Genomic DNA, 48,205 nt, shown 5'->3' on the forward strand with positions numbered 1-48,205 from the left:
GGTCCTCAAGCCGGACGTAGCTGAACAGGTTGGCCGATCCCTCTTCACGCCCGCGCATCGCTCAAACCCCGCCGATCTCCCCGACAGAGTGAATCATCTCACCAGACAAGCCGCCAGCGACTTTTGCAGCAGCCTGCTAAACGGCCGACTGGGGGACGTGACCCGATCCGCGCTGCGGGGACATCCCCGAGGATCGTGGCTCGGCGGTGTTGCAACGCCCTCGGGTTACGTTCAAGAATCCCCGAACCAGCGTGCGGGGCAGCGATGGCGGACGCGGACGAGAGCAGACTGACCCTCGACTCATCGATGCCCACCCCGGGGCGGCTGGAGACGGTCGCAAAGCTGATCCGGCGTCGGATCGCGCCGAACGGCGGTCCATTCACGGCAAGCGGCACCTGCACATACGTGATCGGCGTGGGCGAGGTTGCGGTCCTCGATCCCGGCCCTGACGATCCATGGCACATCGACGCGCTGCTCGCGGACCTGACCGGCGAACGGATCACCGCGATCGTCGTCACCCACACCCATAGGGATCACTCGCCGGGCGCGCGGCTCCTCGCTGCGCGAACCGGTGCGCCAGTCATCGGATGTGGCCCGCACCGCGCGGCACGGGCCCTGTCGGAGAACGAGGCGCCGCTGCTCGACGCCAGCGCCGACCGCGCCCACGCCTCGGACCGCGTCATGGTGGAGGGGGACCGCGTCTCGGGCCCCGGCTGGACCCTGGCGGCGGTCGAAACCCCGGGCCACACCATGAACCACCTCGCCTTCGCGTTGCCGGAGGCGCAGGCCCTGTTCTCGGGCGACCACGTCATGGCATGGTCGACCACCATCGTGGCGCCGCCGGACGGCGCGATGCGGGCCTATATGGCGTCGCTGGAGAAGCTGCGCGGACGCGACGAGACGGTCTACTGGCCAGGCCATGGCGGCCCGGTCCGCGAGCCGGCGCGCTTCCTCCGCGGGCTGGCCAGTCATCGTCGCCAGCGCGAGGCCGCGATTCGGGCGCGGCTCTCTGGCGGCGATACCGGTATCGCGCAGATCGTCGCGGCGATTTACCGGAACCTCGATCCCCGCCTGCGCGGCGCCGCAGCGCTTTCGGTCTTCGCCCATCTCGAGGATCTCGTCGGGCGCGGGCTGGTGGTGACCGACGGGGCGCCGCGGCTGGACGGCACCTTCACGCCGGCTTGAGCCGCGCCGAACCGAATTATTTCATCGCGAGGGCGAGGTTGGCGACGTCGTCGAGATAGGTGCGGATCCGGTCGGCATTCCCGCCGAAGTCGCGCCCGCCGAGCCGGGATGCCGAGCGTACGTCGATCCGCGCCCCGTCGGCGCGGGGGCGGATGCGGACGGTCACATCGTCGGGCAGGTTGAGCACGAGGCCGCGCGCCACGGCCTCGATCCGGCCGTTGCCGGTGCGACCGCCCGGCCGGATCGCCTCGACGATCTGCCAGTGGCGCTTCAGCGCGGCTTGACGGGCCAGTTCGAATGCTGCGTCGGCCCCGATATCGAGGGTCAGCGGGGCGATCTGCGGATAGGCGTCCCGCTGCCGCTCGCGCAGGGAACTGCTCGGATCCGGCGGATACCGGCCGTTGCGGGCCGCGAACGCAGCGCGCGAACGCGAGAAGGCGGGCGGATTGTCGATATCGGTGGTGACGTCCGACAGGGCCGGCAGCCGCAGGCCACGAAGTCCGCGATAAGCGGGGTAGCCCAGCACCACGAGCGCCAGGATCAGCCCGGCCAGGGCGGCACCAAAGCCGCGCGCACCCTCGCGCCAGACCCGCACGAACGCGAACACCGCCGCGACGATCGCGGCCAGCGCGACAGCGAGCCCGGCCAACAGAGCGACAAGCGCAGCGTCCGTGTCGGCGCGCGGATCCCGAACGACGATCAGGGCGATCCCAGTGGCCACGATGGAGAACACGGCGAGGCGCTGAGCCAGCGGCCCGGCGCGGGTGACGGGTTCCTCGATGAGCAGGCGACGCATGGCACTCATGGTTGGGGTCAAGGCTCGATCCTAGAGCTTGACCGTCCGCGACGCCATCGCGACGCGACCGAAAGCGCGCTTCACCGACGTGATCGCGGAACACGATGGAGAACCGGGAAACGCCGGAACGGCCGTCGGACCCCTCATCTTAGAATGCGCGCGTTGCTTCGGGCCACGCGATGCCCCTGTCACGGTGCGCCGCCGTGCACTCTGGAGGAAACTCAAGGTGCGTAAGCGCGCGCATTCACCGGCAGGTCCTGCGCACCCGCGGCCAGACCCTGCAGGTCAGGCGGTCCGAAGGCTGCTGGCGACGCCCCCTCCCCCGCCAGGGTGACCGCATCCGGCCCCTCGACATGGGCGGCAGTTCGGACGCCCAGAGCAGTCCATGGCCCCGAAACCGCGAATAACAGGCCGCGGGACGGATCGGCCGGACTGCGCAGGGCCAGATCGCCCCGGAGATCGAGCCGCCGCCCCGGCAGCGAAACGTGCCCACGCACATTCGCGCCCACGTTCGGCCCGAGCAATCCCGCCTCGACGATCTCGCCGACCCCGTCCGTGAACCGGACCGTGACGGCGGCGCGCTCGATGGCCGTCCGGCCGTTGCGTCGCGCCAGCGCTCCGGCGGCCACAACGCCGTTGCGGTGGACGACATCGGCGAGATCGAGACCCGTGATCGCCCCGCTCGCGACGGTGACCGCGGCTCGGCCTCCGAGATGCCCGAGCAACGCGACCGTGTCGCGCCCGCTGGCCTCGAGGTTGAATTGCCCCTGGGCCGGGCCAACCAGCCAACGCGCGCCGCCGATCCCGCCCAGCAGACCGCCGAGATCGACCCGGTCGAGGCTACCCTGCAGACGCATCTCGGTCTCGGCCGAATCGGCGCCACGCGCGAGTGTCACGCGGCCCTTGACCAAGCCATCCTGGATCCGTGCCCGGTTCACCGCAATTTCGAGCGCGCCATCCCGCACGAGAACGCTCGCCGCAAGATCCTGAACCGCGACAGATCCGGCTTGGCCTGCGGTGGCCGAAAGGCGCAGATCGAGGTCGCCCCCGGTCATCGGCGCCAAGGCCATCGGCACGGGGTCGGATCCAAGGAGCAGCCCGGCGTCATCCGCCAGGGGGCCCAAGTCGAGCGTCTCGGCGGCAAGCGTCGCCTGCACCGAGAGACGCGGAGCGGGGCCGGGACCCAGCACGACGGCGCCCGCGCCCTCCAGCATGTTCCGACCGAGCCCGAGTTGCAGGCGGGTCCAGGATACGGATCGGTCCGTCGTCTCGAACGAGCCGGCGAGCGAGAACACCCCGGCGAGACGCGACAGGGGTACCTTCAGGCCGACCCAGGCGAGGCTCTCCGGCAGGGATCGGGTTTCGCCGCGCATTTGCCCGGCCAGACTGGGCCATCCGGACCCCGCCACGGCCGCCTCCACCGTACCGTCGATCGCGAGGCTGCCATTCGGCCACGTCACCGCGCCGGTGATCGGGCTGCGCCGGCCGAGAACGACGTCGTTCAGGCGGAGATGCGCGACCGTGAACTGTGTCGGCACGTCCCGCCACGTCAGGCGCGCGCTACCCTCGGTGGACGCGCTCCAAGACGGCCACGACAGGTCGAGGTCGATGTCCCGGGCCATGCCATCCCCGGTACGCCCGCCGCTGACGGTGAGCCGGGTGGGATGGGCCGTCGCGCCGGATCGAGCCCGCTCGGCGAGGCGAGCCAGGACGCCGCTCCACTCCGCGGCTCCCCCGGACAGGACTCCCTCTGCGAGATGCAGGCCACCGGCCGCCGCGCGACCGGTCAGGAGACCGATGGGATCGAGGTCGATGCCGAGGCGCCCCTCCTCCACCAGGGGCGGACCACCCCCGTCAGTGGCGATGCGCACACGTTCGAAGCTGAGCTTGGGCAGGGGCAGCGGCGTCAGATGGGCAGGACCCTCGACGCTCAGGGTCAGACCATAATCCGCGAACGCGCGCTTCGCGAAGGCCTGCGCCCGGCCGCTATCGATCGGCCAGTCGTGCAGGCCGAGCCCGACGGCGACGAGAGTCACGGGAACGAAGAGGACGATCGGGCGGCGCAGCGACATCTGACTCTGAACGGGACCGCGGATGCGGCCGAAGCCGGGTGCCGCGCCAGCTCGCCGAGCCGCCACGGCCCGGCAGGGACTGCATGTCGAGACGCCTGTTTAGCGTCCGTGGCGGGATTTGTCTGCTGGCCTTGCGTGGGGGCCTCTCGGGGCACCGTCCCGTGCCCGCACGCAACCGGCGTTACGGATACCCGGGAGCGTACGAGCTCACGCAGTGCAGCACTGGATTTCGCTCCCGGAATCGGGAACAGCAGGCGCTGAGGAAACGCGCGCTTCGCGGATGTAGCCCAGGTGCGGCCGGTCGCGGCCGGCGTGGAAAGGACGGTTCGATGAAGAAGGTCTACACGGATGCCGCCGCAGCGCTCGCCGGCCTCCTGCACGACGACATGATGGTGATGTGCGGCGGTTTCGGCCTGTGCGGCATCCCGGACGAGCTGATCGAGGCGGTCCGCCTCTCGGGCGTCAAGGGTCTTACCGTCGTTTCGAACAATGCCGGCATCGACGGCGTCGGCCTCGGCAAGCTCCTCGACACGCGACAGGTGCGTAAGATGATCTCGTCCTATGTCGGCGAGAACAAGGAATTCGCCCGCCAGTACCTCGGCGGGGAGTTGGAGATTGAGTTCAACCCGCAGGGAACGCTGGCCGAGCGCATCCGCGCAGGCGGCGCCGGCATCCCGGCCTTCTTCACCAAGACCGGCGTCGGCACCAAGGTTGCCGAGGGCAAGGAGGTGCGGGAGTTCGACGGCGAGCAGTACGTGATGGAGCGTGGCCTGTTCGCCGACCTCGCCCTGGTCCATGCCCATACGGGCGACACCGAGGGCAACCTTCGCTACCGGATGACCGCCCGCAACTTCAACCCGATGATGGCCACCGCCGCCAAGATGACGGTGGCGCAGGTGGAGCACCTCGTGAAGCCGGGTGAGATCGACCCCGACACGATCCACACCCCGGGCATCTTCGTGAAGCGCATCGTCGACGTGGGCGTGCGCGACAAGCGCATCGAGCAGCGCACGACGCGCAAGCGCGGCGACAGCACCCCGGCCGCGGCGGCCGGCGGCGGCACGCACTAGCGGCATGCTTCTCTCCTCCCCCTTGTGGGTAGGAGCCGGAGGTGGGGGTGGTGCAGGATTGAGCGTTTCGGTGCCGCCTGAACCACCCCCACCCCTAACCCCTCCCCGCAAGGGGGAGGGGAAAGCCAGATCCGGCCGCGCGTGAGCGCACCACGCTATCAGGAGACCATCATGGCCTGGACCCGCGAGCAGATGGCGGCGCGCGCCGCCAAGGAACTGCAGGACGGCTTCTACGTGAACCTCGGCATCGGCATCCCGACACTGGTGTCGAACTACATCCCCGACGGCATGTCGGTGCAGCTCCAGTCAGAGAACGGCATGCTCGGCATGGGCCCCTTCCCCTACGAGGGCGAGGAGGACCCTGACCTGATCAACGCCGGCAAGCAGACCATCACCGCCCTCCCGACCACCAGCTACTTCTCCTCGGCCGATTCCTTCGGGATGATCCGCGGCGGGCACATCAACCTGTCGATCCTCGGCGCCATGCAGGTGGCCGGCAATGGCGACCTCGCCAACTGGATGATCCCCGGCAAGATGGTGAAGGGGATGGGCGGCGCCATGGACCTCGTGGCGGGCGTGAAGCGCGTCGTCGTAGTGATGGAGCACGTCGCCAAGAACAAGGACGGCACGGAGAGCGCCAAGCTGCTCAAGGCCTGCGACCTGCCGCTGACCGGGACCCAGGTCGTCGATCTCGTGATCACCGATCTCGGCGTGTTCGAGATCGACAAGAAGGGCGACGGCGGCATGACGCTCATCGAGCTGGCCGACGGCGTCATCGAAGACGAGATCCGGTCGAAAACTGAGGCGGATTTTTCGGTAGCTCTAAAAGGCTGACACGGGAATGCTCGGCGCGCGATGCCGCCGAGCAGTTTTCAGCTCGTCAGCGGCCCGCTCGACGCATCCCGTCGGGCGGGCCGTTTCGTTTTACATCGGCGGGGTCAGGCCATCCTTGCCGACCGCCACCAGCTTGCCCTCGGCCTTAGCACCGTCCTTGGCGACAACGGCGAAGACCTTGGAGCCAGGCGTCAGGATCGCCTTGTCGGCCGGCTGGAAGGCCACGATCGGCGCCGAGGCCGGCACCACGATCTCCTTGGAGCCGTCCTTGCCGTAGCTCACCGTCAGGGTTCGCTCGCCGCCGGTGGCCGCCTTGTCGGCCTTCACGGTGCCGTTGGTCATCGCGCTCTTGACCTTCGGGGCGTTCGACGTCTCGGCCTTGACTGTGCCGTTGGTCATCGCGCTCTTCACCTTGGCGCCGGCGCCCGCGGTCTGGTCGGTGATCGAATCCCAGCCGTAATGGCCCTCGCCGGTGCCGCGCATCGCCTCGGGGAAGAGGACCACCTCAAGGGCGGTCATCGGGTTCTCGCCCTTGGTCGCAGTGCCGATGAAGACGCCGTCCTTGATCTGGTCGAGGCTCGACGGGACCACCCAGGCGAACTTGGCGCCGGAGACATCGACGGTCTCGGACTTGCCGTCGTCGGTCTTGATCGTGACCGTGTTGCCATCGGCCTTGTCGACGGTGCCGCGGACGCGCTCGACCTGCGCGGCAAAGGCAGCGCTCGACAGCAGGGCTGTGAGGCCGGCGGCAACGAGGGTCTTGCTGAGGTGCTTCATCGAAGTCCCATTCTGAATACAGGACCCGGATTATGGTGCCTTGCGCGCGCCAAACAAGGTTGCGCGCAAGTGAAATACCTCAGCTGGAGTAACAAAAAAGGCGGCGCCGATACTGCGCCGCCTCGTATCGTGTGAAGGGGGCGGCTCTGGGGCCGCCCGGTGGATCAGGCCGCCAGGGTGCGCAGCACGTAGGGCAGGATGCCGCCGTTGCGGAAGTATTCCAGTTCGTCGAGCGTATCGATCCGGCAGGTGAGCGGCACCTCCTTGACCGAACCGTCGGCGGACTTGACCTGCGCGATCAGCGTCTGGCGCGGCTTCAGCTCTCCCGACAGGCCCTTGATGGTGACGGTCTCGTCACCCTTGAGGCCGAGCGAGTCCCAGGAGGTCTCGCCCTGGAACACCAGCGGCACCACGCCCATGCCGACGAGGTTCGAGCGGTGGATGCGCTCGAAGCTCTCCGCCACCACGGCGCGGACGCCGAGCAGCTTCGTGCCCTTCGCCGCCCAATCGCGCGACGAGCCGGTGCCGTATTCCTTGCCGGCGAAGATGACGAGCGGCGTGCCCTGCTCGGCGTATTTCTGCGCCGCATCGTAGATGAACATCTTCTCGCCCGAGGGCTGGAACAGCGTCCACCCGCCTTCGACCACGTTGCCCGTCTCGTCCCGCACCATCTGGTTCTTGATGCGGATATTGGCGAAGGTGCCCCGCATCATCACCTCGTGGTTGCCGCGCCGCGTGCCGTACTGGTTGAAGTCCTGCACGCGCACCTGATGCGACTGCAGATACGCGCCAGCCGGCGAGGCCGCGCGGATGTTGCCCGCGGGCGAGATGTGGTCGGTCGTGATCGAGTCGAGGAACAGGCCGAGGATCCGAGCGTCCGCGATGTCCTCCACCGGCTTCGGGGTCTTCTCCATGCCGACGAAGTAGGGCGGGTTCTGCACGTAGGTGGAGCCGGGGTTCCACGCGAAGGTCTCGGCCTCGGTGACCTCGACATCCTTCCAGTTCTGATCGCCGCTGAACACGTCGGCGTAACGCGACTTGAACAGCGCCGAGGTGATGTTCTCCTCGATGAACTGCTGCACCTCGGCCGAAGAAGGCCAGATGTCCTTCAGGTAGACCGGCTTGCCCTCGGGATCGTGACCCAGCGGCTCGGTGGTGATGTCGATCTGCATCGACCCGGCCAGCGCGTAGGCCACCACCAGCGGGGGCGAGGCGAGATAGTTCGCCCGCACGTCGGGGTTCACCCGGCCCTCGAAGTTGCGGTTGCCCGAGAGCACCGCCGCAGCGACCACGTCGTTGTCGTTGATCGCCTTCGAGATCGCCTCCGGCAGCGGGCCGGAATTGCCGATGCAGGTGGTGCAGCCGAAGCCGACAAGGTTGAAGCCCAGCGCGTCCAGAGGCTCCTGCAAGCCGGACTTTTCGAGATATTCGCCGACCACCTGCGAGCCGGGCGCCAGGGAGGTCTTTACCCAAGGCTTGGAGCGCAGACCCTTGGCGACGGCGTTGCGGGCCAGCAGCCCGGCGCCGATCATGACCGAGGGGTTCGACGTGTTGGTGCAGCTCGTGATCGCGGCGATCACCACGTCACCGTGCCCGATGTCGAAGTTGGTGCCCTCGACGGCATAACGGCGCGCGAGATCGGCGGCCTTCTTGAACTCGGTCTCCATGGAGGCCGCGAAGCCCGGCTTGGCGCCGTCCAGCAGCACCCGATCCTGGGGACGCTTCGGGCCAGCGAGCGAGGGCCGGACCTCGCCCATGTCGAGCTCCAGCGTGTCGGTGAAGACCGGATCGGGGGTCTGGGCGTCGCGCCACATGCTCTGCGCCTTGGCGTAGGCCTCGACCAGGGCGATCCGATCGTCGGCACGGCCGGTGACCTTCAGGAAGTCGATGGTCTTCTGATCGACCGGGAAGAAGCCGCAGGTCGCGCCGTATTCCGGGGCCATGTTGGAGATCGTGGCCCGGTCGGCGACTGCCATGTCGTCGAGGCCGGGGCCGTAGAACTCCACAAACTTGCCGACCACGCCCTTCTTGCGCAACATCTGGGTGACGGTGAGCACGAGGTCGGTGGCGGTGGTGCCCTCGGGCAGCTTGCCCGACAGCTTGAAGCCCACGACCTCGGGAATCAGCATCGAGAGCGGCTGGCCGAGCATGGCCGCCTCGGCCTCGATGCCGCCGACGCCCCAGCCCAGAACCGCCATGCCGTTGACCATGGTGGTGTGCGAATCGGTGCCGACCAGCGAATCCGGGTAGGCCACGTCGGACCCGTCCTCGGACTTCGTCCAGACGGTCTGCGACAGGTATTCCAGATTCACCTGGTGGCAGATGCCGGTGCCGGGCGGCACCACGGAGAAGTTGTCGAAGGCCGATTGGCCCCACTTCAGGAAGGTGTAGCGCTCGCCGTTGCGCTCGTATTCCAGCGCGACGTTGTCGGCCAGCGCCTTCGGGGTACCGAACTCGTCGACGATCACCGAATGGTCGATCACGAGATCGACCGGGACCAGCGGGTTGATCTTCTGCGGATCACCGCCGAGCGCCACCATGGCGTCGCGCATGGCGGCCAGATCGACCACCGCCGGGACGCCCGTGAAGTCCTGCATCAGCACGCGGGCAGGGCGGAAGGCTATCTCGACCTCGGCCTTGCCCTTCTGCTCAAGCCAGCCGACGGCGGCCGCGATATCGGCCTTCTTGACCGAGCGGTCGTCCTCGTAGCGCAGCAGGTTCTCCAGGATCACCTTCATGGAGAAGGGGAGCGCCGCGGCGGAGGCAAGGCCGTTCTTCTCGGCCTCGGGGATGGAATAGTAGGTGTAGGTCTTGCCGCCGGCTTGGAGCGTCTGGCGGGCCTTGAAGCTGTCGAGTGATGGCACGGCTGGTTCTATCCTCGCTGCGGTTGTCGAACACGCACAGGCAAGACCTGCGCTACGAATTTGTGTTCGGCCTGTGTAGCGCCCAACGGGCGCGCGCCGCCCCGGGAGTGCCCGGGTAGGAGACGATGCGCGGGGGCGATTTGGACGCCCGTGATGCCGCGCGGCGCAGCCAAGCAGAGATATAGAACTTTTCGAATCTGGCCGCTACCGGGTTGCGATGACAGGTGCGTTTTCCTGTCGGCGGGTGCAGGGTCGCAGGCAGGCGTGCTTCCTGTTCCCTCTGGACTGGGGTGAAGCGCGTTGAGCAGCTGGCCGGAGGTTACCCCTCGCTCGGCACGCCGCCCTTCGACAGCGCCTTCAACCGATTCGGCTCGGCGGCGGCCTTGCGCAAGGAGGCGACGTTCGCGGCGGCCTCCGCGGGGCTCATGTCCCGGCGCAGGATCGCCTCGGCATCAGCGGTGCGGCCCTTCAACCCTAGCACCAGGGCGAGATTCGCCCGCACCCGGGCATCGGCGCCCGGCTGGTCGGCCGCGAGCCGTAGGGTCTGCTCGGCCTGGTCGAGGTTCCGCGAGAGCGCGTAGGACAGGCCCAGGTTCGACAGCAGAGACGGCTCGTTCGGCCGGATCTTGAGCGCGGCCTCGTAGAAGCCCTGCGCGCGTACCTGATCACCGAGCTGGGCCGAAGCCGAGCCTTGGGCCGACAGGATGCGCCAATCTGGCGCGGCCGGGGAATGGGCATTGGCCAGCACGTCGATCGCTTCGCGGTAGCGGCCGAGCTCGACCAGCGACTTGCCGTAGGCGCCAAGCAGGAACGTATCGCGCGGGTTGCGCAGGGCCGCCTGCTGCAGCACCGCCGAGGCTTGGCTGATCTGGTCGTTGGCGCGCAGAGCCCGCGCATACGCGACCGCCGCGCGGCCATCGTCGGGATTGGCATTGAAGCGCTCGGCCAGGGCTTCGACGTTCTGTCGGGCCGCCGCCGGGCGGTCCCCGATCGAGCCGGTGGTCTCGGGTCCGGAGGTATTGCAGCCTGCCAGCCCCAGCGCCAGCAGAGCCATCGCCAGGGTGGCGCGGCGTCCGGCCGGAATCTCGGGGCGGACGATCCGGATCAGGGCGGTCATCATGGTACGCGGCGCCTCCGGGCAGACCGAGGGCGCGGGCCTGTGCTTCACCCCTCCGGCCGGCCGGTGGTAGAGCGTTAACCCTAATCACCGGTTAAGCCCTCCAACCTGCAAGAGGCCCATGACCCAGGCCGCGTCCCCATCGACGATCCCCACCTTCCTGCCCGGCGATTCGCCCTTCGTGCCGGTGACGCTCGTCACCACCCGATCGTGGAGCGCGGCGCAGGCAGACCTGGACCCGACCCAACGTCGCTTCGCGGACGCCCTCGGCTTCAAGCCGAAGGCGGGGAGCCTCGCCCTGCTGCCCGGCCCGGATGGCGGGATCGCCCGGGTCCTGTTCGGCCTCGGCGATCCCGAGGCGGCGGCCTATGACCGGCTGATCGTCGGCAAGCTGCCGGGGCTGCTGCCGGAGGGCAGCTTCCGCCTGGAGAATGCCCCCGACCCCGCCGAGGCCGCCCTGGCGTGGCTGATGGGCAGCTACCGCTTCGGCCGCTACCGGTCCGGGAGCGGTCCGAAGGCGCGGCTGGTGGCGCCGGCGGGCATCGACGCCGCCGAGGTGGAGCGGATCGCCGCCGCGGTGGCGTTCGGCCGCGACCTGATCAACACGCCCGCCAACGACATGGGACCCGCAGAGATCGAGGCCGCCGCTCGGTCGCTCGCCCGGTGCCACGGTGCCACGGTCTCGGTCACGGACGGCGACGCGCTCGCCCGAGACTATCCCCTGATCCACGCGGTCGGCGCCGCCTCGCCGCGGGCGCCGCGGCTGATCGACCTGACCTGGGGGCCGGAGGACGCGCCGCGCGTGACCCTCGTGGGCAAGGGCGTCGCCTTCGATACGGGCGGGCTCGACCTCAAGCCGTCCGCCGCGATGCTGCTGATGAAGAAGGATATGGGCGGCGCCGCCGCGGCGTTGGCCGCCGCCGACATGGTGATGGGCTCGCGTCTCAAGCTCCGCCTGCGGGTGCTGATCCCCGCGGTGGAGAACGCCGTCGCGGGTAACGCCTTCCGGCCGGGCGATGTGCTGCCGAGCCGGGCCGGGCTCAGCGTCGAGATCGGCAATACCGACGCCGAGGGCCGGCTGATTCTCGCCGACGCGCTGGCGCTGGCCGAGGCAGAGTCACCCGACCTGCTCCTCGATTACTCGACGCTGACCGGCGCAGCGCGGGTGGCGCTCGGGCCGGACCTGCCGGCCTTCTTCACAGAGGATGAGGCCCTGGCGGCGTCCGTCGCGGAAGCCGGCCGGAGCGCCGCCGACCCGATCTGGCGCATGCCGCTGCATGCGCCTTATGCAAGCCTGCTCGATTCCAAGGTGGCCGACCTCAATAACGTCTCGGGCGGGCCCTTCGCGGGGGCGATCACCGCCGCCCTGTTCCTGCGCCGCTTCGCCCCCAAGACGAAGGCGCACGGCCATTTCGACCTCTACGGCTGGAACCCCTCGACCAAGCCCGGCCGGCCGGAAGGCGGCGAGGTCCAGACCGCGCGGCTCACCTACGCGCTGCTGAAGGCGCGTTACGGCGTCTGAGCACAAGGTCAGGCGAGACCCGCCTGTCGCAGCACCACCCCCGCCCCGGCGCAGAGCGCCAGGGTGGGCAGCGTTCCGAGCCCAAAGCGAAACACGGCGGCGATCGCCGCCAGCGTCAGCAGCAGCGCCGCCGGATCGAGGCTCGCCGGCACCGGCACGTCCAGGCGCAGCGGTCCGAGCGGCACTGTTACGACCTGCCGGAACAGCGTCCGCAGCCCGAACCAGACCGCGAGGTTGAGGATTACGCCCGCCACCGCGGCGGTGATCGCCGAGAGCGCCCCCGCGAGGCGCCGGCTGCCGCGCAGGCGTCCGATCAGCGGCGCGCCGGCGAAGATCCACAGGAAGCAGGGCACGAAGGTGACCCAGGTGGTGAGCAGCCCGGCGAGCGTCCCGGCGAGCAGCGGCGGCAGCGCCCCCGGCGCGCGAAACCCCGCCAGGAAGCCCACGAATTGCAGCACCATGATCAGCGGGCCCGGCGTCGTCTCAGCGAGGCCGAGCCCGTCGAGCATCTCGCCGGGCTTCAGCCAGCCGTAGTGGTCCACCGCCTGCTGCGCCACGTAGGCGAGCGCCGCATAGGCGCCCCCGAAAGTCACCAGCGCCATCTTGGAGAAGAACAGCGCCATCTGCCCGAAGACCGGCGGAACGCCGGGGGCGATCAGCAGCGCCGCCACCGGCAGGAGCCAGATCGCGAGCCACAGCGCACCCATGCGCAGGGAAACCGCCGCACCGTCCCGCTCCCGCGGCAGCATCGCGGCGCCGATGAGGAAGCCGGCCTCGTCCGCCCCCGCGTCGGCGGCGGCGGGATCGGGGCCGCGGCGGCGGGCGAGACCGAGCAGTCCGGCGGCGATCACCACCAGCGGGAACGGCACGGCCAGCACGAACAGAGCCGCGAAGGCGGCGAGCGCGACGAGCCGATCGGTCCGATCGCGGAGCGCCCGGCCGCCAAGCCGCCAGAGGGCATGGAGCACGATCGCGAGCACCGCCGCCTTCAGGCCGAAGAACAGGCCGGCGACCGCGTCGACATGGCCGTACAGCACGTAGAGCCAGCTCAGAGCCATCAGGGCGATAAGCCCCGGCAGCACGAACAGGCCGCCCGCGACGAGCCCACCCGCCGGCCCGTGCATCAGCCAGCCGATATACGTCGCGAGCTGCTGCGCTTCCGGGCCGGGCAGCAGCGTGCAGAAGCCGAGCCCGTGCAGGAAGCGCCGCTCCGAGACCCAGCGCCGCTCCTCCACGAGGATCCGGTGCATCACGGCGATCTGGCCGGCGGGCCCCCCGAAGGACAAAGCCGCCACCCTGGCCCAGACCGGGACGGTCTCGGCCAGCGACGGCGCGATCACGCCGTGAGCGGCAACCCCGTCTCGATCAGGCGCGCCCACAGGGACGCTCCGTAAGGCGCAGCCGCGTCGTTGAAGTCGTAATGCGGGTGGTGGAGCGAGGCACTGTCGCCGTTGCCGATGAACATGTAGGCGCCGGGGCGGCGGCCGAGCATGTAGGAGAAATCCTCCGCGGTCATCATCGGCGCAACCGCCCGGTCGACGTTCTCCCCGCCCACGAGCGCCTCCGCGACATCGGCCATGAAGTCGGCCTCGGCGGGGTGGTTCTCGGTGACCGGGTAGCTCGATCCGAACTCGGTCACCCCCGTGGCGCCGAATCCGGCCGCGATCTCCGCCACCAGGGTCTCGATCCGTGCCTTGATCTGGGACCGCACCGCCTGGGACAACGTGCGCATCGTGCCCCGCATGGTCACGGTCTGCGGCAACACGTTGAACGCCTCGCCGGCATCGAGCGCGCAGACCGACACCACGGCCGATTGCAGCGGATCGAGGTTGCGCGCCACGATGCTTTGCAGGGCGATAATCACGTGGCTTGCCACCAGCACGCTGTCGACGGCGTTGTGCGGCAGGGCCGCGTGGCCGCCCCTTCCCTCGATAGTAAGGGTGAACCGGTCGGTGGAGGCCATGATCGGCCCCGGCCGGATCGCGAAGGTGCCGACCTTCATGCCAGGGATGTTGTGCATCCCGTAGACCGATTCGACGCCGAACCGCTCCATCATCCCGTCCTCGACCATCGCCTCGCCGCCGCCGCCGCCCTCCTCGGCGGGCTGAAAGATCAGCACGGCGGCGCCATCGAAATCGCGGGTCTCGGCGAGGTATTTGGCGGCCCCGAGCAGCATGGCGGTGTGCCCGTCATGGCCGCAGGCATGCATCGTGCCCGCCACGGTAGAGCGGTAGGGCAGATCGCGCACCTCCTGGATCGGCAACGCGTCCATATCGGCGCGCAGGCCGATGGCGCGGTTGGAGGACCGGCCCTTGCCGCGGATCACCCCGACGATTCCGGTCCGGCCGATGCCGGTCACGACCTCGTCGCAGCCGAATGCCCGCAGTTGGTCGGCTACGAACCCGGCCGTGCGCTCGACGTCGTAGAGCAGTTCGGGATGGGCGTGCAGGTCGTGCCGCCACGCCTGCATTTCGTCGGCGAAATCGCGGATCCGTTCGAGGACGGGCATCGGTTCGGAACTCTCGGAGCCTGCGGGTCTCAGGACGACCAGCAAAGCCGGGGCCAGAGCCGGCGTCAACGGCTCCGCTTGGGGGTGCGGGTCTGCCGCGGCGTCCGGGTCTCAATCACTGCGTTACGCACTCCGCCAAGCTTCGCCTTATAATCAAGGTGCGATAGGGTCGCGATCCTCAACTTGAGGATGCATCCATGCGCTGGGCCGTACTGCTGTTCCTGGTGGCTCTCGCGGCACCGCTGCTGTTGTCGGCCTCGCCGGCTTCGGCGACGCCCGGGATGCTCAATGCACGTGGGTGCCACGGCCATCCGCGGCACTGCCACGCGCGCTCGGAATGGCGGACCAACCGGCGGGGTCGGCATTACGCCGCCGGCCGCTTCGTCCGGGATTGAGGCGCCGTGATGCGCTTCAGTCCCGGGAAGACCCTCGCCCTGGCGGCCCTGTCCGCGCTGGGATGGCTCTCGCTCGGTGCCCCGGATGCCGCGCGGGCCCGGGCCTGCGTCCAGCCGGAGGAGTCGAAGCTGGAAAGCCATCAGCACTATCGCAGCCGTCGGGACGAGTGCGACGTCCATGGTCCGGCAAAGTCGCTCGACGGCGGCAAGCCGGAGGGCGCCTCGGCGAAATGCCGCGACGGCACGTGGAGCTTCAGCCACTCCCGCAGCGGGACCTGCTCGGGTCATAAGGGCGTCGAGCGGTGGGAGAGCGGTGGCCTCATGGAGCCGCTGCCCGGCGGCGGAGCGAATCCGCACGCTGGAATCGAGACATCTCGGTGGGTCACCCTCCCTTTTACGGACTTGCGGATTCACATATCGGGTCCGGCAACACCAATTCGGGTGAAAACCCAATCCGCTTGATCGTGTGGAGGACCGCTGAGGGTGGATTTCCGCCGGTCTGCTTCCACGCAGTAATCTGTGGAAGCGGACATCGCTTCCGCGCCCGCTCACGACCCTTTGCGGACGCCGAGGACTTCCGCTTCAAGGTCGGCGCTGCTCGGTCGCTTCGGCCGCTTCCCGCTCTGGCGCCTGATCGATGACGATGAGCACAGAGGCGGTCAGTATGTTCCGGCCAGCCCCGTCGCGAACCTCAGCCCGATACTGGGCAGCGGGCCGTCCCTTGTGTTCAGCTCCAAGCATATCGGCCAACGTCTTACGGACCACCTCCCGCACAGCAGCCTCGTCCGGCAACTCATGGCCGACGTCATCTATGGAGACGATGCTGTTGAAAGTGTCGATGAAGAAGCGGGGCATCAGGTCCTCCCGGTCGCAGGCGGGAGCGCTCGCCTCACCCAGTCGCTAGCGCCTGAAGTTGATCGGCCGCCGATGCATTCCTGTGCCTTATACATCTTCAGAAAAATATAACTTACTTTGAAATACAGGAAAAATTATTTTTAAATTTCTACAATTTTGGGTAGAATTCCACATTCATATTATTGGAATATGACAATCATTACATATATTATAATTTAAAAACTGATTTAGATTAGAGTTTGCTTTCATATACAATTGTGTACTACCAGATTAACGTTCGGATGTTGGCGGAAAGAGGTCTTACAGTCCGCTTTCCTTAGCTTGGCCGAGCTGAAAGGAGGCGAATGTCCAATCCGCTGACCATGAAGCTCGAATACGGAGCCCGTCTGACAGACAATGACCGCGACGTCCTGCAGAACCTCACCAGAAGGACCCGCCGCATCGCGCGCCATTCGGACATCAGCCCTGAAGGCGAGCGGCCCGAGAACGTGCACCTCGTCGTGGAAGGCTTCGCCTGCCGCTACAAGACCCTTACCGATGGGCGGCGCCAGATCATGGCTTTCCTGGTGCCGGGAGACTTCTGTGACCTCCACGTCGCCATCCTTGGCCAGATGGACCACAGCATTGGCACCGGCTGGGGCTGTACCATCGTGGATATCCCGCGCTCGGCCATTGAGCATCTAACGGCTCACCACCCCCGCATCACACGAGCCCTCTGGTGGGCGACCCTAGTCGATGAGGGTACGCTACGGGCGTGGCTCGTGAACATGGGCCAACGCGACGCCGATCGGCAAATGGCGCATCTCGTCTGCGAGTTGCTCGTGCGCCTCAAGGTGGTCGGCCTCGCGACCCAGAACAGCTTCGAGTTTCCAATCACCCAGGAGGACCTCGCCGACACACTGGGGATCACCCCCGTACACGTGAACCGGGTCCTTCAGGACCTAAGAGGTCAGGGCCTGCTCGAATGGAGGAGCAAGCGCCTGCGCATCCCCGACGTGGCGCGGCTGATGGCGTTCGCTGAGTTTGATCCGAAATACCTGCATCTGAACCGGCGCGACGACGACGAACGTCCGCTCTCCGGCACGTTGTAGACTGGCTGCTGCGGAAGGTCTGCTCCCGGGAGAAGGCTTGATATCCGCTTCCCACCCCGAACTGTCGTTGCCGCACAGCTGACGAACGTTCGCTTCGGAGGAGCGCCAACAGCGATTCCGGGGGCCGGTCGGGTCGAAAGCAGCCGTCACAGGGGCAAGCTGATTGCGTTTCGACCCACGCGAGGTCGCCCGGCCCGATCTCGACAACGGAAGCCGACCCCCGGTTCACACCCCGGTAAGCCCGGGATGCGACCATGCCGCCGAGCGCGGGATCCCTGAATGACGAGTCTTGCCGGAACGCCGCTGCGCCGCGCGCAAGCCGGCCGCTCGCCCTTCGACAGCCCGACGCTGCTGATCGTGCTGGTTCTGGTCGCGCTGTTCGGCCTCTACGATCCGCGCAACCTCGCGCCGATCTTCGATCACCTGCGCCTGCCCGATACCGACGACATGATGCGCCTCGTCGGCGTACGTGATCTGCTGGCCGGCCAGGGCTGGTTCGATCCCGTGCAGCACCGGATGCTGCCGCCGGCGGGCATCCCCTCGCACTGGTCCCGCCTGATCGATCTGCCGATCGCGACTTTGATTCTGGCCTTCACGCCGATCCTCGGGCGGGCCGCGGCGGAGGGAGCCACCTGCGCCCTGTGGCCGGTCCTGCTGTTCGCCCTCTACGGCGTGTTGGCGGGCTTCGGGATGCGCCGCCTGTTCGGATGGCGCACGGCCCTGCTGGTCCTGTTCGTCGCGCCGCAGACCGCCGTGTTCCTGAACGTTTTCCAGTTTGGGCGGATCGACCATCACAACGCGCAACTCTGCGCCGTACTGGCGATCGCACTAGCGCTGGCGGATCCGGCCCGGCGGCTGCAGCGCGGGCTGCTGGCGGGAGCCGTCGCCGGCTTGTCGCTGGCGATCGGGTTGGAGGCCTTGCCGGTGATCGCAGCGGCCGGACTCCTCGTCCTCATCGATTGGGTGCGCGACGGCGAACGCGCCGCCGGCCTGCTCGCGGGCTACGGTTTCGGTATGTTCGGGTCGAGCACGCTGCTGTTCGGCCTGCAAACGGCACCGGACCTCTGGGGCGTGACGGCCTGCGATGCCCTGTCCCCGCCCTGGCTCCTGCTGGCCGCCGGCGCCGCCACGGTCGGCGGCGCGGCCCTAGTGGCCGGGCAATGCGAGGTTGGACGAACCGGGCGCTGCCTCGTTGCGGGCCTCGTCGGCGCCGGGATGGCGGTCGGCTTCCTTCGGATCGCGCCGTCCTGCCTGTCCGGCCCGTTCACCGGCATGGACGACCTCGTGCGCACGTCCTGGCTCGACCAAGTGGACGAGATGCGCAGCTTCCCGCACTTCCTGCGCAGCGAGCCGGATGTCGCGCTGTCCAACGTCATGCCGATCCTGGTCGCGGCGCTCTATGCCGTCGCTATGGCCCTGCGCGAGCGGGCGCCCGACCGCCGCCGCTTCTTCATCGTTGTGGCGGCCCTCATCGTCCCGGGCGCGCTGATCGCGCTGGGGCAGGCGCGGGGTATGTACGTCGCCGGGGCCTTCGTGCCGCTGCTCGGCGCGATCGCGCTCGACCGCGCCATCATGGCGCTGCGGATGCCCGGATCGGGACTGCACCGACTGGCGCTGGTCGTGCTGGCCTTGGCGATGCTGAGCAAGGCCTGGGTTCTCGTCACCGCTCCGCCGGCGCGTCTGCTGGCTCCGGCCACCATCGGGTCGCAGAGCGTGCCCGTTTCAAACTGGCGGGCCTGCACGGCGCCCGCCGCCTACGCGGCCCTCGACCGGCTGCCGCCGGGGATCGTGCTGGGCAGCATCGATCTCGGGCCGCCCCTCCTGCTGATGACCCATCATGCGGTCGTGGCAGCGCCGTACCATCGCAACCTCGTGGGGATGCGAGCCGCGATCGAGGCCGCGGAGGGGTCAGAGGCGACGCTGCGGCGGGTCACCCTGGCGCGCGGTGCCGATTACCTGCTGCTCTGCAAGACCGCCCTCGACCGGGCCGACGCCGGCAGGCCCGAACCCTTCGCGACGGATCTCGCCCGCGGCACCGTGCCCGCCCCGGACTGGCTCACGCCCCTCGCCGCCCTGCCGGACGGCTCGGCGCTCAGGATCTGGCGCATCCGCCGCGACTGATGCGACGCGCTCAGGCCACGCTCGAACGGGTCACAGAACCGCCGGCCCGGCGCAGGCGCAGCGCATTGCCGAGGACGAAGACGCTGGAGAACGCCATCGCGCCCGCGGCCAGGACCGGCGAGAGGGCCGGTCCGCCGAAGGGCACCAGCACGCCCGCCGCGATCGGGATCAGCGCGGCGTTGTAGGCGAAGGCCCAGAACAGGTTCTGGCGGATGTTGGCCATGACCGCCCGGGACAGCGCCAGCGCCTCCACCAGAGCATCGAGGGATCCCGACATCAGCACCACGTCGGCGCTCTCGACCGCGATGTCGGTTCCGGTGCCGATCGCGAGCCCGACGTCGGCCTCGGCCAAAGCCGGCGCGTCGTTGATGCCGTCGCCCACGTATGCCACGGGCCCGTGCTCCGCACGGAACCGCTGGACCGCGTCGACCTTCCCACCCGGCAGCACCCCGGCCGCCACGATGTCGATGCCCAGGCTCCGCGCGACGCCGGCCGCGGCGCCAGGATCGTCGCCCGTGACCATCGCGACCGCGAGGCCGCGCGCCTTCAGGTGCGCCACCGCCTCCCGGGCCCCGGCCTTCACGGGGTCGGCCACCGCCAGTACGGCGGCGTGGTGGCCGTCGAGGACGAGATGGATGGGGCTCCGGCCTTCAACCGACAGTTGCCCGGCGCGGGCCGTGAGGTCCGGGTCCGGGACAATGCCGAGCCGGTCGAGGAAGCGGGGCGCACCGAGCGCGACGTTTCGGCCCCCGACCCGGCCGAACACGCCGAATCCGTCGACTGCTTCGAAAGCGTCGGGCGCAATCACTTCGAGATCACGCGCCCGCGCCGCCGCCACGACGGCGCCGGCCAGCGGATGCTCGGAGCGCGTTTCGAGACCAGCGGCAAGCGCGAGGGCTTCGGTCTCCGAGAGGCCGGTCCGGGCGACGAGATCGGTCAGCCGCGGGCGGCCCTCGGTCAGTGTGCCGGTCTTGTCGAAGGCCACGAGGCGCACGTCGCGCAGGCGCTGCAAGGCCGCCCCGTCGCGGAACAGCACGCCCCGGGCGGCAGCCCGCCCAGTGCCGACCATGATGGCGGTCGGCGTGGCGAGGCCCATCGCGCAGGGGCAGGCGATGATCAGAACCGCCACGGCGTTGACCAGCGCCGTTCCCAAAGCGGGTGCGGGCCCCAGCAGAAGCCATCCGAGGAAGGTCGCGACCGCGATCGCAATCACCACCGGCACGAAGCGCCCCGTCACGCGATCGACCAGCGCCTGGATCGGTAGCTTGCCGCCCTGGGCCCGTTCCACCAGGGCGGTGATCTGCGCGAGCACCGTGGCGCCGCCCACCGCGTCGACCGTCAGGTCGAGGCTGCCGCGGCCGTTAAGGGTGCCGCCGACCGTCCGGTCGCCCGGCGCCTTGCGCACCGGGGCCGGTTCCCCGGTCACCATGCTCTCGTCGACATCGCTCGTGCCGGCGACCACCACGCCGTCGGCGGCGACGCGCTCGCCGGGGCGCACCCGGACCACGTCGCCAAGGCGGAGCGCGGCGAGCGGCACCTCGATCTCGGCATCGTCCCGGATCACCCGGGCGGTCTTCGGCGCAAGGTCCATCAACCGCGCGATGGCCTGCCCGGTCCGGCCCTTGGCCCGCGCCTCCAGGGTGCGGCCGAGCAGGATGAGCGTGACGATCAGCACGCTCGCCTCGAAATAGAGATGCGCCGCCCCCGCGGGCAGGAGGCCCGGCGTCAGGGTCGAGACCAAGGAGAAGAGGTAGGCGGCTCCCGCCCCCAGGGCGACCAGGGCGTTCATGTCTGGATGCCCGCGCAGCAGTCCCGGCACGCCGCGCAGAAAGAAGCGGCGGCCCGGCCCGGCAAGGACTAGGGTCGCCAGCACCGCCTGGATCAGGGCGGTCATGGATCCGCCGTGCAGGCCGGGCAGGACATGGCCGCCCATATCGAGGACCACCACGGGCGCGGAGAGGAGCGCCGCCGCGATCAGATCGCGATGCAGCAGCCGGGCCTCCTCGGCGCGGCGGGCTGCCGGATCGACGGATGTCTCGGCGTCGTTGGGGTGAGCGTCGTAGCCCGCCTCCGCCACCGCGGCCACGAGGTCGGGGATCGCCACCAGCCCCTCGGGATGCCGGACTGCGGCCCGCCCGGCGGCGAGGTTGACGCTGGCATCGGTCACGCCCGGCACCGCGGCCAGGGCCCGCTCGACCCGGCCGCCGCAGGACGCGCACGACATCCCGTCGATGACCAGCAGGCTCTGCACCTCGGGGACCGGTTAACCCGCATTCGCCAGCGCCGCCGCGGCCTCGGCCGGGCCGGCGTCTCCGCCGAGGACGAAACTGGCCCGATTGGTCGCGAGGTTGACCGCCACGTCCCGGGCCCCCGGAAGCGCGGCGAGTGCCTGCTCGACCCGCTTGACGCAGGACGCGCAGGACATCCCCTCGACGGGGATGTTCAGAGCGATGGGGGCCGGGAGGCCACCGGGTCGAATCGCAGTGTTCATGGCATCCAAGATGGGGATCGTCCGGGTGGGTCGACCAGGGGCTCGCCGGAAGTTGAACCGCATGGGCGGCATGTCCCTGCGCCGGATCGCCGATCGGGTTCCGTGCCGCCAACCGCCTAGCGGAAGGCGCGAGATTCGTTGCGAAGCGGCTCCGTTCCTCCAGCCTTGTGAGATCGGATGCCGTCGGCCAAGCTCAGGCCACCAGCGGAGGGAGATAGGCATGGCCGAGCCACTGACGATCTACGGCGATCCGGGCTCGGGAAACTGCCTGAAGGTCAAATGGGTCGCCGACCATCTCGGCAGCCCGGCGACGTGGCGCGACGTGGACGTGCCCGGCGGCGGGACCCGCCGGCCCGAGTTCCTGGCGCTCAACCCCGCCGGCCGGGTGCCTATCGTGGTCTTCCCCGACGGCGCCGTCCTGTCGGAATCGAACGCCATCATCATCCATCTCGCGGAGGGCTCGCCCCTGATCCCGCAGGCCCCGTTCGCCCGGGCGCGGATGCTGCAATGGATGTTCTGGGAGCAGTACAGCCACGAGCCCTACATCGCGGTCCGCCGCTACCAGCTCCACTACCTCAAGCGCGTGCCGGACGAGCTCGACCCGAAGCTCGCGGAACGGGGCGCCGACGCCCTGCGACTGATGGAAGAGACGCTCGAACGCTCCGCCTTCCTCGTGGGCGACGCCCTAACGCTCGCCGATGTGGCACTCGTGGCCTACACCCGCATGGCTCACGAGGGCGGCTTCGACCTCGCGGATTATTCGACGCTCCGGAGCTGGCTCGGGCGCGTCGAGGCCGGGCTCGGGATCGGCGCCTATGGCGGGCCGGCCTGATCGGCGGCGGCCGGTCGCACGGGGGCAGCGCCGTATTCCGGCAGGCTGACCCGCGCGACGGTCCCATGCCCGAGCGTACTCTCGATGGTGAGCCGCCCCCGGTGACGGTTGAGGCTGTGCTTGACGATGGCGAGCCCCAGGCCCGTGCCGCCGCGCGCCCGACTCGACGCCACGTCGATCCGGTAGAAGCGCTCGGTCAGCCGCGGAATGTGCTCCGGCGCGATACCCGGCCCGTCATCGGCCACCGACAGGACGATCCGGCGGCCGAGCCGAAGATCCTCCTCGCGGCTCAGCCCGACGCCAATCCGGCCGCCGCCGTACTTCACGGCGTTCTCGATCAGGTTCTCGATCACCCGGACGAGTTCGTCGGCATCGCCGGCAACGCGATAGGGGCCGTCGCCGTCCGTGAACCCGATCGTGGCACCGCGCGCCTCGGCGGGGGGCCCCTGGGCATCGACCATCTGGCGAGCCAGCGCTCCGAGATCGACCACGCCGGTGGGGGCCACGTGCTCGCGCAGCTCGATCCGCGAGAGCGAGAGCAGGTCGTCGATCAGCCGCGTCATCCGCAGCGCCTGGACCCGCATGATCTCGAGGAAGCGCTCGCGGGCCGGCACGTCCTCGCGGGCGGGACCCTGCAGGGTCTCGATGAAGCCGATCAGGGTGGCGAGCGGCGTGCGCAGCTCGTGGCTCGCATTGGCCACGAAATCGACCCGCATCGCCTCAAGGCGCCGGGCAGAGGTGAGGTCGCGCAGGAACAGCAGCGCGCTCAAGCCGGATCCGTCGGGCATCGGCAGGGCGCCGATCTGCACCTCGAAGGTCCGTTCCAGCGGCACACGGGTCGAGAGGGCGACACGACGGGGCAGGCCCGAACTCAGCACCGCCTCGACGCCGTCGAGCACCTCGGGGTCGCGAAGCGCGAAGGACAGGGGCCGGGCTTGATGCAGGGCCGGCAGCAGCGCCCGGGCGGCCGGGTTGGCCTCCACCACCAGGGTGCGCCGATCCACCAGGATGACCGGATCGGGCACGTGCGCGAGCAAAGCCTCGGCCAGACCGTGGCGCTGCGTGGTCGCGGCCGGCTGCGGCGGCGCCTGGACCGGGCCACGCCCGCCGAGACAGCCGCCGAGACAGATCGCGGCGAGACCGGCGAGGATCAGCGGGAGGTCGAGGCGTCCGGCGAGCGCGACTGCGAGACAGAGCAGGCCCGCGGCGATCGCGGCACCGGTCCAGGCCGGGGAACTGCGCAGGCGCTCGGACATGGCGGGCCGTCCGGTTCCGTCAGCGCGGTCCGGGCTCGTCGCGCCACGCTCGGCCGGAGGGGCCCGCGGTGCCTTCCGGAGGGCCGGGATCGCGTGCGCCGCCCGCGCGCTTCACGATCTCGTAGAGGCCGAGCATCGCGAGTGCGGTCACGAACGGCACCACGTAGTAGCATCCCCGGAACAGGAGCAGCGAGGTCAGCACCTCGTTGCGCGGCAGGCTCGACAGGGCGAGCAGCACCGTGGCCTCGAACACCCCGATTCCGCCCGGCGCGTTCGACGCGATGCCCAGCATGGCGGCCAGCACGTAGACCGCCAGGAAGGTGGTGAAGCCGATCGTCGTCTCCTGCGGCAGCAGGACGTAGAGCACCGCCGCCGCCGCGCAGACATCGCCGATGCCGACGAGCATCTGACCGATCGACACCGAGGCGCCCGGCAGTTCCAGGCGCCATTGCTTGACGGTGATGCTGCGCTTCTTGGCCGAGACCCAGGCGAGGTAGCCCAGCACCAGGGCGAGCGCCGCTAGACCCACGGACTGGTTGATCCGGATCGACGTGAAGGCCAGCCCGGCGAGCTGCCCCGCCTCGATGATCAGGCTGAGCCCCAGGACCACGCCCATGCCGAGCCAGAAGGTGAAGCCGGCGATCACCGTGAGCGCCGCGATCTTGGCGGTGCTCAGGCCCTGCCGGGCATAGATCCAGTAGCGGATGGTGCCGGCGGTCAGCAGCGGGAAGCCGAGGGTGAAGCTCACCGCGTAGCTGGTGAACGAGGCAAGCGCGGTGATCCGGTACGGCACCTTGATCTTAAGCTGGCGCAAGGCCAGCGCGTCGTAGCCGGTGAGGAACAGGTAGCTGATACCGACGAACAGGAAGGCAAGGCCGAGCTGCCGGCCGGTCGCCGCCGCGATCGCGGCGCGCACCTCGGCCCAGCTCACGCTCTGAACGAGCTTCCACAGCACGCCGAGGGAGACCGCGAACAGCACGATGCTGGCAGCCGTGCCGATCCAGGCATAGCGGCTGGCCAGGCTCTTGCGCTTTGCAGCCGCGGCCTCCTGCTGAACCGGCTCGGCCGGATCAGCCTGCTTCCGGTGCTGACCTTGAAAATTCATGCCGTTCGGCGTCCGCCCTTCCGGCTGCGCGGCCCGGCGCAAGGCCGTGGGCCCGTACCGGATGGTCCCGGACCGCGGCCCGTTGCCCCGCATGTAGGCCGAACCCACGCGCAAGGCCAGGGAAGGGACCACCGGAACGCGCGTTCTATCCTCAGCCGGTGGCCCGATCGAGGAGCGCGGCGGCGTCCGACAAGCCGCGCCGGATCCGGGCGGGCACCTCCGGCGCGGTGCAGACATAGGTCGGGCTCGGATGCGGGATCCGGATGATCGGCAGGCGGGGGCGCAGCAGGGTGATCGCCGGCGCCGCGTCCCCGGCATAGCGGCCGGCCAGGACCGCCACGGCAAGGTTGGGCAGCAGATCGAGCAGCGGCGCAAGATAGGGCGCCGCCGCCACGACCTCGGCCCGACGGGGTGCCCGATTGAGCGCGCCCTTGGCGTGGATCAGCCAGGGGACCGCGTTCCAGATCAGCGTGTCGGCACGGCTGAGCCCGGCCTCGGCGAGGAAGCGAAACAGGTTGGCGGCGGTGCCGTTCGCGCTGTCGCGGGTGACGAAGCCGGTGCGCAGCACGGCCGGGCCGGGTGTCTCCAGCAGGAGCAGCATCCGGGCCCCGACTCCGCCGTCCAGGGGGTCGGGCATGGGGACCGGGGCACCGCGCTCGGCGGAGATCCGTGCGGCGAGCGCCCGGATCGGTGCGATGTGCGGCGCCGCGATCAGCGCGCGGCGGGCCGCGAGGGCGACCGGATCGGCCAGCGATTTCGGCGCCTGCGGCTCAAGCGGCATCGAACCCCGGAACGATGGGGCCGAGGCGGCCCGACAGGCGAAAGCGCTCGACGCCATCTTCCCGGGCAAGCCGCGCGTCGAGGCCTGCCGTGCCGCCGAATTGGAAGCCGATTTGACTGGCATAGGCGGCGCAGGCGGCGCGCTTTCGGGCCTGGGCATCCGGATCGAGCGTCACCGCCGCCTCGGGAAGTTCCGCGAACAAGGCCGCGAGCGGCTCCCGGGGCGCAGCCTCGCGCACCGTGTAGGGGAAGTCGCGCCACCACAGGATGGGCAGGCGCGGATCGAAGCTGCGCAACGCCCGGACCGTCTGAACGTGATCGACATGGCCGCCGATCGCCTGCGGGGCGAGGAGGAGATCGGGTTTCTCCGTAGCGATCAGCTCCGCGAAGGCGGCGGCGAGGTCGGCCGCGATGCCGTCATCCAAGCGCGTCTCGGAAAACAGCTCCGGCGCGGAGCCGTAGCCCCGGTGCGGCGCCTCGCGGAACGGCAGGTGCACCGGCTGGGCGATGCCAAGCGCGGCGGCGGCGCGAACATCCTCGTCCCGGCGCAGGGCCATGTAGTCGATCTCGGCCGACAGCCCCTTGTCGAGTTGGCAGGCGAGCGCGAACCCTTTCGGGTCGGCGACGCTTCCGGTGAACAGCGTCGCCATCACCACCCGCCAGCCGCCCTGCGCGAGACGCGCCAGCAGGCCGCCACACGAGAAGGCCGCGTCATCGAGATGGGGCGAGAGGGCGAGCGCAGTGGGCATGGTTCACGGCCTGTCGGCTGGGGCGAAATCCAACCCTCGAGCTCATCCTGATCTGCCGGAGCGCAGCGGCGGCCTCGAAGGAGGGCTCCAGGGATTTCCGCATGCGATGGAGGCCTCCTTCGAGGCCCGCTGGCGCTGGCACCTCAGGATGAGGGGGCGGGTGGGAAATCCACGAATGGGTCGGCCCTCAGAGCAGGTGCGGCTCGGCCCGGAAGCGGCAGGTCGGATCGTCGGGTAGGTCCGTCGCGAAATCAGTGGCCGGGCTTTCGCCCCGCACCTGCGCGTAGACCTCCATGATCTGCCGCCCGACCGCATGCCAGGAATAGACCCGCCGGCACTCCTCCAGACCTGCGGTCGCGAGGCGGCGGCGCAGATCCGCATCCGTAATGACCCGGGTTAGGGCAGCGGCCTGCGCGGGCACGTCGCCCGGATTGGTGAGCAGCCCGTTCTCCCCGTCGCGCAGGCAGTCCGAGACGCCGACCGCGTGGCATGAGACCGTGGCGAGCCCGGCCGCCAGCGCTTCCAGGATCGTGTTGGAGAACCCCTCCGCGTAGGTCGGCGAGACGAACACGTCGGCGCGGCGGTAGAGATCGGGCACGGAGCCGTATTCCGCATAGCCCGTGAAGGCGATCTCGCGCTCCGAGAAGGCGTGCTCCGCCGCCAGTGCCTGGGCCGGCTCCACATCCGGCCCGATCCCCGAGATGGTCGCGGCAAACGGCGTGCCCTGCTCCCGCAGGATCGCCAGCGCGTTGATGAAGTCGAGCACGCCTTTCCGGCGGTCGACCCGGCCGTGATAGAACAGCCGCACCGGCCCAGCATGGGGCGCCGGCAGCCCGTCGGGCGTGCCCTGCGCGAACCGGTCGGTATCGACCGCCCCGGGCACGATGGTGAACCGGGCCGGGTCCGACCCGAGGCGCCCGCAGACCTCGTCCACGAAGGAGGCGCCGCCGATCAGCAGCGCATTGGCGTGGGCCAGCACCTCGCACATGGCGACGCGATGGGTCTCGCAGCAGGAGCCGACCCAGTGGCCGTCGCCGCCCTGGATCGAGACCACGCTCGGCACCCCGAGCTTGCGGGCGGCGAGCAGCACTGCCCAGCCGGTCGGGTAGCCGTACTGCGCGTGCAGGATGTCGAAGGGTTTGTGCGCGTGCTCCCGGGCGATCGCGTCCACCATCGTGGCGATGTCGCGCTCGAAATCGCCGGAGGTCTGCTCGCCCAGCTGCTCCAGGCCGATCACCCGTACGCCCGGCACGGGCGGCGGCGGCCCACCGCCGTAGACCCGGGTGCCGAAGGCATCGCCGCGGTACTGCGAGATCATCGTGACGTCATGCCCGGCGCCGACGAGCTCGCGCAGGAGGTTCTGCGCGTAGACGCTCATGCCCGAGATCGCTGGGAAGTAGCGGCGGCTGAGGAAGAGGATTCTCATGCTTGCACGCGGTCCAAGGCGTGGGCCGGACGGAATCCCCTCCCCCTTGCGGGGAGGGGTAGGGGTGGGAGTGGCGCAAGAGGCACCGCCACGCCCAATCCTGAAGCACCCCCACCTTCGGCTCCTCCCCGCAAGCTTGAGCGATCCCGGGCAAGCCCGGGGTCGCCAGGGGAGGAGAGAAGCGCATACGCCATCACTGCCATTGCCGCCGCGTCTCCTGCTCGCCGGCCAGCACCGGACCAGGGCGGCGGCAGCCGCGCAGATACTCCAGCGCCTGCGGGATCATCACGTCGGCCCGGTGGCTCTCGCGGGAGAGTTCGACACAGATCAGCTTGCCGAAGCCGATTTCTTCCAGCGCTTCCAGCACCCCGGGCACGTCCATGTCGCCCTCGCCGAAGGGCAGGTGGATGTGGCTGCCGCGCTTCATGTCCTCGATCGCCACCGTACCGATCCGGCCGGCGAATTCCCGCACGGCAACCGCGGGCTCGCGCTCGCCCGTGACGAGGCAGTGCCCGGTATCGAGGGCGAGCTTTAGCCCCGGAATGTCCAGGGCGGCGTAATCGTCGAGCGTCTCGATCAGCATGCCGGGCTCCGGCTCCAAGCAGGGCACGACCCCGGCCTCGGCAGCGAAATCCGCGACGTCGTGCAGCCCCTCGGCCAGCCAGCGCCGGGCCTCGTCGTGATCGACCCCGGGCTTCGGCACGCCGGCCCAGAACGACACCGCCTCGGCCGACAGCATCGCGCCGATCTCGACAGCCCGCTTGAGGAAGCCGACCCGCCGGGCGCGGCCCGCAGCGTCGGCGGTGACCAAAGTCGGCTCGTGCTTGGCATTGGGATCGAGCAGGAAGCGAGCGCCGGTCTCGATGACGCAGGTCAGCTCCAGCTTCTCCAGCAGGCTGGCCACGCGGCCCGCCTCCGCCGCCCAGGTGTCGGAGAACGGGTCGAGGTGGTGGATGTCGAGGGTCAGCGCCACCCCGTCGTAGCCCGCGACCTTGATCAGGTGGAGCGCGTCGTCGAGGCGGTGGTTGGCTGCGCCGTTGGTGTTGTAGGCGAACCGGAGCGTCACGCAGCCCTCCCCTTCCGCTCGGCGAGCCGGAATGGCGCGTGATGCGATTCCGGCTCACGGTAGAGCGGATAGTGCCGCCCGACGATCTGCTCGGCGAGGGCGGTGTCGAACAGCGGCTGGCCGCCCAATCGATCCAGGGCTTCCGGGGTGAGGCGAACCGGACGCAGGGTCTCGCTCTCGGCGCCGAACCGGATCAGCGGGTGATCACGGTCGATGAGCTTCTGCGTGTTGCGCTCGCCGATCCGGTAGTAGCTCATGGTCTCGACCTCGAGCCCCGGCACGATCGCCTTGACCACACCGACCCCGCCGCCGGGAGGCGAGCACTCGACGTAGAGCACGTCGAACCCCGCCTCCAGCAGCCGATCGCAGGCGATCTTGCCGCGCGCATGGCCGTCGGCCGCCGGGGTGGAGGGCAGCTCCGAGAAACGCTTGGAGCTCCGCTCGGAATAGACCGTGTCGGCGAGTACGGTGCGCAGGTCGGCGGCCGGCAGCTCGATCCATTCGAGCATCGCCTGGAGGGCGCGGCTTTCCTCAAGGTCCAGGCTCGGCAGCGCCTTCTGGATGAACGCATCGATGTAGCCCGGCGGGGTCACGGTGGCGGCCATATCGAGGGGGCCGTGCCCGAAGGTCTTGCGCACCCGCGCGGCCTGGAATTCCAGCAGCGCCTTGCGCAGGGCCCGGTCCCGATCCGGATCGCAGGCCTCGCCGCAAGCCGAGAGGGCGATCGGCGCCGGTGTGCGCGCAGGATCCTCGTCGTAGCCGACGACGTAGAGGTTGGTCAGGGCGAACTGGTCGGTGGCGAATTTCGGCAGCGCCCGGATGCCGAGATCCTTCAGCCGCGCCAGCATCGCGGCGTTCTCCGGCCCGATGCCGTCCAGATCGAGCATCACGCCCTGGTCCAGCGCCCGGAACAGCAAGCCGTTGCCGTCCCGCTGCAGCAACTCCAGCACACCGTGGCCGAGGGCGAAGGGCACGTCCGGGCCAGCGCCGAGGCCGTTGGTGATCAGGTTGGTGAAGGGCTTGTAGCCTTCCGACAGCTCGAAATAATCGGTGGCCGCGATGTCGAGCGGCATCAGCACGATCTCGCCTGTGGCGTGCCGGACGCTGGGTGTCCATTCGAGCACCGTGTCGCGGTCGACCGGTGAGCCCGCGGGCAGGCAGAGGGTCAGCGGATCGGCGACGGACTTCGCACCATAGACGCGGGCGAGGTCGTTGTAGCTCGCCCGCTCCTTGGCCCTCGGCAGCACGGCCAGCGACGGCATCAGGTTCTCGGCGATCTCGGCGACGGCGCCGATCAGCGCCTCGTCGTCGGTGGCGCCGTAGCCGATCCCGGACGGCATGGCGCCGACGAAGAACGGGTCGTCCAGGAACAAGGCCACGAACCAGACCGGAACGCCGGTGCGATCGAGCGGCGCCAGCGGGAAGCCGACGATGCGGCCCTCCGGCAGGACGTCGAGATAAGCCTTGACCGGATCGGGCAGCGACGCGGGCAGGCCCTCGATCTGGCGCTTGGCGCCGAAACGGTAGGGGCGCGGTGCCTTGATCCGCTCGTGGCGGGCGCGGTCGTCCTGATCGTGGAAGGCGTCTGGGTTGCTCAAGTCGTGTTCCTGTCTGGCTCGAACCGTCGCTTTCGCCCCATTCCATCCATCCCCCTCATCCTGAGGTGCCGGAGCACAGCGGAGGCCTCGAAGGAGGGCTCCAGGGATCGCGGCGCCTTCTGGAGCCCTCCTTCGAGGCCCGCTTCGCGGTCACCTCAGGATGAGAGGGTGAGTGGGAGATGCTTGGTTGGTTCCGTGATCGAATATCCTGTCCGCTACCCCTGCCCGTAGGCGCGGGCGACGAGCCGCATCGTGTGAAGGTCGCGGGACGCCGCGTACGCAGCCCGTTCCTCGGGCCGGCGCAGGGCCGAGCCGAAGGCGCGCACCTGCTCGGTGAACGGCGAGCTGTCGGCGTCGAAGGCGAGCGGCTCCGCGCGGCCGCTGGTGCCGTCGATGAAGGTCAGCGACCCACCGGCGGTCTGGCCCATCGTGTTCTCAGCCACGAGCATCCCCTTCGTGCCGACCACCTCCAGGCGGCGGCGGGGCAGCGCGTTGGGGCAATTGTAGGCGACGTGCAGGCTCGCCAGTGCACCGCCCGCGGTCTGCCCGATCAGCAGGGCACCGTCGTCGACTGCGTAATCCTGGGCCTTGATCTGGGTCAGGGCCGCGATGGTGGTGATCGGCTCGCCCGTCAGGAAATCCACGAGATCGATCCCGTGCGGCGCGAGGTCCATCAGCGCGCCGCCCCCGGCCTGGGCGGCGTCGATCCGCCAGTTCGGCTGACCGGCCTCCGACCAGTCGCGTCCGAGCCAGCAGGCGTAGACGATCCGCACGGCCGTCACCGTTCCCAGCCGCCCGGCCTCGACCTGAGCACGGATCATCCGGTGTGCCGGGTGGTGCCGCTGATCGAACGCCGTCCCGTAGAAGATTTTTTGGGATTCGACCGCCCGGGCGATGGCGTCCGCGTCAGCGAGGGTGGCGGCCATGGGCTTCTCGCACAGCACCGCTTTGCCTGCGGCGGCCAGCGCCTCGACGGCGCCGCGGTGCAGATGGTTCGGCGTCGCCACGTAGACCGCCTCGACCTCGGGCTCGGCGATCAGGCCGGCGAGGTCGGCATGCCCCCGGGCGCCCGCCTGCTCAGCCGCCGCGCGACTTGTCGGATCCGGATCACAGACCGCGATCAGACGATGGCCGGCGGCTCGGATGCCGGGCTCCATGTAGTCGCGGGCAACCCAGCCGTAGCCGACGATGCCCCAGCCGACCGCGTCCATCACCAGCGCTCCGGCAAGTCAACGAACTCGCGGACGCGGACGCGCTGCGTTTCCGGCGCATCCAGGGCGCCCTCGAAGGTCAGATGCTCGGGGCCGGCGGAGTGCAGTGGATAGGTGGCACGGGGAGCGTATTCCGCCTGGTAGCGCTCCGAGGGCCAGCGGATGGCGTAGCCATCGCCCTCCGGCGCGTAGAGCGGATTCAGACGCAGCACGGTGCCGGGCTTCGGCAAGGTGAGGCCGTCGACCAGTGCGCGGGGCGCCGGTCGCATCCCGGGTCCGCACACAACCGAAAAGGCTTCGCAGGTCCGCAGGGCGGTGGGCTCCCGCGGCGCCGGTGCCCGGACCTCGACGAGCGCCCGCGTCAGCTCCGCATCGTCGTACACGAGGGCGTCGGGGAAGAGGTCCGCGATCTCCTCGGCGGTGACCGCCCGTCCGGCCGAGAAGCCCGGGCAGTCGCGATTGTGGATATGGCTCAGCGCCAACCAGCCGTCGTCACCGGCGTTCTGGCGCAGGCATTCGAGCAGGACCGCCTTGTCGTCGAGGAAGTAGAAGGCATCGTTGCAGGCAACGAGATCGACCGGCGCACCCGGGATCGGCCAATGGGCTGAGCCGGCATCGAAGCAGACGAGCTGCGCCGTCTCACCGACGACCCAGTGGCGCGCGACCCACAGCTTGGCGAAGACCACGTCGGCCCCCGAGACCTTGCAACCGCGCCGCTGCAGCTCGCGCAGATAGTGGCCGATGCCGCAGGCGAATTCGAAGACGCAGATGGGATCGTTCCAGTGCGCCTCCAGCAGCGACAGACCGGCCAGGAAGGTCGGATCGCTCCAGCGATGCAGGAAATAATCGCCAACGCGGCCCCAGCCGAGACCGTGCACAGCATCGCGCAGGGTAGCGGTACGCCGATCCTTGATGAGCTGGATGATCCCGGCAGGGTCGGCGGGCGGGCCGTTCCACCAATCGTCCTGATCGACCAGCAGGGCGGCCAGCGCTTCATCGGCCTCGCCCGCGTCGAGATGGGCCAGGACCCGCTCGACCAGCGCCTCGCGGTTCACGCGCAGGTACGGGATCCCGTCGATCACGGGCCAGCGCGCACCCGTTCCCGCGTCCCGCAGGGCATGCGGGCCGTCGGCCTTCAACGGATTGCCGGTCTGCGGCGAGGTGAGTTCGAACGGGATCATGGCTCTCTGGACCGACCGGGCAGATGGGCCACCGGGTCCGGCGATCAAGGCAACAGATGCGATCAAGGTAGAGGCGATCAAGGAATGCGCATGTCGGCGAGGACGCGATCGTGGAAGCCCTTCACGGGGCCGGCATGGACCAGCTCCCACTCGTCGAGCACCATCCCCATGGTGGTCGAGGCGCCGCGCAGGTGCTGGGCGATCTGGAGCACCCGGTCGATGCAGTCCGCCGCATGGAAGGCACGCCCCTCCCCGGTGGCATCATCCGGTAGGACCGCGCGGGCGCGCTCGACCTGGGTTCGAAGGGGCTCGTCGAGTTCGGCGAGCGCCCAGGCCGTGGTGGTGGCCATGATCGGCCCGAGATGGTCGCCGAGCAGCATCTCGCCGGTGAAGCCGGCATCCGGCATGGCGGCGTTGTGGAAATGGTGGGCCATCGCGGCCAGGAACACGGTGCCGGGATCGGCCCGATAGAACGGGCTTAGGCACACGCCGTAAGCCGCCACGATCAGGCAATGCTCGGCGTGGTTCTCCGGCGGCTCCAGCAGGATGCGGGCACGACCGGGGCAGGTGACGCCGGCTCGTGGCTGTTGCGCCAAGGCAGCGACGAAGCCCGGGAGGGAACCGAACGCGGCCTGCGGACCCGGAGCGAGCCGCGCCCGCAGGCGGGCCCGTAGATCCGAATCGAGTTCGCCGGTCACGGCGTCGAAGCCCGCAATCAGCACCGCGGACGCCGCCTCTTCCGTCAGGCCGGCCGCGGTCAGGAAGGCCGCGTCCAGGTCACAGAGACGGGTGGCCGCGAGTGTGATGGCGGTGATGTCGAGAGCGACGTCGTCGGGCGAGGCACCACCGGTGAGACGCCCCCACCCCTGCGCGAACAGCCGCTCCGCAATCGAGCCGGTACGGCCCGCGGAGCGCACGCGCTTGAGGTCGTTCATTTCAATGAGAAGATCGCGCAAAGCTTCCGGCGCGGCGACGCCGGACTGCGGCGGGTAGGTCTCGCTTGGCATCTTCTCTTTCGACCGAATGAGGCTTGTACGCCCTCACAGGCAGCTCGAACGAAGGTTCATTTGAACGCTGGTTCCCTCTCCCGTTCGGGAGAGGGAGTCGGTTGCGGCCCGTCATCGACACTGTGGCCGCCACTGGATCATACCGTTTTCCTTCGCGCGCCCGCAGCGGCGATCGAAAGACTTAGCGATATGCCTCAGTGCACGCCCAGCCAGTCGTGCAGCATCTTCTCCTGCTTGCCGAAGGCATGCTCCGGCCCGCGGCCGTTCTTGACCATCGGGGCCTTGAAGAACGTGGAGAGCTGCTCCTGCACACCGCCGTCGCCGCGGGTGTGGGCGAGGTCGAGCACGCGGGCGATCTCGATCACCAGCGGCGCCGCCAGAATCGAGTCCTTGCAGAGGAAGTTCACCTTCACCTGCATCCGCTGACCCATGAAGCCGGTGACGTCGATGTTGTCCCAGGCTTCCTTGTCGTCGCCGCGCGGGCGGTAATAGTGGATGTGCACGAGGTGGTCCTCGACCGGGTAGCCGAGGATCGAGTCGAGCACGGTGCCCTTGGTGTTCAGCTTCGACTGGAGCGAGTTCGGATCGTTCAGGGCGAGGCCGTCGCGATTGCCGAGGATGTTGGTCGAGAACCAGCCGTCGACGTGCAGCGCGCGGGCCTTGAAGGCGGGGGCGAGCACGGTCTTCATCATGGTCTGGCCAGTCTTGCCGTCCTTGCCGGCGACCGGCACGTTCAGCTCCTTGGCGAGTTCGAGGAGCGCCGGAACATCGGCGGCCACGCTCGGGGTGAAGTTGGCGTACGGGATGCCGCTCTTGATCGCCGCGTAGGCGTAGAGCATCGCGGGCGAGATCGCCTCGTCGCTCGAATCCAGGCCCTTCTCGAAGGCCTCGGTCGAGTTCAGGGTCGGGTCGTTCAGGTCGGGCCAGCGCTCCGTCGAGGCGAGGTTCACCACGACCACGTCGTCGAGGTTGCTCTCCTTCTGGAAGCGCCGCAGGTCGTTGGCGATGACCGAGACCGCCTCACGGTGGTCCTTGGCGACGATGCGGTTCTGGCCGTCGATATTCTTGCAAAACTTGGCGCTGCCGACCGCCGGCCAGGGCGTGATGCCCTTCAGGGCACCGGCGCCGTCCTCGATGTCGTCCTTCGACAGGACGCCGTGGCCGCTCGCGGCGGTGGCGAGATCGTCGCCGTTCAGGTCCCATCCGCCGAAGACGAGGTCCTTGTAATCGGCCAAGCCCGCTACGGAGAGGCCGGCGAGCGGGAGCCCGTCGAGCCGGTTCGAACCGGATTTGATCATTTCGATACCGGCGATGGCGGTGGTGGCGACGGCGCCACCCATGCCAACGAACGCGACACCGACGCGGCGACCGGACTGCATGCTCATTGGAAAAAGTTGTCCTTGTGGGGACGCGGGTGGCGTCTTGAAGGGTCCGTCGCGGGACGGAAAGTTCACCCCCCCGGGGTCGTACCTAACTGGCTCACCGCTGCGGCGTTCCAAGCCAAATGCGACAACGTTGCCCCTTCATGACACGTATTTCGCGAGAGCAGACGGTGCTCTCAGCGCGAGACAACACGCCAAAACAAGACCTTGGCGCCGCCGACAATCGTGACGGATCGGGAGCGGTTCCGACTGGGGTTGCGGCGGTCCGCGTCCTTAAGGCGCCCCTAAAGCGAACGGTTAACCCTTCGTTGACCGTGCCACGCTTGGATCACGGCGTCGTCCCATTCTGGTCACGGCCGGCGCCGATACGGCCGCCGATCAAAGGAGCCCGGCCACAAGAATCTGGGCCGACGCAAGGACCGATCTGAGAAGGACCAATGATGGGGGTTTTCCCGGAGCCGGCGCATCGCGCCGACGACGTGAGTCGACTCGTGCCGAACGCGAGCCGTTTCGAGATTGAAGCCGTGGCGTGGCTGCCGCGGGCCGGCCGTGGGATACGGTGCCGGTCGGACCGCCGCTCGGGCCGGGACCGGCTTCGCCAGGTCTCGGGGACGCTGGCCCTGGGTCTCGTGGCCGGGTTCGGATTACCGCAGGCCGCCTTCGCGCCCGCCTATTTCGCCCCCGCCGCCCAGGCTCACGACCGGGTCGACACCAGCCCGCGCGCGGCCCAGGTCCTCGCGGCACAGACACCGGCGCCGGAAGCCGTGGCACCGGAGCTCTCGGCCCAGGACATGGCCCTGCGCTCGACGCTCGATCAGGATCTGTCGCTGGACCTGCAACAGCAGGATGCCGCGACCGATGCCGCGCTCCGGTGGAATGGTCTGCCGGTGCCGGAGCAGGAGCCTGCGACGACCGCGCTGATCCAGGACGAACTCGCCGCCCTTCCGCGGGTGACGCAGGAGCAAGGCTCCGACGCCGTGCGGTTCGGCGAGCGCTCCGTGCCGCGCAAGGTGGTCGACACGATCGTGAAGGCCTCCGACCAGGCAGGCGTCGATCCCGTCTACATGATGGCGCTGGCCGACAAGGAGTCGAGCTTCGAAACGGACGCCAAGGCCGCGACCTCCTCGGCGCAGGGTCTGTTCCAGTTCGTCGCCCGGACGTGGCTGGAGATGATCCGCGATTACGGCGCCCGCTACGGGCTCGCCGAGGAGGCCGCCGCCGTGAAGGGCCGGGGCTCCGCGATCACGGTCGCCGGCACCATGCGGGCGCGGGTGCTCGGCCTGCGCAACGATCCGCGCGTGGCGGCCCTGATGGCGGCCGAACTGATCAAGCGCGATCGCGAGCGGATCGAGGCCCGGGTCGGCCGGGCGCTGACCACGACCGAGCTCTACCTCGCGCATTTCCTCGGCACGGCGAGCGCCGGGCGCTTCCTCTCGCTCTCATCCGAGAAGCCCGACGAGGTGGCCGGCCGTGCCTTCCGCAGTGCCGCCCGGGCCAATCGCAGCCTGTTCACCGAGGCGGACGGCGGCAAGCGTCGCAGCCTGACCGTCTCCGAGCTGCACGACCGGCTCGACGGCATGATCGACCGGCGGCTCAACCGCTACCAGGGCGTCGCCGCGGTGGCGGAGGCCCTCGACAAGGCACCGGCGCAGACCGACATTGCCACCAGTGAGGACGCTGGCCAAGCGGCCACCACCCGTCGCGTCGAGGTGACGGAGGCGTTGCCGCCCGACGGGGTGTGACGGTCGTTCCGCCTCAATGCCCCGCCGGCGCCCCGCCCCCGAGCCTGACGCTTTTCAAGCTCAGCGCGATCGGCACTGCGCAGGCGGCCACCAGTCCGAGCACCCAGAACACGTCGATATACGCCCAGTAGGCGACCTCTGTGCTCAGCACGCTGCCGATCCACGCGGTCGCTTGGTTCTGCGCCTCGACGCCGACATAGCCGTGCTCGGAGAAGTACTGCGTCGCACGCCGCATCGTCTCCTGATAGGCGGGCTCGGCCGGGTTGATGTTCTCGACCAGCCGGCTCTGATGGAACTGGCTCCGGTAGGCCAGAATGTTCTGGGCCAGTGAGACGCCCATCGAGCCGCCGACGTTGCGGGCGACGTTGATCAGCGCCGAGGCCTGATCGGTCTGGTCCTTGCGGATGCCCTCGTAGGAGGCCGAGGTGATCGACAGGAACACCATCGGCAGGCCGATGCCGATCCAGACCCGCGACCATGCGAAGAACGCGAAGGTCGTGGTGCCGCTGATCCGCGTCAGGTCGTACATCCCGAGCGCCACGATGGTCATGCCGGCAGCGATCAGCCATTTCGGCTGCACGTAAGCCGAGACGCGCCCGGTCAGGAACATCATCACCACCGTGACGATGCCGCCGGGGCCCAGGACGAGGCCCGACAGGGTCGCGGTGTAGCCGTAATATTCCTGCGTGATCTGCGGGATGAACTGCGTGGTCGAGATCAGGATCGCGCCGGTGAACATCATCACCACGAAGCAGGATCCGAACTGACGGTTGCCGATGAGCCGAAGGTCGACGGCCGGATTCTTGGCCTTCAGCAGCCACGGGATCATGGCGACGAACGAGACCACCATCAGCACGCCGGATACGTTCATCAACGTCGAGGTGCCGAACCAGTCCTTCCGCTGACCCTCGTCGAGGATCACCTCGAGCGAGCCCAGGAACACGGCGACCAGCAGGAAGCCAACGATGTCGAAGCGGATGCCCTTGCGCACCAGGGCGCGCCGCTCCTTCTTGGCCGCGTCGCTATCCTCGATCAGCCAGTACATCAGTCCGAGGGCGAGCACGCCGACGGGTCCGTTGATCAGGAAGCACCAGTGCCAGGAGGCGTTGTCGGACAGCCAGCCGCCGAGCGTCGGGCCGATCACCGGCGCGACCACGATGGCGACGCCGTAGAGCGCGAAGGCCTGCCCCCGCTTCTCGGGCGGGAAGGAATCCGCCAGGATCGACTGTGCGAGCGGTGCCATGCCGCCACCGCCGAGCCCCTGCAGCACGCGGAAGAACAGGAGCGATTCCAGGCTCCAGGCGAAGCCGCACAGGATCGACGAGATCGTGAACAGCCCCACCGACCACATGAAGAAGGCCTTGCGGCCGTAGCGTTTGGCCAGAAAGCTTGAGGCCGTCAGCGTGATCGCGTTGGCCACGAGGTAGCTCGTCACCACCCAGGCCGCCTCGTCGGGACCGACCGCAAGGCCGCCCGAAATGTAACGGAGCGCGACATTGGCGATGGTGGTGTCGAGCACCTCCATGAAGGTCGCCAGCGCCACGACGCCCGCGATCAGCCAGGGATTGTGGCCGCCCGGCGCCTTGCCGGAGGACGACTTGCCCCCGGTGGACTTGTTCGAGGCGGACTTGCCAGCCACGGGGCTCACCGCACCGTGACGGTCGGGACGACCGACATGCCCGGGCCGATCGCCACGTCCTTCGGCCAGTCCTTGACCACGATCTTGACCGGGATGCGCTGGGTCACCTTCACGTAATTGCCGGTGGCGTTCTGGGCCGGCAGAAGGCTGAAGGCGGTGCCGGATCCCGGCTGGACCGAGGCCACGGTGCCGTGGATCTTGCGGGCCGGATACGCATCGATCGCGAGAGCAACCGGCTGCCCCGGGCGCATGTCGTTGATCTGGGTCTCCTTGAAATTCGCGGTGACCCAGATGTCGTCGGGTACGAAGGTCGCGAGGGTCTGGCCCGCCTGGGCGAGCTGCCCGATGCCACCGGTGAGCCGCACGACGCGACCGGACTGGACGGAGCGGATCGTCGTGTAGCCGAGGTTCAGCTCGGCCTGCTCGACCTGTGCCGTGTCGCGGGCAAGCTGCGCCTGCGTCGAGGCCTTCTGGGCCTCAAGCGAGCCGATCTGCTTCTGCGCCGCGACCACGCTGGCATTGGCACTCTGGACCGAGGCCTGACGCTGCTGGAGCGTCGAGGTCGCCGATTGCGATTGCTGGATCGATCCCGAGCCGCGTTCGGCGAGGTCCTTGTAGCGGGCTGCATCCTCCTGGGCGAATTTGAGGGCCGCCTCGGCGGTGGCGACCTGCGCCTTCGACACGTCGATATTGGCGTTCTGGGCCTGGATCTGGGCATCGATGTTCTTGATCGCGGCCTGATCAGCCTCGACCTGCGCCTTCGCCTGATCGAGGGCGATCTGGTAGTCGCGCTGATAGATCTGGAACAGGATCTGGCCGGCCTCGACGTGCTGGTTATCCGTCACCGGCACGTCGACGAGGTAGCCGCCGACCTTGGGCTGGATCGAGATGCTGCGGGCATCGACGAAGGCGTCGTCGGTGTTCTCGTACGGGTGCATGTACAGCAGCCAGTAGAAGAAGATCCCGACGCCGAGGGCGATGACCGCGAGACCGCCGAGCAGGACAGCGAACGGGTGGCGCCGCACGATATTGGGACGGCGCTGGCCGTCCTCGGCCTCGTCATCCCCGTCGTCGTCCTGCGCCGCGCCGCCGTCGCCTTTGCCGTCGGTCTGGGCAGACGGGTCCTCGTCCTCCGACCCAGGCTTGCGCGCCGTTTTGGACCCGCCGAGATCCAGGACATCGCGGTCCGGGGCATCGCGGTCGCCGGTTCCAGTCCGGCTGTCGGCTGGCCGCGCGCGTGCCTCGGCCTCGGAGGCCTGCCGCTGATCGTCAAGCATGGGAAGTCGTCGCCCGATGGGCCGATCGCCTCGCGGCGACCGGGCACTGCACATCGCCCGCCTCGACCTTCACAAGCCCGGGACCGGCCCAAGGTTCCGTGACGGTTCGCCAAGGCCCAGGAACGCTTGCCGCAGTGCGGCGTTCTGCGCCGGGAACCTGTGCCTTTTACGGCATCGGAGTTTCGGAGTTTTGCCATGACCAGCAGTTCTGCTCCGCAGCGCGGACCGACAGGAAACTCCCCCAGCGGCATTCCGCTGGTCGGCGTAGCGCGCCTCGACGCGATGAGCGCAGCGCTCGCCCGCAACTGGTGGCTGGTGGCCCTGCGCGGCGTCGTCGCGATGCTGTTCGGCGCCCTCGCTTTCGTCGCACCGGGCGCGTTCGTGCTGTCCCTTGTCCTGTTCTTCGCGGCCTACACGTTGACCGACGGCATCTTCGCCATCCTGGGCGCGATCCGGGCCGCGCAGCATCACGAGCGCTGGGGCTTCCTGCTCCTAGAGGGGATCGTCGACATCGTCGTGGCCGTCGCCGCCGTGCTGGTCCCGGCGGCGGCCGTCTGGGCCTTCGTTCTCCTGCTCGCGGGTTGGGCGCTCGTGACCGGTGGCCTGATGATCGCGGCGGCGTTCCGCCTGCATCTCCATTACGGGCGCTGGTGGCTGATCCTCGGGGGCGTCGTCTCGATCCTGTTCGGGATCGCGCTGTTGATCGAGCCGGGCATGTCGGCTTTGGTGCTGACGTGGTGGATCGGCAGCTACAGCTTCGCCTTCGGCGTGCTGCTCCTGATCCTCGCGTTCAAGCTGCGCAGCCGACACGGCGCTGCGGGTCAGCCCCTGTCGCCGTCCGGGCGTTAACCTGATCGGATGATGGTGTGCGTCGCGGCGACGGAAGGACAAGGCCCCCGATGAGGCTTAGTATAGATCCTCGTCCGGCATGATCGTCCCTGGAATCCGCACGCGATGACACCTGACGCGCCGGAGAGCGCCCCGGTCGACAGGCCGTCAATGCAGAACGCCGGGCACGACCAGGGATCCGGCCCACCGGATCCCCGCTCGGCGGCCCGGGAGGCGCGCCGTGCTGCCGGCGATTTGACCCGCAGCCTGTGGTCCCTGATCGTGGCAGGCGGGCTGGGTGTCGCTGGGGCAGGTCGCTCCGCAGCGGCGCGGTCGCGCAACTTGTTGGAACGACGGAAGCGAACCGAACCCGAGCGAGTATCGCGGGCGCCGATTGCGGCCGCCCCGAATCCCGGCGCCACACCCACGCTCGCCGCGCGCTTCCGCCAGCGGCCGATCCTGCTCGCTGCCGGGGCCGCAATCCTGCTGCCGTTCCTGGCGCTCGTCCTCTACTTGCTCGCCGCCTTCCTCACCCTTCCGCCGCTGGGCGGAGCCGTGGTCGAAAGCGGCCAGCGGGCGATCACGGTCGAGGCCGATGACGGGCGGGTCTTCGCCACCCGGGGCAGCTTCCGCGGGCAGAAGCTCACCGCCGCCGACCTGCCGCCACACCTCGCCCAGGCGATCATAGCGATCGAGGATCGGCGCTTCTACAACCACTGGGGCATCGACCTGCGCGGGCTTGCCCGGGCCGCGTACCGCAATGCCCTGGGCGGCGGCGTGCGCGAGGGCGGATCGACGATCACGCAGCAATACGCGCGCCTGACGTCGCTGAACCAGGAGAAGTCGCTCTGGCGCAAAGTCCAGGAGGCGATCCTGGCGCTGCGGGTCGAATCGACCATGAGCAAGGACGAGATACTGCTCGGCTACCTCGACACGGCCTATTTCGGCGCCGGCGCCTACGGAGCGGATGCGGCGGCGCGGCGCTATTTCGGCAAGCCCGCCAAGGCCCTGAACCTGCCCGAATCCGCCATGCTGGCCGGGCTGGTGCGCGCGCCCTCGCAGCTCGCGCCGACGCGGAACCTCGGCGGTGCCAAGGAGCGGGCCGACGTGGTGCTCCAGGCCATGGTTGAGACCGGCGCGATCACGCAAGCCGAGGCCGACGCGGCCCGGCGGCAGAGCGTGAAACTGAAGACGCCCCCGGAGGCCCCACCGGGCACCAACTACTTCCTCGATATGATCGCGGGGGACGTGAAGCGGCTGGCCGCCAAGGACGGCGATCTCACCGTCCGCTCGACCCTCAACCTCGATCTCCAGAACCTCGCCGAAGGCGTCGTGGCCCGGCGTCTCGACAAGGACGGGCGCCGCCGCAAAGTTGGGCAGGCCGCCATGGTGGTGCTGTCGAAGGACGGCGCGATCCTCGCCATGGTGGGCGGGCGCGACTACGAGGACAGCCAGTTCAACCGCGCCGTCCAGGCCAAGCGCCAGCCGGGCTCCCTGTTCAAGCTGCTGGTCTATCTGACCGCCTACGAGCAGGGCTACACGCCGGATTCCATTATGGTCGACCGGCCGGTGAAGATCGGCGATTGGGAGCCCGAGAACGACGACGGCCGCTACCGCGGGTCGGTGCCGCTGCGGACCGCCTTCGCGCTGTCGATCAACACCGTGGCGGCTCAGCTCGGCCAAGAGGTCGGCATCCCGGCGGTCATTGCCACGGCGCGCAATCTCGGCATTCAGTCCGACCTGCCCAACGTGCCCAGCCTCGTGCTCGGCTCCGGCACCGTGAGCCTGCTGGAGATGACCCGGGCTTACGGCTCGGTCCTGTCGGGCCGCACCCCGCTCCAGGCGTACGGCATCCAGGCGATCCGCGGTTCGGCGCCACAGCCGCTCTACGTTCAGGCCGACCCTGCCCCAACGGCCGGCCTCGCCCAAGAGCCGCGCACCATGATGCTCGACTCGCTCCAGGCGGTGGTCGAATCCGGGACCGGAAAGGCAGCGCGCGTTCCGGGCCAGATCATCGGCGGCAAGACCGGCACGAGCCAGGACTTTCGCGATGCGTGGTTCGTCGGCATGACGCCGGACCTCGTCGTCGGAATCTGGATCGGGAACGACGACGACAGCCCGATGAACCGGATGTTCGGCGGCGAGATGCCCGCCGGCATCTTCCACGACTTCGTCCAGCGGGCGGCCGAGAAGCTGGCGAAGGGCAAGCCGCGCCCCTCGGCCGAGCGGGCGGAGCCGGCCCGGGCTACGCCGGCTCCGGCTGCGGTCGCCGCTCCGGCAGCAACCGGAGAGGTGCGCGGCGTCCCGGACGTGATCGACACCGGGACCCTCTCGTTGCGGGGGCGCGTCGTGCATCTGCTGGGTGTGGAAGGCGAGCGCGGCCATCTGGCCCGCCAGCTCGCGAACTATCTACGGCGGCGGGAGGTGGTCTGCTCCGGTCCCTCCGACGGCGCCTCCGCGCGCTGCCAGATCGACGGCGAGGATCTGGCCGGGCTTATCCTGGCCGCCGGCGGCGCCCGCGCCACGGAGGACGCGCCGCAGGATCTGCTCGGGGCCGAGGAGCAGGCGCGCGCCGAGCGCGTCGGGCTCTGGGGCCGCTGAGGGCTCAGCGTTTCCCCAATATGGTGAGGGTCGCCGTGTCCGGTTCGCCCCCGAAATAGGTTGCCAGCGCCTCGGCGAAGCAGGGCTCGCCGGGAGCGGCGATTCCGAACAGCGTCATGCTGGAGCGGAACTTCATGTCGTCGGGAGAGCCGAAGATTGCGTGCGCCGAGCGCCCGGATACCCGGTTCACCGCCGCCGTACAGGCCCGCAGGCGCGCGCCGAGCGTCGGGTGCCCAAGATAGGCCACCGCCTCGTCCAAAGAGCCGATCGCGTAACGCTGCGCCATCGGACTGGAACCGAGGCCCGCGATCTGCGGGAAGATGAACCACATCCAGTGGCTCCGCTTCTGCCCAGCCTCCAGCTCCGCCAGGGCGCGCGGGTAGATGTTCGCCTGCGCCGCGATGAAGCGGCCGAGATCAAAAGGGTCATCCATACCCATCCGCTCCTGATCGTACGGTGCCGCCATAACTGCGCCGCGCCACATCCCCGGTCGGTGACGCCTCGGTCGCCCTGGAGTAAGCGCCGCCCATGCCCGGTACGCTCGTCGCCTTCATGGTCGCGAACCCCGCGACCAGTCCTGCCCTGACGGCCATCCTCGAAACCGCCGGCGTGACGGCCGCCCTGACCCTGCTGCGCACGCCGCGGCCGGAGGGCACCGCCGCGCTCCTCGTCTCGACCTACTATTACGGCCGGGAGGCCGGGCAGCGCGAGCACGACATCAAGCATGCGGGCTGGGATGCCATCCAGGCACATCTGGGCGCCGAGTTCCTGTACGGGTGGTCCCTGCCGAACCTTCAGCAATGGCTGGCGCCGACCTGCGCGGCCTGGGTGGTCGCCGGCGTGATCGTATGGCTCCGGTCATACCCGGAACGGGGCGGCGCGGTCCGGTAACCGCACCCGCATCGGCACTCAGGGCTGCGTGAAGGGACCGTCCGAGGGGCCAATCTCGCTGCAGTCGCCGAGCAACCGCCGCCCTGAGGCGATGATCTGGACCGTGTCGCGGCTGCTGCATTGACGCCGGGCCACAGCCTCCAGATCCCGCAGATAGTCGATCACCGGGCTGCGCTGTTTCTTGCCTCGCCCGATCACCGGTTCAACCTTGGCGGTGACCGTGTCGCCGAGTGTGTCCCAGAACTCGGGCGGGCAATTTGCGGGGTCCACAATCGAAGGCTCGTGCATCGCGCGTTCCCTCCTGCCGCACAGGCAGGATTTCTCGAGGACTTCACGGCGTTCTGCATTTACCCATGTTGAATGCGCCGACACGATCCGGCGATCGGCCAGGCGATCCCAGAAGCGAGAAAAGCCCCCGCGGACGGATCCGCGGGGGCTTCGATCTCTGGCGACCGTACGGGTCGCCCGGTCAGCTTACTTGATGAGGGCGAGCAGCGCCTTGCCGGCCTTGGAGTTCAGCTCCTTGGCGTCCAGGGTGCCGTCGCCATCCGGGTCAGCCATCTTGAAGCGCTCGGCGACCGCGGCGAGGTATTCCTTCTTGTCGAGGGTGCCGTCGCTGTCCGGGTCGGCCCGCTTCACGCCGGCCGCGCTCAGACGGCCCTTCAGCTCACGCGCGTCGAGGGTGCCGTCGGCATCCTTCTCGAGCCGGTCGAAGGTGGCCGACGCCACGGCCTCGACTTCCTTCATGTCCACCGTACCGTCATTGTCGGTGTCGATCATCTTGACGGCGCTCGCACCGCTGGCAGGCTTGGCCAGCGCAGCTGGAACCGACAGGCTGGACACAGCGAAGGCAACCGCAGCGAAGCCACTGAATAGACGAAGGGTCATTGCCAAATCCTCCCGAAACCTAATGCGCGATCTTCCTAATCGCCGATTCGCTTTGCTGCAAGTGCGAAATCACCGCGCTGCAGCGACTCGGGAAGTCTCGATAGCCTCGTCGTTGTGCCGATCCATGTGAAAAGGGGCCGGCATTCGCCGACCCCTCCAGTGTTCAATCGTCTTTGGCTTCGTCGTGGTGAGCGCAGATCAGTAACCGTAACCGCGACGAACGACCGGCCGGTCATCGTCGTAACGCTGACGACGGTACATGCGGTCCTCGTCGGCGCGGTCGCGGCGATACTCGTCGCGCCGGAAATCGCGTTCCCGCTGTCCACGGGAGCGCAGATCCACGCTGGGGCCATCCGGCCCGATATCGATGCGCTGCGCCGCTGCGGGAACGACGCTCGCGAGGGAGGCAGCCAGGATGGCGCCGGCAAGCAGGGTCTTCATGGGACACTCCTTCGTGCGTTGAGAGATCAACACATCCTCGCGAAGATCGTTCCCTGGAAAATCCAATCCTGCCGGCCACACCCAGGCTATCGACCGTGGTCAGGCCAGCGTCGCAAGATCCTGGAACCAGTGCTGCGCCTGCACATAACTCTTCACCCGCGGCGACAGGGCATGCGGATTGGTGTCGTGCACCACCCAAACCTGCACGGCATCATCGACGACAATCTCGTGGATGCGCGCCAGCAGCCGGTTCTGCTCATCGGTATCGAGGCTCGCCTTGACCTTGTCGCAGAGGGCATCGACTTCGGGATTGCGGTAGTGACTCCAGTTCACGCCATTGGGGGCGATCTGCTTCGAATCGTAAAAGCGCAGGATCGCGTAGAACGGATCCGAGGTGACGTAGGCGATGTTGCCTGCCGAAACCCCCTTCAGGCTCGGATCCGCCGCCCCCTGGCGCCAAGCCGTGTAGGCCACCTCGAGCTCCACCGTCTTGAACTCGACTTGGATGCCAACCTCCGCCCAGCTCTGCTGCACGTACTCGTTGATCGGCAGTGACAGCATCTGCCCGGTGCCGCCAGTCGGGATCAGGATCGTGGCTTTGACCGGATTCTTCACCGAGTAACCCGCCTCCTCGACGAGCTTGCGCGCCGCATCGACGTCGGTCTTGATCTGGAAGCTCGGCTTGCCGAACCATGGGCTCGACTGCTGGACCTGTCCCACGGCCGGCTGCGCCAGACCGCCCATCAGCTCGACGACGCCGGCGCGGTCGATGGCGAGGTTGGCGGCCTTACGCAGGCGTAGGTCCCGCCAGGGCGAGCCCTCCAGCATCGACAGGTGGTAGTTCCAGACATGCGGCGTGTCGTTACCGACAATCCGCATGCCGGCCGCCTTCAGGCGCGGGACGGCGTCCGGCGCCGGCGCCTCGATCAGGTCGACGTTGCCCGACAGCAGTGCGTTCACCCGGGCGAGATCCTCGGGCACGCAGCTAAGCGTCAGCTTGGCGAGTTTGGGCACCCGCTTGGGGTTCCAGTAGCTCACGTTCGGCAGGAGTTCGAGGCGCACCCGCGGGACCAACTGGCCCAGTCGGAACGGCCCGGTGCCCGATGGCTCGAAGGCGAACTTCGCCCAGTCCCGGCCGACCTTCTCGTACTGCGCGGGCGAAGAGATCAGGAACCAGAGCATCTGGTAGGGGAACAGGCTGTCGGGCGTCTTGGTGGTCACCTGGATGGTCTTGGCGTCGAGCTTTCGGTAGCTCGCGACGCCGGGCAGACGCGGGCGGACCTGCGCGGCCTGCCGCTGGTCGAACTGCGGCGCCTCCTTGTTGAGCACCTTGTCGAAGTTCCAGATCACCGCGTCGGCATCGAAGGCCGAGCCGTCGTGGAACGTCACGCCGTCGCGCAAGTGGAAGGTCCAGACCTTCGGGTCGGCCTTGTCGACCTCCCAGGACGTGGCAAGCCCGGGCACCATCTTGCCGGGACGGTCGGCGACGTCGAGCTCCCAGGCGACCAGTGGATCGTACAGGGTCAGGCCGGTGAACTGGTAGCCGCCGGCGCCCCGGTCCGGCTGGCCAGTGGTGAGCGGCAGGTCGGTCATCGAGATGCCGTAGGTCAGGCTGCCGGGCTCACTCGCTGCCCGCGCCTGTTTGATTGCGCTGAGTGCGGCTATTGTCACACCGCCGACCATCAGCGTGCGACGAGACGGAAGGACTTTTGTCACCGCAGCACCTCGATCGATCCTATGAAGCAGAGCTCGCATATCAGTCGCGAGGCAGCCTATTATTACTGTGGAGAATTTTATTTCTCTGAAGGATAAAGTGTGATTTTTGAAGCCGATCTTTTACGCACTATGCTTAGGTAGTTAGCATCCTCATCAGAATTAACGCTTTTCGGGTATTGTGCCTTGCGCCACCGAGTTGCTCGTTAGCCGGCGACCCGCATCGAGCCGCCGGCCGACTTTGTGATCTGACTGTGATCAGGCTTCGGCCGCGGCGGCGGCGTTCGGGTGCAGCAAGGCCATCTCATCGCGCCGCCGCATCAGCATTGGAAGGTCCGGCCAGTCGCGCCATTGAAGCGTGAACTCGCCGCCCGGCTTCAAGGCGACGACCACAGCCTCATACCAGCCGTCCTCCTCGCCCTCGGTGATCAGCACGAGGCTACCGATCGCAATGCCGGCCCAGCTTCGCGGATAGCGGGGATCCGCAGGACCCGACCCGCCAAAACCGCCACCGTCGCCATCAGCGGGCTTCTCGGGGCTCTGCGCAGCCAACCTGATGGTATTCGTGTCTGATCCTACTAGGGCGTGTCATCGCTTGAGCCAGTCGAGGGCTGCGGCGAGGGACAGAACGCCCATGAAGCTGGTGGCGGTTTTCTCGTAGCGGGTTGCGATGGCACGCCATTCCTTGAGCCTCGCCCAGAGGCGCTCGACCTGATTGCGGTTGTTGTAGATCCAGTCCGGGCAGGCGACGGGGGTCTCATGGCGCTGAGGCGGGATCGCGGGGCGCGCACCCATGTCCCAGATGTGCTCGCGGAAGGCGTGACTGGTGTAGCCGCGGTCTCCGACCACCCACTTGGGCACGCTTGGCAGTTGGTCGAGCAATGGAACCGCAT

General features: G+C 68.9%; 41 protein-coding genes and 1 pseudogene. 13 read left to right on the forward strand and 29 right to left on the reverse strand.

All coding sequences use genetic code 11. The features are described 5' to 3' along the window. The first annotated feature begins 264 nt into the window (after positions 1–264). Positions 265–1,185: an MBL fold metallo-hydrolase gene (locus MKK84_RS21950; RefSeq protein ID WP_243923597.1), complete on the forward strand. Its 921-nt coding sequence runs from the start codon at positions 265–267 to the stop codon at positions 1,183–1,185. Positions 1,186–1,201: 16 nt separating this feature from the next. Here the strand turns inward: MKK84_RS21950 and MKK84_RS21955 are convergent, their stop codons facing one another. Beyond that, positions 1,202–1,981: a DUF1499 domain-containing protein gene (locus MKK84_RS21955; RefSeq protein ID WP_243923599.1), complete on the reverse strand. Its 780-nt coding sequence runs from the start codon at positions 1,979–1,981 to the stop codon at positions 1,202–1,204. A 221-nt stretch (positions 1,982–2,202) separates the two neighbouring features. Continuing rightward, positions 2,203–4,053: an AsmA family protein gene (locus MKK84_RS21960; RefSeq protein ID WP_243923601.1), complete on the reverse strand. Its 1,851-nt coding sequence runs from the start codon at positions 4,051–4,053 to the stop codon at positions 2,203–2,205. A 329-nt stretch (positions 4,054–4,382) separates the two neighbouring features. Here MKK84_RS21960 and MKK84_RS21965 point away from each other — a divergent pair, with 329 nt between their 5' ends. Next, positions 4,383–5,123, forward strand: coding sequence for a CoA transferase subunit A (locus MKK84_RS21965; protein WP_243923603.1), 741 nt, complete (start codon positions 4,383–4,385; stop codon positions 5,121–5,123). A 171-nt stretch (positions 5,124–5,294) separates the two neighbouring features. Then, positions 5,295–5,957: a 3-oxoacid CoA-transferase subunit B gene (locus tag MKK84_RS21970; RefSeq protein ID WP_243923605.1), complete on the forward strand. Its 663-nt coding sequence runs from the start codon at positions 5,295–5,297 to the stop codon at positions 5,955–5,957. Between the two features lie 90 nt (positions 5,958–6,047). Here MKK84_RS21970 and MKK84_RS21975 read toward each other — a convergent pair whose 3' ends face one another. The 3 genes from MKK84_RS21975 to MKK84_RS21985 all read right to left on the reverse strand — a co-directional run bounded on the left by MKK84_RS21975 (position 6,048) and on the right by MKK84_RS21985 (position 10,718). Beyond that, on the reverse strand, positions 6,048–6,734 hold the full coding sequence (locus MKK84_RS21975; protein ID WP_243923607.1) for a metal ABC transporter permease: 687 nt from the start codon (positions 6,732–6,734) through the stop codon (positions 6,048–6,050). Positions 6,735–6,898: 164 nt separating this feature from the next. Beyond that, positions 6,899–9,598 carry an aconitate hydratase AcnA gene (gene acnA, locus MKK84_RS21980; protein WP_243923616.1) on the reverse strand — a complete coding sequence of 900 codons (2,700 nt, stop codon included), beginning with the start codon at positions 9,596–9,598 and terminating at the stop codon, positions 6,899–6,901. Positions 9,599–9,917: 319 nt separating this feature from the next. Beyond that, positions 9,918–10,718, reverse strand: a complete 801-nt coding sequence (locus MKK84_RS21985) for a CDC27 family protein (protein ID WP_243923638.1) — start codon at positions 10,716–10,718, stop codon at positions 9,918–9,920. Between the two features lie 118 nt (positions 10,719–10,836). On the opposite strand from MKK84_RS21985, the gene MKK84_RS21990 reads away from it, so the two are divergent. Further along, the gene (locus MKK84_RS21990) at positions 10,837–12,237 is read left to right on the forward strand and encodes a leucyl aminopeptidase family protein (RefSeq protein WP_243923640.1); all 1,401 of its coding nucleotides are present in this window, start codon (positions 10,837–10,839) and stop codon (positions 12,235–12,237) included. Positions 12,238–12,245: 8 nt separating this feature from the next. Here MKK84_RS21990 and chrA read toward each other — a convergent pair whose 3' ends face one another. Together chrA and MKK84_RS22000 are read right to left on the reverse strand one after the other, a co-directional pair. After that, positions 12,246–13,616 carry a chromate efflux transporter gene (chrA, locus tag MKK84_RS21995; protein ID WP_243923642.1) on the reverse strand — a complete coding sequence of 457 codons (1,371 nt, stop codon included), beginning with the start codon at positions 13,614–13,616 and terminating at the stop codon, positions 12,246–12,248. Continuing rightward, positions 13,574–14,746, reverse strand: coding sequence for a M20 aminoacylase family protein (locus MKK84_RS22000; RefSeq protein ID WP_243923644.1), 1,173 nt, complete (start codon positions 14,744–14,746; stop codon positions 13,574–13,576). The genes chrA and MKK84_RS22000 overlap by 43 nt, the downstream gene beginning before the upstream one ends. A 197-nt stretch (positions 14,747–14,943) precedes the next feature. On the opposite strand from MKK84_RS22000, the gene MKK84_RS22005 reads away from it, so the two are divergent. Together MKK84_RS22005 and MKK84_RS22010 are read left to right on the forward strand one after the other, a co-directional pair. Next, positions 14,944–15,141, forward strand: coding sequence for a hypothetical protein (locus MKK84_RS22005; RefSeq protein WP_243923646.1), 198 nt, complete (start codon positions 14,944–14,946; stop codon positions 15,139–15,141). Positions 15,142–15,150: 9 nt separating this feature from the next. Next, a complete protein-coding gene (locus MKK84_RS22010; RefSeq protein ID WP_243923709.1) occupies positions 15,151–15,603 on the forward strand; it encodes a DUF3761 domain-containing protein in 453 nt (150 codons plus the stop codon). Between the two features lie 120 nt (positions 15,604–15,723). Here MKK84_RS22010 and MKK84_RS22015 read toward each other — a convergent pair whose 3' ends face one another. Continuing rightward, positions 15,724–15,996: a DUF6894 family protein gene (locus tag MKK84_RS22015; RefSeq protein ID WP_243923648.1), complete on the reverse strand. Its 273-nt coding sequence runs from the start codon at positions 15,994–15,996 to the stop codon at positions 15,724–15,726. Between the two features lie 344 nt (positions 15,997–16,340). Here MKK84_RS22015 and MKK84_RS22020 point away from each other — a divergent pair, with 344 nt between their 5' ends. Continuing rightward, a complete protein-coding gene (locus MKK84_RS22020; RefSeq protein ID WP_243923650.1) occupies positions 16,341–17,087 on the forward strand; it encodes a Crp/Fnr family transcriptional regulator in 747 nt (248 codons plus the stop codon). A 279-nt stretch (positions 17,088–17,366) separates the two neighbouring features. Beyond that, positions 17,367–19,208: a hypothetical protein gene (locus tag MKK84_RS22025; protein WP_243923652.1), complete on the forward strand. Its 1,842-nt coding sequence runs from the start codon at positions 17,367–17,369 to the stop codon at positions 19,206–19,208. A gap of 10 nt (positions 19,209–19,218) precedes the next feature. Here MKK84_RS22025 and MKK84_RS22030 read toward each other — a convergent pair. Then, positions 19,219–21,699, reverse strand: a pseudogene (locus MKK84_RS22030) (heavy metal translocating P-type ATPase). 220 nt (positions 21,700–21,919) lie between these two features. On the opposite strand from MKK84_RS22030, the gene MKK84_RS22035 reads away from it, so the two are divergent. Continuing rightward, the gene (locus MKK84_RS22035) at positions 21,920–22,531 is read left to right on the forward strand and encodes a glutathione S-transferase family protein (RefSeq protein ID WP_243923654.1); all 612 of its coding nucleotides are present in this window, start codon (positions 21,920–21,922) and stop codon (positions 22,529–22,531) included. On the opposite strand, the gene MKK84_RS22040 is transcribed toward MKK84_RS22035, so the two are convergent. The 11 genes from MKK84_RS22040 to MKK84_RS22090 form a co-directional block, all read right to left on the reverse strand. After that, positions 22,513–23,787 (reverse strand): ATP-binding protein, encoded by a 1,275-nt coding sequence (locus MKK84_RS22040; RefSeq protein ID WP_243923656.1) that lies wholly within the window; start codon positions 23,785–23,787, stop codon positions 22,513–22,515. The genes MKK84_RS22035 and MKK84_RS22040 overlap by 19 nt on opposite strands. 19 nt (positions 23,788–23,806) lie before the next feature. After that, the gene (locus tag MKK84_RS22045) at positions 23,807–24,892 is read right to left on the reverse strand and encodes a lysylphosphatidylglycerol synthase domain-containing protein (protein WP_243923710.1); all 1,086 of its coding nucleotides are present in this window, start codon (positions 24,890–24,892) and stop codon (positions 23,807–23,809) included. A 151-nt stretch (positions 24,893–25,043) separates the two neighbouring features. Next, positions 25,044–25,673: a uracil-DNA glycosylase gene (locus MKK84_RS22050; protein WP_243923657.1), complete on the reverse strand. Its 630-nt coding sequence runs from the start codon at positions 25,671–25,673 to the stop codon at positions 25,044–25,046. Continuing rightward, the gene (locus tag MKK84_RS22055) at positions 25,663–26,421 is read right to left on the reverse strand and encodes a PIG-L deacetylase family protein (protein WP_243923659.1); all 759 of its coding nucleotides are present in this window, start codon (positions 26,419–26,421) and stop codon (positions 25,663–25,665) included. Before MKK84_RS22055 ends, MKK84_RS22050 begins: the two co-directional genes overlap by 11 nt. 187 nt (positions 26,422–26,608) lie before the next feature. Next, entirely contained in the window at positions 26,609–27,847 is a 1,239-nt protein-coding gene (locus MKK84_RS22060; RefSeq protein WP_243923674.1) for a glycosyltransferase family 4 protein, read from the reverse strand. A gap of 193 nt (positions 27,848–28,040) precedes the next feature. Continuing rightward, positions 28,041–28,913, reverse strand: a complete 873-nt coding sequence (locus MKK84_RS22065; protein WP_243923676.1) for a sugar phosphate isomerase/epimerase family protein — start codon at positions 28,911–28,913, stop codon at positions 28,041–28,043. After that, positions 28,910–30,511 (reverse strand): YcaO-like family protein, encoded by a 1,602-nt coding sequence (locus MKK84_RS22070; protein WP_243923678.1) that lies wholly within the window; start codon positions 30,509–30,511, stop codon positions 28,910–28,912. The genes MKK84_RS22065 and MKK84_RS22070 overlap by 4 nt, the downstream gene beginning before the upstream one ends. A 215-nt stretch (positions 30,512–30,726) precedes the next feature. Beyond that, complete coding sequence (locus tag MKK84_RS22075) at positions 30,727–31,722, reverse strand: Gfo/Idh/MocA family protein (RefSeq protein ID WP_243923718.1); 996 nt, start codon at positions 31,720–31,722, stop codon at positions 30,727–30,729. Further along, positions 31,722–32,903 (reverse strand): class I SAM-dependent methyltransferase, encoded by a 1,182-nt coding sequence (locus MKK84_RS22080; protein WP_243923679.1) that lies wholly within the window; start codon positions 32,901–32,903, stop codon positions 31,722–31,724. The genes MKK84_RS22075 and MKK84_RS22080 overlap by 1 nt, the downstream gene beginning before the upstream one ends. Before the next feature lie 77 nt (positions 32,904–32,980). Further along, positions 32,981–33,910, reverse strand: a complete 930-nt coding sequence (locus tag MKK84_RS22085; protein ID WP_243923681.1) for a hypothetical protein — start codon at positions 33,908–33,910, stop codon at positions 32,981–32,983. A 194-nt stretch (positions 33,911–34,104) separates the two neighbouring features. Continuing rightward, positions 34,105–35,295, reverse strand: a complete 1,191-nt coding sequence (locus tag MKK84_RS22090; RefSeq protein WP_243923683.1) for an inositol-3-phosphate synthase — start codon at positions 35,293–35,295, stop codon at positions 34,105–34,107. Between the two features lie 437 nt (positions 35,296–35,732). On the opposite strand from MKK84_RS22090, the gene MKK84_RS22095 reads away from it, so the two are divergent. After that, entirely contained in the window at positions 35,733–37,034 is a 1,302-nt protein-coding gene (locus MKK84_RS22095; protein WP_243923720.1) for a transglycosylase SLT domain-containing protein, read from the forward strand. 13 nt (positions 37,035–37,047) lie between these two features. On the opposite strand, the gene MKK84_RS22100 is transcribed toward MKK84_RS22095, so the two are convergent. Continuing rightward, entirely contained in the window at positions 37,048–38,673 is a 1,626-nt protein-coding gene (locus tag MKK84_RS22100) for a DHA2 family efflux MFS transporter permease subunit (protein ID WP_243923692.1), read from the reverse strand. Between the two features lie 5 nt (positions 38,674–38,678). Then, the gene (locus tag MKK84_RS22105) at positions 38,679–39,950 is read right to left on the reverse strand and encodes an HlyD family secretion protein (protein WP_243923694.1); all 1,272 of its coding nucleotides are present in this window, start codon (positions 39,948–39,950) and stop codon (positions 38,679–38,681) included. Between the two features lie 195 nt (positions 39,951–40,145). Here MKK84_RS22105 and MKK84_RS22110 point away from each other — a divergent pair, with 195 nt between their 5' ends. Both MKK84_RS22110 and MKK84_RS22115 read left to right on the forward strand, forming a co-directional pair. Continuing rightward, on the forward strand, positions 40,146–40,799 hold the full coding sequence (locus tag MKK84_RS22110) for an HdeD family acid-resistance protein (protein WP_243923696.1): 654 nt from the start codon (positions 40,146–40,148) through the stop codon (positions 40,797–40,799). 105 nt (positions 40,800–40,904) lie between these two features. Next, positions 40,905–43,379, forward strand: coding sequence for a PBP1A family penicillin-binding protein (locus MKK84_RS22115; protein WP_243923698.1), 2,475 nt, complete (start codon positions 40,905–40,907; stop codon positions 43,377–43,379). A 4-nt stretch (positions 43,380–43,383) separates the two neighbouring features. On the opposite strand, the gene MKK84_RS22120 is transcribed toward MKK84_RS22115, so the two are convergent. Then, positions 43,384–43,812, reverse strand: a complete 429-nt coding sequence (locus MKK84_RS22120) for a DUF1810 domain-containing protein (protein WP_243923700.1) — start codon at positions 43,810–43,812, stop codon at positions 43,384–43,386. A gap of 95 nt (positions 43,813–43,907) precedes the next feature. On the opposite strand from MKK84_RS22120, the gene MKK84_RS22125 reads away from it, so the two are divergent. Then, complete coding sequence (locus tag MKK84_RS22125; protein WP_243923701.1) at positions 43,908–44,270, forward strand: hypothetical protein; 363 nt, start codon at positions 43,908–43,910, stop codon at positions 44,268–44,270. 18 nt (positions 44,271–44,288) lie between these two features. On the opposite strand, the gene MKK84_RS22130 is transcribed toward MKK84_RS22125, so the two are convergent. From MKK84_RS22130 to MKK84_RS22155, 6 genes are all read right to left on the reverse strand, one after another. After that, positions 44,289–44,558, reverse strand: a complete 270-nt coding sequence (locus tag MKK84_RS22130) for a hypothetical protein (RefSeq protein WP_243923703.1) — start codon at positions 44,556–44,558, stop codon at positions 44,289–44,291. Positions 44,559–44,744: 186 nt separating this feature from the next. Then, positions 44,745–45,158 (reverse strand): EF-hand domain-containing protein, encoded by a 414-nt coding sequence (locus MKK84_RS22135; protein WP_243923704.1) that lies wholly within the window; start codon positions 45,156–45,158, stop codon positions 44,745–44,747. Between the two features lie 198 nt (positions 45,159–45,356). Next, positions 45,357–45,599 carry a hypothetical protein gene (locus MKK84_RS22140; protein ID WP_243923705.1) on the reverse strand — a complete coding sequence of 81 codons (243 nt, stop codon included), beginning with the start codon at positions 45,597–45,599 and terminating at the stop codon, positions 45,357–45,359. Positions 45,600–45,698: 99 nt separating this feature from the next. Then, positions 45,699–47,282 (reverse strand): ABC transporter substrate-binding protein, encoded by a 1,584-nt coding sequence (locus MKK84_RS22145; protein ID WP_279599653.1) that lies wholly within the window; start codon positions 47,280–47,282, stop codon positions 45,699–45,701. A gap of 288 nt (positions 47,283–47,570) precedes the next feature. After that, positions 47,571–47,747, reverse strand: a complete 177-nt coding sequence (locus MKK84_RS22150) for a hypothetical protein (protein ID WP_243923707.1) — start codon at positions 47,745–47,747, stop codon at positions 47,571–47,573. 153 nt (positions 47,748–47,900) lie between these two features. Further along, a partial coding sequence (locus MKK84_RS22155; RefSeq protein ID WP_243923708.1) for a transposase occupies positions 47,901–48,205 on the reverse strand: 305 nt, incomplete at its 5' end.

This window comes from Methylobacterium sp. E-065 (assembly GCF_022829605.1).
Lineage (GTDB): Bacteria > Pseudomonadota > Alphaproteobacteria > Rhizobiales > Beijerinckiaceae > Methylobacterium.

What these genes read in the sequence shown, in the direction of transcription:
- MKK84_RS21950 (WP_243923597.1), top strand. Translation starts at nt 265, where the DNA reads ATGGCGGACGCGGACGAGAGCAGACTGACCCTCGACTCATCGATGCCC.
- MKK84_RS21955 (WP_243923599.1), bottom strand. Translation starts at nt 1,981, where the DNA reads ATGCGTCGCCTGCTCATCGAGGAACCCGTCACCCGCGCCGGGCCGCTG.
- MKK84_RS21960 (WP_243923601.1), bottom strand. Translation starts at nt 4,053, where the DNA reads ATGTCGCTGCGCCGCCCGATCGTCCTCTTCGTTCCCGTGACTCTCGTC.
- MKK84_RS21965 (WP_243923603.1), top strand. Translation starts at nt 4,383, where the DNA reads ATGAAGAAGGTCTACACGGATGCCGCCGCAGCGCTCGCCGGCCTCCTG.
- MKK84_RS21970 (WP_243923605.1), top strand. Translation starts at nt 5,295, where the DNA reads ATGGCCTGGACCCGCGAGCAGATGGCGGCGCGCGCCGCCAAGGAACTG.
- MKK84_RS21975 (WP_243923607.1), bottom strand. Translation starts at nt 6,734, where the DNA reads ATGAAGCACCTCAGCAAGACCCTCGTTGCCGCCGGCCTCACAGCCCTG.
- MKK84_RS21985 (WP_243923638.1), bottom strand. Translation starts at nt 10,718, where the DNA reads ATGATGACCGCCCTGATCCGGATCGTCCGCCCCGAGATTCCGGCCGGA.
- MKK84_RS21990 (WP_243923640.1), top strand. Translation starts at nt 10,837, where the DNA reads ATGACCCAGGCCGCGTCCCCATCGACGATCCCCACCTTCCTGCCCGGC.
- MKK84_RS22000 (WP_243923644.1), bottom strand. Translation starts at nt 14,746, where the DNA reads ATGCCCGTCCTCGAACGGATCCGCGATTTCGCCGACGAAATGCAGGCG.
- MKK84_RS22005 (WP_243923646.1), top strand. Translation starts at nt 14,944, where the DNA reads ATGCGCTGGGCCGTACTGCTGTTCCTGGTGGCTCTCGCGGCACCGCTG.
- MKK84_RS22010 (WP_243923709.1), top strand. Translation starts at nt 15,151, where the DNA reads ATGCGCTTCAGTCCCGGGAAGACCCTCGCCCTGGCGGCCCTGTCCGCG.
- MKK84_RS22015 (WP_243923648.1), bottom strand. Translation starts at nt 15,996, where the DNA reads ATGCCCCGCTTCTTCATCGACACTTTCAACAGCATCGTCTCCATAGAT.
- MKK84_RS22020 (WP_243923650.1), top strand. Translation starts at nt 16,341, where the DNA reads ATGTCCAATCCGCTGACCATGAAGCTCGAATACGGAGCCCGTCTGACA.
- MKK84_RS22025 (WP_243923652.1), top strand. Translation starts at nt 17,367, where the DNA reads ATGACGAGTCTTGCCGGAACGCCGCTGCGCCGCGCGCAAGCCGGCCGC.
- MKK84_RS22035 (WP_243923654.1), top strand. Translation starts at nt 21,920, where the DNA reads ATGGCCGAGCCACTGACGATCTACGGCGATCCGGGCTCGGGAAACTGC.
- MKK84_RS22040 (WP_243923656.1), bottom strand. Translation starts at nt 23,787, where the DNA reads ATGTCCGAGCGCCTGCGCAGTTCCCCGGCCTGGACCGGTGCCGCGATC.
- MKK84_RS22045 (WP_243923710.1), bottom strand. Translation starts at nt 24,892, where the DNA reads ATGAATTTTCAAGGTCAGCACCGGAAGCAGGCTGATCCGGCCGAGCCG.
- MKK84_RS22050 (WP_243923657.1), bottom strand. Translation starts at nt 25,673, where the DNA reads ATGCCGCTTGAGCCGCAGGCGCCGAAATCGCTGGCCGATCCGGTCGCC.
- MKK84_RS22055 (WP_243923659.1), bottom strand. Translation starts at nt 26,421, where the DNA reads ATGCCCACTGCGCTCGCCCTCTCGCCCCATCTCGATGACGCGGCCTTC.
- MKK84_RS22060 (WP_243923674.1), bottom strand. Translation starts at nt 27,847, where the DNA reads ATGAGAATCCTCTTCCTCAGCCGCCGCTACTTCCCAGCGATCTCGGGC.
- MKK84_RS22075 (WP_243923718.1), bottom strand. Translation starts at nt 31,722, where the DNA reads ATGGACGCGGTCGGCTGGGGCATCGTCGGCTACGGCTGGGTTGCCCGC.
- MKK84_RS22080 (WP_243923679.1), bottom strand. Translation starts at nt 32,903, where the DNA reads ATGATCCCGTTCGAACTCACCTCGCCGCAGACCGGCAATCCGTTGAAG.
- MKK84_RS22085 (WP_243923681.1), bottom strand. Translation starts at nt 33,910, where the DNA reads ATGCCAAGCGAGACCTACCCGCCGCAGTCCGGCGTCGCCGCGCCGGAA.
- MKK84_RS22090 (WP_243923683.1), bottom strand. Translation starts at nt 35,295, where the DNA reads ATGAGCATGCAGTCCGGTCGCCGCGTCGGTGTCGCGTTCGTTGGCATG.
- MKK84_RS22095 (WP_243923720.1), top strand. Translation starts at nt 35,733, where the DNA reads ATGGGGGTTTTCCCGGAGCCGGCGCATCGCGCCGACGACGTGAGTCGA.
- MKK84_RS22105 (WP_243923694.1), bottom strand. Translation starts at nt 39,950, where the DNA reads ATGCTTGACGATCAGCGGCAGGCCTCCGAGGCCGAGGCACGCGCGCGG.
- MKK84_RS22110 (WP_243923696.1), top strand. Translation starts at nt 40,146, where the DNA reads ATGACCAGCAGTTCTGCTCCGCAGCGCGGACCGACAGGAAACTCCCCC.
- MKK84_RS22115 (WP_243923698.1), top strand. Translation starts at nt 40,905, where the DNA reads ATGACACCTGACGCGCCGGAGAGCGCCCCGGTCGACAGGCCGTCAATG.
- MKK84_RS22120 (WP_243923700.1), bottom strand. Translation starts at nt 43,812, where the DNA reads ATGGATGACCCTTTTGATCTCGGCCGCTTCATCGCGGCGCAGGCGAAC.
- MKK84_RS22125 (WP_243923701.1), top strand. Translation starts at nt 43,908, where the DNA reads ATGCCCGGTACGCTCGTCGCCTTCATGGTCGCGAACCCCGCGACCAGT.
- MKK84_RS22130 (WP_243923703.1), bottom strand. Translation starts at nt 44,558, where the DNA reads ATGCACGAGCCTTCGATTGTGGACCCCGCAAATTGCCCGCCCGAGTTC.
- MKK84_RS22135 (WP_243923704.1), bottom strand. Translation starts at nt 45,158, where the DNA reads ATGACCCTTCGTCTATTCAGTGGCTTCGCTGCGGTTGCCTTCGCTGTG.
- MKK84_RS22140 (WP_243923705.1), bottom strand. Translation starts at nt 45,599, where the DNA reads ATGAAGACCCTGCTTGCCGGCGCCATCCTGGCTGCCTCCCTCGCGAGC.
- MKK84_RS22145 (WP_279599653.1), bottom strand. Translation starts at nt 47,282, where the DNA reads ATGGTCGGCGGTGTGACAATAGCCGCACTCAGCGCAATCAAACAGGCG.